At 68.1% G+C, this 55,768-nt stretch carries 51 protein-coding genes, 1 tRNA gene and 2 pseudogenes; 22 read left to right on the forward strand and 32 right to left on the reverse strand.

All coding sequences use genetic code 11. The features are described 5' to 3' along the window. From V6B97_RS05805 to V6B97_RS05815, 4 genes and pseudogenes are all read right to left on the reverse strand, one after another. Positions 1 to 211: pseudogene (locus V6B97_RS05805) on the reverse strand (IS1595 family transposase); the annotation flags it as partial. Positions 212 to 215: 4 nt separating this feature from the next. Further along, positions 216 to 686, reverse strand: coding sequence for a DNA-3-methyladenine glycosylase family protein (locus tag V6B97_RS17400; protein WP_442935467.1), 471 nt, complete (start codon positions 684 to 686; stop codon positions 216 to 218). Between the two features lie 87 nt (positions 687 to 773). Continuing rightward, positions 774 to 1,742, reverse strand: a pseudogene (locus tag V6B97_RS17405) (bifunctional transcriptional activator/DNA repair enzyme AdaA); the annotation flags it as partial. Between the two features lie 97 nt (positions 1,743 to 1,839). Then, positions 1,840 to 2,469 (reverse strand): LysE/ArgO family amino acid transporter, encoded by a 630-nt coding sequence (locus V6B97_RS05815; protein ID WP_333505550.1) that lies wholly within the window; start codon positions 2,467 to 2,469, stop codon positions 1,840 to 1,842. A 123-nt stretch (positions 2,470 to 2,592) separates the two neighbouring features. On the opposite strand from V6B97_RS05815, the gene V6B97_RS05820 reads away from it, so the two are divergent. Next, the gene (locus tag V6B97_RS05820; protein WP_333505551.1) at positions 2,593 to 3,546 is read left to right on the forward strand and encodes a LysR family transcriptional regulator ArgP; all 954 of its coding nucleotides are present in this window, start codon (positions 2,593 to 2,595) and stop codon (positions 3,544 to 3,546) included. A gap of 384 nt (positions 3,547 to 3,930) precedes the next feature. On the opposite strand, the gene cobT is transcribed toward V6B97_RS05820, so the two are convergent. Then, positions 3,931 to 5,010: a nicotinate-nucleotide--dimethylbenzimidazole phosphoribosyltransferase gene (gene cobT, locus V6B97_RS05825; RefSeq protein ID WP_333505552.1), complete on the reverse strand. Its 1,080-nt coding sequence runs from the start codon at positions 5,008 to 5,010 to the stop codon at positions 3,931 to 3,933. A 188-nt stretch (positions 5,011 to 5,198) separates the two neighbouring features. Between cobT and V6B97_RS05830 the strand changes: the two genes are divergently transcribed. From V6B97_RS05830 to V6B97_RS05855, 6 genes are all read left to right on the forward strand, one after another. Next, a complete protein-coding gene (locus V6B97_RS05830; RefSeq protein WP_333505553.1) occupies positions 5,199 to 6,686 on the forward strand; it encodes a trypsin-like peptidase domain-containing protein in 1,488 nt (495 codons plus the stop codon). Positions 6,687 to 6,899: 213 nt separating this feature from the next. After that, positions 6,900 to 7,088: a ferredoxin gene (locus V6B97_RS05835; RefSeq protein ID WP_007525515.1), complete on the forward strand. Its 189-nt coding sequence runs from the start codon at positions 6,900 to 6,902 to the stop codon at positions 7,086 to 7,088. A 463-nt stretch (positions 7,089 to 7,551) separates the two neighbouring features. Further along, positions 7,552 to 8,220 (forward strand): YkgJ family cysteine cluster protein, encoded by a 669-nt coding sequence (locus V6B97_RS05840; protein ID WP_333505554.1) that lies wholly within the window; start codon positions 7,552 to 7,554, stop codon positions 8,218 to 8,220. Between the two features lie 2 nt (positions 8,221 to 8,222). Then, positions 8,223 to 8,615 carry a hypothetical protein gene (locus tag V6B97_RS05845; RefSeq protein ID WP_333505555.1) on the forward strand — a complete coding sequence of 131 codons (393 nt, stop codon included), beginning with the start codon at positions 8,223 to 8,225 and terminating at the stop codon, positions 8,613 to 8,615. Then, complete coding sequence (locus tag V6B97_RS05850) at positions 8,605 to 9,228, forward strand: tetratricopeptide repeat protein (RefSeq protein WP_333505556.1); 624 nt, start codon at positions 8,605 to 8,607, stop codon at positions 9,226 to 9,228. The genes V6B97_RS05845 and V6B97_RS05850 overlap by 11 nt, the downstream gene beginning before the upstream one ends. Before the next feature lie 260 nt (positions 9,229 to 9,488). Further along, positions 9,489 to 9,947, forward strand: coding sequence for a periplasmic heavy metal sensor (locus V6B97_RS05855; protein WP_333505557.1), 459 nt, complete (start codon positions 9,489 to 9,491; stop codon positions 9,945 to 9,947). 48 nt (positions 9,948 to 9,995) lie between these two features. Here the strand turns inward: V6B97_RS05855 and V6B97_RS05860 are convergent, their stop codons facing one another. Together V6B97_RS05860 and V6B97_RS05865 are read right to left on the reverse strand one after the other, a co-directional pair. Further along, positions 9,996 to 10,256, reverse strand: coding sequence for a hypothetical protein (locus V6B97_RS05860; protein ID WP_333505558.1), 261 nt, complete (start codon positions 10,254 to 10,256; stop codon positions 9,996 to 9,998). Positions 10,257 to 10,360: 104 nt separating this feature from the next. Next, positions 10,361 to 11,113 (reverse strand): tRNA (mnm(5)s(2)U34)-methyltransferase, encoded by a 753-nt coding sequence (locus tag V6B97_RS05865; protein WP_333505559.1) that lies wholly within the window; start codon positions 11,111 to 11,113, stop codon positions 10,361 to 10,363. 254 nt (positions 11,114 to 11,367) lie between these two features. On the opposite strand from V6B97_RS05865, the gene V6B97_RS05870 reads away from it, so the two are divergent. Both V6B97_RS05870 and V6B97_RS05875 read left to right on the forward strand, forming a co-directional pair. Then, positions 11,368 to 11,553 carry a hypothetical protein gene (locus V6B97_RS05870; RefSeq protein ID WP_333505560.1) on the forward strand — a complete coding sequence of 62 codons (186 nt, stop codon included), beginning with the start codon at positions 11,368 to 11,370 and terminating at the stop codon, positions 11,551 to 11,553. 337 nt (positions 11,554 to 11,890) lie between these two features. Beyond that, positions 11,891 to 12,808, forward strand: coding sequence for an ADP-ribosylglycohydrolase family protein (locus tag V6B97_RS05875; protein WP_333505561.1), 918 nt, complete (start codon positions 11,891 to 11,893; stop codon positions 12,806 to 12,808). 111 nt (positions 12,809 to 12,919) lie between these two features. On the opposite strand, the gene V6B97_RS05880 is transcribed toward V6B97_RS05875, so the two are convergent. The 5 genes from V6B97_RS05880 to V6B97_RS05900 all read right to left on the reverse strand — a co-directional run bounded on the left by V6B97_RS05880 (position 12,920) and on the right by V6B97_RS05900 (position 20,095). Then, positions 12,920 to 13,414, reverse strand: a complete 495-nt coding sequence (locus V6B97_RS05880) for a hypothetical protein (protein ID WP_333505562.1) — start codon at positions 13,412 to 13,414, stop codon at positions 12,920 to 12,922. 236 nt (positions 13,415 to 13,650) lie between these two features. Continuing rightward, positions 13,651 to 14,625 (reverse strand): ABC transporter ATP-binding protein, encoded by a 975-nt coding sequence (locus tag V6B97_RS05885; RefSeq protein WP_333505563.1) that lies wholly within the window; start codon positions 14,623 to 14,625, stop codon positions 13,651 to 13,653. Positions 14,626 to 14,841: 216 nt separating this feature from the next. Then, positions 14,842 to 16,305 (reverse strand): sigma-54-dependent transcriptional regulator, encoded by a 1,464-nt coding sequence (locus V6B97_RS05890; protein WP_333505564.1) that lies wholly within the window; start codon positions 16,303 to 16,305, stop codon positions 14,842 to 14,844. Beyond that, the gene (locus V6B97_RS05895) at positions 16,302 to 17,858 is read right to left on the reverse strand and encodes a sensor histidine kinase (protein ID WP_333505565.1); all 1,557 of its coding nucleotides are present in this window, start codon (positions 17,856 to 17,858) and stop codon (positions 16,302 to 16,304) included. Before V6B97_RS05895 ends, V6B97_RS05890 begins: the two co-directional genes overlap by 4 nt. Beyond that, positions 17,846 to 20,095: a S16 family serine protease gene (locus tag V6B97_RS05900; protein WP_333505566.1), complete on the reverse strand. Its 2,250-nt coding sequence runs from the start codon at positions 20,093 to 20,095 to the stop codon at positions 17,846 to 17,848. Before V6B97_RS05900 ends, V6B97_RS05895 begins: the two co-directional genes overlap by 13 nt. A 284-nt stretch (positions 20,096 to 20,379) precedes the next feature. On the opposite strand from V6B97_RS05900, the gene V6B97_RS05905 reads away from it, so the two are divergent. The 5 genes from V6B97_RS05905 to V6B97_RS05925 all read left to right on the forward strand — a co-directional run bounded on the left by V6B97_RS05905 (position 20,380) and on the right by V6B97_RS05925 (position 23,608). Beyond that, positions 20,380 to 20,613, forward strand: a complete 234-nt coding sequence (locus V6B97_RS05905; protein ID WP_333505567.1) for a hypothetical protein — start codon at positions 20,380 to 20,382, stop codon at positions 20,611 to 20,613. A 90-nt stretch (positions 20,614 to 20,703) separates the two neighbouring features. Further along, positions 20,704 to 21,261: a hypothetical protein gene (locus V6B97_RS05910; protein WP_333505568.1), complete on the forward strand. Its 558-nt coding sequence runs from the start codon at positions 20,704 to 20,706 to the stop codon at positions 21,259 to 21,261. A gap of 79 nt (positions 21,262 to 21,340) precedes the next feature. Continuing rightward, a complete protein-coding gene (locus tag V6B97_RS05915; protein WP_333505569.1) occupies positions 21,341 to 21,664 on the forward strand; it encodes a hypothetical protein in 324 nt (107 codons plus the stop codon). Positions 21,665 to 21,684: 20 nt separating this feature from the next. Next, positions 21,685 to 22,743 (forward strand): sulfite exporter TauE/SafE family protein, encoded by a 1,059-nt coding sequence (locus V6B97_RS05920; protein WP_333505570.1) that lies wholly within the window; start codon positions 21,685 to 21,687, stop codon positions 22,741 to 22,743. Next, positions 22,730 to 23,608: a universal stress protein gene (locus tag V6B97_RS05925; RefSeq protein WP_333505571.1), complete on the forward strand. Its 879-nt coding sequence runs from the start codon at positions 22,730 to 22,732 to the stop codon at positions 23,606 to 23,608. Before V6B97_RS05920 ends, V6B97_RS05925 begins: the two co-directional genes overlap by 14 nt. Positions 23,609 to 23,725: 117 nt before the next feature. Here V6B97_RS05925 and V6B97_RS05930 read toward each other — a convergent pair whose 3' ends face one another. From V6B97_RS05930 to V6B97_RS05945, 4 genes are all read right to left on the reverse strand, one after another. After that, positions 23,726 to 25,144 carry an MFS transporter gene (locus V6B97_RS05930; RefSeq protein ID WP_333505572.1) on the reverse strand — a complete coding sequence of 473 codons (1,419 nt, stop codon included), beginning with the start codon at positions 25,142 to 25,144 and terminating at the stop codon, positions 23,726 to 23,728. A gap of 395 nt (positions 25,145 to 25,539) precedes the next feature. Further along, entirely contained in the window at positions 25,540 to 26,517 is a 978-nt protein-coding gene (locus V6B97_RS05935) for a hypothetical protein (RefSeq protein WP_333505573.1), read from the reverse strand. Positions 26,518 to 26,605: 88 nt separating this feature from the next. Beyond that, complete coding sequence (locus tag V6B97_RS05940) at positions 26,606 to 27,199, reverse strand: mobile mystery protein B (protein ID WP_333505574.1); 594 nt, start codon at positions 27,197 to 27,199, stop codon at positions 26,606 to 26,608. After that, a complete protein-coding gene (locus V6B97_RS05945; protein ID WP_333505575.1) occupies positions 27,199 to 27,693 on the reverse strand; it encodes a mobile mystery protein A in 495 nt (164 codons plus the stop codon). The genes V6B97_RS05940 and V6B97_RS05945 overlap by 1 nt, the downstream gene beginning before the upstream one ends. A gap of 463 nt (positions 27,694 to 28,156) precedes the next feature. Between V6B97_RS05945 and V6B97_RS05950 the strand changes: the two genes are divergently transcribed. Beyond that, a complete protein-coding gene (locus V6B97_RS05950; protein ID WP_333505576.1) occupies positions 28,157 to 29,500 on the forward strand; it encodes a glutamine synthetase family protein in 1,344 nt (447 codons plus the stop codon). Between the two features lie 118 nt (positions 29,501 to 29,618). Here V6B97_RS05950 and V6B97_RS05955 read toward each other — a convergent pair whose 3' ends face one another. The 9 genes from V6B97_RS05955 to V6B97_RS05995 all read right to left on the reverse strand — a co-directional run bounded on the left by V6B97_RS05955 (position 29,619) and on the right by V6B97_RS05995 (position 38,850). After that, on the reverse strand, positions 29,619 to 29,957 hold the full coding sequence (locus tag V6B97_RS05955; RefSeq protein WP_333505577.1) for a helix-turn-helix domain-containing protein: 339 nt from the start codon (positions 29,955 to 29,957) through the stop codon (positions 29,619 to 29,621). Next, a complete protein-coding gene (locus tag V6B97_RS05960) occupies positions 29,941 to 30,198 on the reverse strand; it encodes a type II toxin-antitoxin system RelE family toxin (protein ID WP_333505578.1) in 258 nt (85 codons plus the stop codon). Before V6B97_RS05960 ends, V6B97_RS05955 begins: the two co-directional genes overlap by 17 nt. Positions 30,199 to 30,255: 57 nt before the next feature. After that, a complete protein-coding gene (locus tag V6B97_RS05965; protein WP_333505580.1) occupies positions 30,256 to 31,656 on the reverse strand; it encodes an MFS transporter in 1,401 nt (466 codons plus the stop codon). A 131-nt stretch (positions 31,657 to 31,787) separates the two neighbouring features. Beyond that, positions 31,788 to 32,510 (reverse strand): flavodoxin family protein, encoded by a 723-nt coding sequence (locus tag V6B97_RS05970; protein WP_333505581.1) that lies wholly within the window; start codon positions 32,508 to 32,510, stop codon positions 31,788 to 31,790. A 205-nt stretch (positions 32,511 to 32,715) separates the two neighbouring features. Next, entirely contained in the window at positions 32,716 to 33,069 is a 354-nt protein-coding gene (locus V6B97_RS05975) for a hypothetical protein (protein WP_333505582.1), read from the reverse strand. Between the two features lie 19 nt (positions 33,070 to 33,088). Then, the gene (locus tag V6B97_RS05980) at positions 33,089 to 34,504 is read right to left on the reverse strand and encodes a sigma-54-dependent transcriptional regulator (protein WP_333505583.1); all 1,416 of its coding nucleotides are present in this window, start codon (positions 34,502 to 34,504) and stop codon (positions 33,089 to 33,091) included. Next, on the reverse strand, positions 34,501 to 37,059 hold the full coding sequence (locus tag V6B97_RS05985; RefSeq protein WP_333505584.1) for a c-type heme family protein: 2,559 nt from the start codon (positions 37,057 to 37,059) through the stop codon (positions 34,501 to 34,503). Before V6B97_RS05985 ends, V6B97_RS05980 begins: the two co-directional genes overlap by 4 nt. A gap of 90 nt (positions 37,060 to 37,149) precedes the next feature. Beyond that, positions 37,150 to 37,323, reverse strand: coding sequence for a hypothetical protein (locus V6B97_RS05990; protein WP_007525437.1), 174 nt, complete (start codon positions 37,321 to 37,323; stop codon positions 37,150 to 37,152). Positions 37,324 to 37,410: 87 nt separating this feature from the next. Beyond that, positions 37,411 to 38,850 (reverse strand): putative sulfate exporter family transporter, encoded by a 1,440-nt coding sequence (locus tag V6B97_RS05995; RefSeq protein ID WP_333505585.1) that lies wholly within the window; start codon positions 38,848 to 38,850, stop codon positions 37,411 to 37,413. A gap of 619 nt (positions 38,851 to 39,469) precedes the next feature. Here V6B97_RS05995 and ngr point away from each other — a divergent pair. After that, positions 39,470 to 40,078 carry a nigerythrin gene (ngr, locus tag V6B97_RS06000; protein WP_333505586.1) on the forward strand — a complete coding sequence of 203 codons (609 nt, stop codon included), beginning with the start codon at positions 39,470 to 39,472 and terminating at the stop codon, positions 40,076 to 40,078. Positions 40,079 to 40,178: 100 nt separating this feature from the next. Here ngr and V6B97_RS06005 read toward each other — a convergent pair. Together V6B97_RS06005 and V6B97_RS06010 are read right to left on the reverse strand one after the other, a co-directional pair. Next, positions 40,179 to 40,254: transfer RNA gene (locus V6B97_RS06005), tRNA-Ala, on the reverse strand. A gap of 172 nt (positions 40,255 to 40,426) precedes the next feature. After that, positions 40,427 to 40,600, reverse strand: a complete 174-nt coding sequence (locus tag V6B97_RS06010; protein WP_333505587.1) for a transcriptional regulator — start codon at positions 40,598 to 40,600, stop codon at positions 40,427 to 40,429. A 160-nt stretch (positions 40,601 to 40,760) separates the two neighbouring features. On the opposite strand from V6B97_RS06010, the gene V6B97_RS06015 reads away from it, so the two are divergent. The 5 genes from V6B97_RS06015 to V6B97_RS06030 all read left to right on the forward strand — a co-directional run bounded on the left by V6B97_RS06015 (position 40,761) and on the right by V6B97_RS06030 (position 44,411). Then, positions 40,761 to 41,147: an ArsR/SmtB family transcription factor gene (locus tag V6B97_RS06015; protein ID WP_333505588.1), complete on the forward strand. Its 387-nt coding sequence runs from the start codon at positions 40,761 to 40,763 to the stop codon at positions 41,145 to 41,147. Positions 41,148 to 41,163: 16 nt separating this feature from the next. Further along, complete coding sequence (arsM, locus tag V6B97_RS06020) at positions 41,164 to 42,006, forward strand: arsenite methyltransferase (RefSeq protein WP_333505589.1); 843 nt, start codon at positions 41,164 to 41,166, stop codon at positions 42,004 to 42,006. A gap of 23 nt (positions 42,007 to 42,029) precedes the next feature. Next, positions 42,030 to 42,164, forward strand: a complete 135-nt coding sequence (locus V6B97_RS17410) for a hypothetical protein (RefSeq protein ID WP_442935466.1) — start codon at positions 42,030 to 42,032, stop codon at positions 42,162 to 42,164. A 136-nt stretch (positions 42,165 to 42,300) separates the two neighbouring features. After that, a complete protein-coding gene (gene asnS, locus V6B97_RS06025) occupies positions 42,301 to 43,722 on the forward strand; it encodes an asparagine--tRNA ligase (protein ID WP_333505641.1) in 1,422 nt (473 codons plus the stop codon). A 245-nt stretch (positions 43,723 to 43,967) separates the two neighbouring features. Then, complete coding sequence (locus tag V6B97_RS06030; protein WP_333505590.1) at positions 43,968 to 44,411, forward strand: universal stress protein; 444 nt, start codon at positions 43,968 to 43,970, stop codon at positions 44,409 to 44,411. A gap of 98 nt (positions 44,412 to 44,509) precedes the next feature. Here V6B97_RS06030 and V6B97_RS06035 read toward each other — a convergent pair whose 3' ends face one another. The 5 genes from V6B97_RS06035 to V6B97_RS06055 form a co-directional block, all read right to left on the reverse strand. Then, entirely contained in the window at positions 44,510 to 45,211 is a 702-nt protein-coding gene (locus tag V6B97_RS06035; protein ID WP_333505591.1) for a tetratricopeptide repeat protein, read from the reverse strand. A 460-nt stretch (positions 45,212 to 45,671) separates the two neighbouring features. After that, positions 45,672 to 48,110: a DNA gyrase subunit A gene (gene gyrA / locus V6B97_RS06040; RefSeq protein WP_333505592.1), complete on the reverse strand. Its 2,439-nt coding sequence runs from the start codon at positions 48,108 to 48,110 to the stop codon at positions 45,672 to 45,674. 188 nt (positions 48,111 to 48,298) lie between these two features. After that, positions 48,299 to 50,695: a DNA topoisomerase (ATP-hydrolyzing) subunit B gene (gene gyrB / locus V6B97_RS06045; RefSeq protein WP_333505593.1), complete on the reverse strand. Its 2,397-nt coding sequence runs from the start codon at positions 50,693 to 50,695 to the stop codon at positions 48,299 to 48,301. Positions 50,696 to 50,955: 260 nt separating this feature from the next. After that, positions 50,956 to 52,122 (reverse strand): DNA polymerase III subunit beta, encoded by a 1,167-nt coding sequence (gene dnaN, locus V6B97_RS06050; protein ID WP_333505594.1) that lies wholly within the window; start codon positions 52,120 to 52,122, stop codon positions 50,956 to 50,958. A gap of 139 nt (positions 52,123 to 52,261) precedes the next feature. Continuing rightward, the gene (locus V6B97_RS06055) at positions 52,262 to 53,596 is read right to left on the reverse strand and encodes a DnaA ATPase domain-containing protein (RefSeq protein ID WP_333505595.1); all 1,335 of its coding nucleotides are present in this window, start codon (positions 53,594 to 53,596) and stop codon (positions 52,262 to 52,264) included. A gap of 799 nt (positions 53,597 to 54,395) precedes the next feature. On the opposite strand from V6B97_RS06055, the gene V6B97_RS06060 reads away from it, so the two are divergent. Continuing rightward, the gene (locus V6B97_RS06060) at positions 54,396 to 55,727 is read left to right on the forward strand and encodes a M23 family metallopeptidase (RefSeq protein ID WP_333505596.1); all 1,332 of its coding nucleotides are present in this window, start codon (positions 54,396 to 54,398) and stop codon (positions 55,725 to 55,727) included. The last annotated feature ends 41 nt before the right edge of the window (positions 55,728 to 55,768 follow it).

The following is a 55,768-nucleotide window of genomic DNA, read 5'->3' on the forward strand; positions in this document are numbered from 1 at the left end:
AGCTTTCATCAACCTCGACAACCCCCAGGATTTTCTCCTTTTGGGATGCCTGGTGAGCGTAAATCAGCGTCCTGAAGGCCAGAAAGTACCTATTCACGGTCTTCCGGTTGAGCTTCAGGAGCAAGGCCGTTTTGGTGGCATCAATATCGATGCAAAAGCATTCAGCAATTTTTCCGATTTTGTAGCGGCTTAATTTGCTGTTTTTAAACATGATTCTAGCCTATCAGGGCTTGGCCTGATGGTCTAGAGCCCAGGGAATTCCACAGGTTGATTGTCGCGTAGGCGCGCCACGGACGCCATGACTCCGCCAGGGCCAGTATCTGCTCCGGCGTCCGGGGGGCGAGGGCCTTCCTGACGCCATGGTCCGTGTGCGGGAAGGCGTCGGGCCATCCCATGGCCCGCATGGCGATGTAGTGCGCAGTCCACATGCCGATGCCCGGAACGGCCAGCAGTGTTTCGATGCCGTCTTCCGGCGGCGCGCGGTGGCCGAAATCGGCGTCCCCCGCCGCGAACAGCCTTGCCAGCGCGAGGATGGTGCGCGCCCGCGCGCCCGTGATGCCCAGCGGGCCGAGGTGGTCGCCGATGGCCCCGGCCCCCTCAAGGGACATGATGGTTTCGGGGGCGGGAAAGGCGTGGGTCAGCCCGGCGATGCCGGTTTCGACCGGAATGCCGTGGGCCCGCACCAGCCGGGCCGCCAGGGTGCCTGCGGCCTTGACCGTGATCTGCTGCCCCAGAACCGCGCGCACGGTCATTTCAAAGGCGTCGAAGCAGCCGGGCAGCCGGGTTCCGGGAACGCACAGGCCGGGCCGGATGTCGTTCATGGACGACAGGGTTTCGTAAATCGTCCCGGGGTCGCAATGCAGGTCGAACAGCTGGCGCACGCGCGCCAGCACCCGTGACAGGACCGGCAACAGGGCGGCATCCATGGCGACGGTCAGCACCCGTTTCCCCGGCTGGTGCCCTACCCGTATCCAGCCGGACACCGCCCGTGGCGTCCCGGTGGCGAACCGCACGGTCCGGAGATACTCGCCATCCCGGACCAGTTCCACGCCCGGAATGGCGCGCGACGCGAGGAACTCCAAGATCGCCTGCCACTGGTAGGGCGGGCGGTACCCCAAGGCCAGGGTGACGCCCGTCCCCTGCTTCCCGTGCGTTGCCGCCTGCTTCCGCAGGGCGGTGGGGGCGAGGCGATAGTGCTTCCTGAACAGCGCGTTGAAGCGCCGCAGGCTTCCGAAGCCCGCGGCCATGGCCACGTCGATGACCGAAAGGTCCGTGTCGGCCAGCAGGTTCCGGGCAAGCAGCAGCCTGCATGTTTGCAGGTACTGGACGGGCGCGACGTGGTATTCGACCATGAACACCCGGCGCAGGTGGCGGCCCGTGCAGCCCAGGCGGCGGGCCAGTTCCTCCACGCCGTGTCCGCTCCCGCAGTTGTCCTCCAGCAGTCGCGCCGCGCGCCGCGCAAGAGAGGCGGCCGCGTCCACGGGCACATTCAGGGACGCGTTCAGGGGCGCTGCCCCCGGCGCGATTTCGGGGCGGCAAAGCAGGCACGGCCGAAAGCCCGCCTGCTCCGCGGCGGCGGCGGTTGCGTAAAACGCGCAGTTTTCAGCCCTTGGCAATTTGGCCCGGCACACGGGGCGGCAGTAGATGCCCGTGGACGTCACGCCGACAAAGAACCGGCCATCGAACCGGGGGTCCTTTGCCTTGAATGCGGCATACCATGCGCTGTGCTGGTCATTGGGCACGGGTCCTCACCTCTCTTGGCGAAGCCTACCACCCTGCCGCCACATTGCCAGCCGTTTTCGGACATGGTTGCCCTGCCCGCGAAACATGCCCGCGCCCCTACCCCGCCCAGGCCTGCCGGGCCAGCGACAGGGCCACGCCCCACACCACCAGGCACACGCTGCCGTCCAGCACCCGCCACGCCACGGGCTTGCGGAACAGCGGAGCCAGCACCCGTCCGCACGCGCCCAGCGCGAAGAACCACAGGCACGAGGCCGTGGCCGCGCCCGCGCCGAAGGAGGCCCGTTCGGCCGCCGGGTAGTGCCCGCTGATGCCGCCCAGCATGACCACGGTGTCGAGGTACACGTGCGGGTTCAGCAGGGACACGGCCAGCGTGGCCACCAGCACCCGGCGCAGGCTGGTGCGGCCGCCGTCGCCCACGGCCCGGTCGGCCTCCAGAATACCGGGACGCAGGGCCGAGCGCAGCGCCCCGAACCCGAACCAGGCCAGAAACACGGCGCCGCCCACGGCCGCGCCCTGGCGCAGCAACGGGCTGGCGGCAACCGCCGTGCCCACTCCGGCCACCCCGGCGGCGATCAGCACCACGTCGATAAGCGCGCACAGCGCGGCCACGGCCATGTGGTGGTTGCGGCGCAGACTCTGGGTCAGCACGAAGGCGTTCTGCGCGCCGATGGCGATGATCAGGCTGGCCCCGATGCCAAGTCCCTGAAGGTAGGGGGCAAGGTGCATGACGCTCTCCGGAAACAGGTCTGGAGTCCGGCGATCCGCCGTGACGTCCCTGCTCTACCCCGTTCCGCGTCATGCGTGAAATTACTTGTTGTGCTATTACATAAGCAACAGTAATGATCAGCCATGCTCGACTACCGACTTGTGGAGGCCGTGGCCGCCGTGATCCGCGAAGGGGGCTTCGAGCGGGCCGCGCGGGTGCTGCACCTGACGCAGTCCGCCGTGTCGCAGCGGGTCAAGGCGCTGGAGGACCAGTTGGGCACCGTGCTGGTGGTGCGCGCCACCCCGGCCCGCGCCACCGACGAGGGCCGCCGCCTGCTGGCCCATTGCGACAAGGTGGGCCTGCTGGAGACCGACCTTGCCGCCGCGTTGCGGCCCGAGGGCGGAACCGGCGGCGACGCCCCGCCCGGTTCCCCCGACGCGCCGGACACACCGGAAATCCAGTGGACCACCCTGCCCGTGGCCGTGAACGCGGACAGTCTGGCCACGTGGTTCCCCGACGCCGTGGCCCCGTTCCTGCGCACGGAACGCGCCCTGCTGGACCTGTCCGTGGACGACCAGGAGCGCACCCACCTGCTGCTGCGCGACGGCCATGTGACCGCCGCCGTGTCCACCCGCGCCGCCGCCGTGCAGGGCTGCCGCTGCCTGCCCCTGGGCCGGGTGGACTACCTGTGCCTGGCCGCGCCGGAATTCGCCGCGCGCTGGTTCCCCGCCGGGCTCGCCGAGGCCGCCCTGTGCCGCGCGCCCGCCGTGATCTTCAACCGCGCCGACGAGGTGCACCACCAGTTCCTGCGCGGGCTGCTCGGCCGCGACGCGGCAGACGGGCTGCGCCTGCCCCTGCACTACATCCCCTCGTCCGAACGGTTCGTGGACGTGGTGGCCCAGGGCCTTGCCTACGGCATGATCCCCCTGCCCCAGGCCCGCAGCCACCTCGCCGATGGCCGCCTCGTCGATCTCGCCCCCGGCCGCGCCGTGCCCATCCGCCTCTTCTGGCACTGCTGGGGCCTGCGCACCCGCCTGCTCGACGCCCTTACCCACCACGTGGTCGCCCACGCCCGGCAGGTGCTGGCACAGGAGTAAGTTTGAAGATCAGGAAATGAATCGGGGGGAAGGAACCTTTTAAAAAAGGTTCCTTCCCCCCGAGCCCCCCATCCTCCCAAATTTTTCATTTGGTCTGATGGGCAACGTGTATGAAAGCCACTGCCTTCGCCGCATGACTTCACGTACGGCCCTATACGCCGTGACGCTACTCACCTGAAAAGCGCAACCCTTTATTAACAGACCAAACAGAATTGCTCTCCCCCGGCCCCATACAAAAAGTTTTGGGGGATGGGGGTCCGGGGGAAGGAGACCTTTTGCGGCAGCCGTTAGGTGAGCGCGAAGCGCGAACCTTACGGATGGCGACCGCAGAGCGTCAAAAGGTCCCTTCCCCCGGTTCGCTTTCATCAAATCTTTTTTCTTCCCCTACTTCCCGGCATCCACCCCGGCATCGCCGAAGGTGGCCATCTTCTCGAAGATATCGGCGGCGCTGCGCAGCAGGAAGATGGACAGCGCGCCGCCGGTGCCTTCGCCGAGGCGCAGGCCGAGGTCGAGCAGGGGACGGATGTCCAGCTTACGCAGGATGGCCCCGTGGCCCTGTTCGGCGGAGGCGTGGCTGAACACGCAGTACCCGGCCACGGCGGGGGCGATCTTCCAGGCGGCGGTGTAGGCGGCGGTGGAGATGAACCCGTCGATGACGGCCACCAGGCGGTGGCGGGCCGCGCCCAGGATGAGGCCCGCCAGGGCGGCGATTTCAAGCCCCCCCACGGCAGCCAGAATGTCCACGGGGCCGCCGGTGGCGATGGCCTGACGGTTGGCGGCCAGGGCGGCGCGGATGACCTGCGCCTTGCGGGCCACGCCGTGGGCGTCCAGACCGGTGCCGGGGCCGGTGACGGCCTCGGGGTCAAGGCCCAGATAGGCGCAGTACAGGGCGGTGGAGGGCGTGGTGTTGGCGATGCCCATGTCGCCGGTGCCCACGCAGCGGCAGCCGTCGGCGGCGGCCTGCGCGGCAAGGTCCGCGCCCAGCAGCAGGGCGGCCTCGCACTGTTCGCGGGTCATGGCCGGGCCGTGGGTCATGTTGGCGGTGCCGGGGGCCACCTTGCGGCGGACGAGCTGCGGATGCGGCTCGAAGTCGTCGCCCAGACATCCGGCGTCCACCACGCGCAGGTCGATGCCCGCGGTGGCGCACAGCACGTTGATGCCCGCGCCGCCGTTCAGGAAATTGAGCACCATCTGGCGGGTCACTTCCTGCGGAAACAGCGAGACGCCCTCTGCGGCCACGCCATGGTCGCCCGCGATGGTGAAGATGCGCGCGGGGTCGGCGGCCAGGGGGCGCGCGCCGCCCTGGATGCGGTGCAGTTGCAGGGCCAGTTCTTCCAGGCGGCCCAGGCTGCCGCGCGGCTTGGTGAGGTTGTCCAGATGGGCCTGCCCGGCCGGGTCGTGGCCGTGGTCCACGGGGTCGATGGCGGCGATGAGGTCGAGAAGGCGCGGCGAGATGGACGGCATGGGAACCCCCGGAAGTGTCGGTGTGGAACGGGAACCGGCGCACGGTAGCGCCGTGGGCCGGGCAAGGCAAGCCGGGGTGGAGGGCGCGGGCGGCTCCGCCCCGCCTCTTTGCCCCTGCCCCTTGCCGACGCCCGCCGCAGGCCGCATAGTTATGCGCGCGAAAACCGCACATCCCACGGGGAGCACCCATGATGTCCATCCATGACATGCTGCGCGGCCGCACCGCCAAAGGCGCGGTCCTCGCCCTCGCCACCATCGCCCTCGTCACCATCACCCTGACCGCCGCGTCCGTGGCGTTTCCGGCCCCGCTGGCGGCCGACCAGCCGGTGTCCTCGCAGCCGGGCCGGCCGGCCGTCACCGTGCCCACACCGCGCGCGCCCGGCCTGCCCCCCGGCATCCCGGACAACAGCCCGCGCCTCACCCCGGTGGTGCGCGCGGTCAACGCCGTGGCCCCCGCCGTGGTCAACATCACCACCGCACGGGTGGTGGAGCGCAACTTCAACCCCTTCCCCGGCCTGATGGACGACGAGGCCGCGCGGGAAATGTTCCCCGGCCTGCCCACCCAGCGCCAGACCCGGCGCAGCCTGGGGTCCGGGGTGATCATCAACCCGGACGGCGGGCACCCCGGCATCGTGCTCACCAACGCCCACGTCATCGCCGGGGCCACGGGCATCGCCGTGCACCTGCTGGACGGCCGCTCGCTGGACGCCGAACTGCTGGGCTCGGACACCGACTTCGACATCGCCGTGCTGCGCGTGCCCGGCGCGCAGAACCTGCCCGCCGTGAAGATGGCCACCTCGTCCGACCTCATGCCCGGCGAGACGGTCATCGCCATCGGCAACCCCTTCGGCTTCGCGCACACCGTGACCACCGGGGTGGTCTCCGCCCTTGGCCGGTCCATCAAGGTGGAACAGGGCATGATCACCGACCTCATCCAGACCGACACGGCCATCAACCCCGGCAACAGCGGCGGCCCGCTGCTGAACATCATGGGCGAGCTCATCGGCATCAACACGGCGGTCTACGCCAAGGGCGAGGGCATCGGCTTCGCCATCCCCGTGGACAAGGCCCGCCGCGTGGTCGAGGAACTGCTGGGCCAGGGCCGGGTGGACCCGGTGTGGCTGGGCGTGCTGGGGCAGGACATCGACCAGCGCACGGCGGCGTGGCTGGGGCTGAAGCGCGTGTCCGGCATGCTGGTGACCGAGGTGCAGCAGGACACCCCGGCGGCCAAAGCGGGGCTGCGCTCCGGCGACGTGCTGGTGTCCATCAACGGCAACCCCATAGAAGACAAGGACGCCTACATCATGCTGCTGCGCAACTACACCCACCGCGACACGCTGGAGGTGGGCATACTGCGCGAAGGCAGGACGGCCACCCTGCGCATGACCCCGGCCGTGTTCACGCAGGAGACGGCGGAACGCCTGGCCGAGCGGCGCTGGGGCCTGCGCGTGCAGGAGGCGCAGGGAAGCGGCGTGCGCATCAACGCCGTGCTCCCCAACAGCCCGGCCGCCCGGCTGGGGCTGTCACCCGGCGACGTGGTGCGCCAGGTGGGCGGGGTGCGCGTGACCAATACCCGCGACTTCGCCCAGGCGTTCGCCCGGCACCGGCTGGCGGGCAAGGTGACCCTGCTCATCCAGCGCGGCGGCAAGGGGTACTACGTGTCGCTGGCCGTTTAGACGGCAGTGCATCCGGTGGCGCTGCGGCCCCCGCGCCCCGCAATCATGAGAATTTGCGTCAGCGCTTGACACCCCGGTTGACGCCAGCTATCTGCAATTTCGATGGTAAGCCGTCAAACCCTGTGGTGACGCGGTTTTTTCGCAATCACGACAGGGAATTGTTCCCAAAGAGCCGACTACGTCGTCGGCCGAAAAACACGCCTGGAGGATGACATGGGTTGGACTGTTACTGTTGACACCGATAAGTGTACCGGCGACGGCGAATGCGTGGACGTGTGCCCCGTCGAAGTTTACGAACTGCAGGACGGCAAGGCTGTTCCCGTGAACGAGGAAGAATGCCTGGGCTGTGAATCCTGCGTGGAAGTCTGCGAAGCCGGCGCGATCACCGTCGAAGAGAACTAATCGCCGCCTTTCCGGATTTGCTGCACGTCATGCCGCCGGACGACGTTTGCGCCGTCCGGCGGCATTTGCCGCATCAAGGGCACGGTTGCAGCGTCAGGCAGCAGCTGGGGCACATGGGGCAGGTGTTCACGCGGCCGCGCCACGGCCGCCGGGGGAAAAGGGGCCGCGCCCCGCATCATGCTCCCGGCCGCGCCCCGCGCCACGACGGAAACGGGGGTTGCCTCCCCGTGGCGTGCCGCCCGCCCGCACCGCGAATTCCCGCACATCCGCACGCCCGCGCGGGAGCCGCGCGACCCTTCGCACGGTCAGCCCTGCCCGTCCGGCCCGTCCGCACGGCGCGGCGGCAACCTTGGGGTGTGCATTCCGGCCTCAGAACGACCGAGACCGCCCGGCGCCCGATACGCCAACCTGTCGGGCCTTCGCATGATGGTCGCGCCAGCGCGACCCCCAAGGAGCAGAATGGATGACCGTGGACCTGACGGAAATCTTCGCCAAATATGAAAAGCTGGTGGCGGAAGCCGACGCGCTGTTCGAGCGCGTGCGCTCGCAGCATGCCGACTGCGTGACCTGCGGCCTCGGCTGCAGCGACTGCTGCCACGCCCTGTTCGACCTCGGCCTTGTGGAGGCCATGTACCTGAACCGGCGCTTTGCCGAAGCCTTCGGCTTCGGGGCGGAGCGCTCCGCCATCCTCGAGCGGGCCGACGCGGCCGACCGCCACGCCGTGCGCCTGAAGCGCCGCCTGTACAAGGAGTCGCTGGCCGGGCGCGATTCGGCCGAACTGCTGGCCGAGGTGGCGCGCGAGCGCATCCGCTGCCCCCTGCTGGGCGACGACGACACCTGCGCCATGTACGCCCACCGGCCCATCACCTGCCGTCTGTACGGCATTCCCACCGCCATCGGCGGCGTGGCCCACACCTGCGGCCGCACCGGCTTCGCCCCCGGCGGGCGCTATCCCACCGTGGCCCTGGACAAGATCCACGAACGGCTGGCGGGCCTCAGCCACGAAATCCTGGTGGCCGTGCAGTCGCGCTACCGCGAACTGGACCAGGTGTACGTGCCCGTGTCCATGGCGCTGATCACCAGGTACGACAACGCCTATCTCGGCGTCGGCCCGGCGAGGAAGGAGGACTGAGCATGGTCAACATCTCGGGCTCCATGTTCCGCGACAGCACCACGCGGGAACTGACGCCGGAAGAAGAGGTCCAGAAGCGCGCCATCTGGGACGCCATGTCCCCCCGGCGGCGCAAGTACGTGGAGCGCATCGGCTACGAGAACTGGGACCCCTTCCAGAAGCCCAACGACCCGCTGGACACGCGCCAGGACATCACCAAGCGCACCACCCAGCAGCTTGTGCGCGAATTTCTGCAGACCGCCAGCAAGAAGGACTACACCAACGAATACGGCCGTGGCGCGCTGGAAACCGCCCTCGGCATCGTCAACAAGGACGAAAAGTACCGCGGCGTGTTCGATTTCTGCGTGTGGTACTACAATATTCTGATCAAGGAGGGTCACGTCGATGAAGGATAAGTACGATGACATTGACGAGTACATCGCCGACCTGCGGGCCGAGATAGAAAAGAGCGAGAACTGCGCCAACCATCATTACAACCTTGGCGTGGCCCTGCTGCACAAGCGCGACTTCGTGGCGGCGGAGGAATCGTTCCTGAGCGCGGTGCGCAATTCGCCCCGCCTGGCCGAGGCCTACGTGCAGCTGGGCGGCATCTGCCTGCAACGCGGCGACCTGGACGGCTGCCTGCGCTACAACGAGGAAGCGGCCCAGTGCCGCGCCAAGTTCCCGGTGCCGTGGAGCAACATCGGCTTCGTGCATTTGCAGCGCGGCGAGCCGGAAGAGGCCATCAAGGCCCTGAAGAAGGCCCTGAAGTGGGACCCCAACTTCATCCAGGCCATGGCCACCATGGGCGCCGCCTACTACATGCAGGGCGACTACGAGGCCTCCATCTCCATCAGCCGCGAGGCCATCAAGCGCGAACCCGGCTTCGGCCCGGCCTACAACAACCTGGCCCTGGCCCACTTCGAGCGGGGCGAGTTCGCCCAGGCCGTGCAGTTCGCCGACCAGGCCGTGGCCTGCGGCTTCGAGGTGCGGCCGGAGTTTCTCAAGGATCTGGAAGCCCACCGCTAGGCCCGAATCGGCCTTTTGCCCGTTGCCCTGTGGCGGGCAGGAGGAACGCGGATCGTCCAGATCGCCCAGATCACCCAGATCACATGGACCGCCCAGATCACAACGTCGGGGGAAGGGCCTTGGCCCTTCCCCCTTTTTCGTGCATGCCGGATGGACATGACCGGGCACGACTGACCCGATGGCGGCGGACGCCACCCCGGCGGGAGCGGCCGGGGCAGCCCAAGAGGCGGCGCCCCCACGAACATATCCGGAGACACCGCATGAGTTGGGAATTCGCCGTGGGGGTGGGGGCGGTCAAGGCCACCGTGCTCTGCGTGCTGTGGTACAACAGGCGGCGCATCGCCGCGCGGCTGGCCGGGGTGGACATGCGCCGCGTGGCGCGCGGCGTGGCCCGCGAACTGGAGCTTTCGCCGGACGAGGCGAAACGTCTGGCCCGCAGCCTGGACGCCCACGAACGCAAAGTGGACGAACTGCGCCGCCACAACGCGGCGCTGCGCCAGCGCCTGCACGCGGCCATCCGCGACGGGGCCGTGGATGCAACGGCGCTGGACGAACTGTTCGCGGGCAAGCGCCAACTGGCCGAGCAGGCCTACGCCCACGTGCGCGACGAATTCATGGCCTTCCACGCCGGGCTTTCACCGCAGCAGCGGGCCAGGCTGGCCGGGCTGCTGGAACGCCACGCCGCGCACCCGCTGTTCCGCCACCCCCTGCTGCCCTGATCCGGCCGGCGCGGGAGCGGAAAGGAAACGCCGGAAGGGTTCCCGCCGCTATTCCGCGCCTTCGGCCCGGCCGTCCAGGCTGGGGCGGGTCCACATGCAGGCCATGCGCACCTTCTTGAGCAGGACGCGCAGGGGCAGGTAGTCGCCCTCGCCCGCGCACACCGCCTCGAAAGCGCGGCGCACGGCCGCTTCTTCGTAGCGGCCGGGAAAGCGGCGTTCCATGTCGGCGCGCACGGCCGTCCACAGATCGTCGTCGGAAGGGTCGGGGAACACGGAAGCGTCGTTGGTGGGCGTGGAATCGGTGGTCATGGCAGTATGCTCGCGGGGGTGTTCTCGTGGGGAATATGCTCGTGGCCGTCGCGCTCCGGATGGCATGAACGGCGCGGGCGGCGTGGTTTTCGGGCGGCGGAAGGCTATGCCGGGTCCGGCAGCCGCGACACCAGCAGCAGCCGTTCCGGGTTGCGGGGCTTGTTGGCGAATTCGTACCGTGCCACCCGCCACCGGTCCCAGTCCAGCCCGGCCAGGCGGCGGTCCAGTGCGGCGGCCTCGTCCGCGCCGCCGGGGTGCCCGGCGTAGACGTGCAGCGAAACGACGCCGCCCGGAGCCAGCAGCGGCAGCAGCCCGTCCAGCGCGGCCAGGGTGGTGTCCGGCCGGGTGATCACGCTGCGGTCGCTGCCGGGCAGGAACCCCAAATTGAACATGGCCGCCGTGACGCAGGGCGGGCACACGCCCCCGGTGTCCGGCGTAGTCAGCGGCGTGGCCTGTGGCATGACCAGTGGCGCGGCCAGCGCCGCCGCCAATTCCTCGTGCCCCCGGCCGTGCAGCGCCACCCGCCCGTCCAGCCCCGCCGCCGCCAGGCGTTCCGCCGTGCGGGCCAACGCCCCGGGCTGCACGTCGAAGGCGTGCACCACCCCGCGCGCACCCACCAGCCGGGCCAAAAACAACGTATCATGGCCGTTGCCCGCCGTGCCGTCCACGGCCACGGGCCAGGGCGCGCCGTTCTCCGCGCCCCCCGCCACGGTACGAGCCTGGGCACGGCCCAGCGCATGGGCCACGGCCTGCCGCGACAGGTCGCGCAGGGCAGGCAGCGCATCGGCCCCGGCACGGCCGGACATATCCATGCACGGGCCGGGCCGGGCGGCATCATCGGGTCCGGAACGGGACATGCGCACCTCCGGCACCGTGGTACGCCACCCACCCCCCTCACGACAAGCACGCGGGACGCGGACGCACCCACACGCCGGGCATGAACTTGTGCACATGTGCAACATGCTGCACGGCTTCTGTGCCGCCGTTTGCACGTCCCGCGCGGCCCCGCCATTGGGGAAAACAATGCAACACACCGTACAAACACGACAAGCATGTTTGGCACGGTCCCTGCTAACCTTGTGGCGTAACGGAACAAGGAGCCGCAGAAGACATGCACACTCCCGAAACTTGCCGCAGCGAAGCGGCAACCCCTCCTCACCTGGATGCCCTTATCGATGCCCTTCCCGAAGAAGACAGGGAAGCCGTCGTGGCCCTGGCGGCCCTCTGGCGGGAAGCGCAGCGCATATCCCCGGCATCCCCGTCCATCCTGGACACCTCCTCCGTCAGCTTCAGCTAGCTGACCCCCCTCTGCCCCCGCCGGCAAACCGGGCGAGCGGTTTCCGGCACCGGGGAGGCCCGCAAGGGCCTCCCCGGCCCCTCCTCAACCCCGCACATGCGAACTGGCCCGCCATCCCTCGCGGGCCGCGAAACGCACGGTCACCCCGTGCGTTTCGCGTTTCCGGCCCCGTTCCCGCGCCGTCGCGGTTGCCCGCCGTTCCCGCTCTCCCGCCGCCGCGGTGCGCGCCCGCTCCCTTTCCGCCGCCACTGGCCCCGGCGCGCGTCCTGTCGTATACTGGAACAAGGTGTCGCTCACCGGCCCGCCGCCGCGGGCCGCAACCCGCACGAGGTGCAGCATGAGCAGGATACGCAGCGCCATTCTGGCGTCGCTGGCGGCGGATTCGCTGTCGCTGGGGGCGCACTGGGAATACGATCAGGCGCGCATCGCGCGCCAGTTGGGCCGGGTGGTGGACCTGCTGCCGCCCGCCCTCAACGACTACCATTCCGGCAAGGGCGCGGGCGCCCAGTCGCACTACGGCGACCAGGCCCTGCTGCTGCTCCGCTCGGTGGCGGGCAGGGGCGCGTTCGACTTGGCCGATTTCGCCGCGCGCTGGCGCGGCGTCATGGAGGGCGGCTACGCCGGGTACATGGACAAGGCCAGCCGCGAAGCCCTGGCCAACTTCGCCGCGGGCAGACCGCCCGAACAGACCGGCGCCGCCACCAACGACTTCGCCGGGGCGGCCCGCATGGCCCCGCTGCTGGCCGTCCTGGGCCCGGACACCGGTGACGAGGACGGGCTGGTCAATGCCGCACGCGCCCAGACCCTGATGACCCACGGCAGCCCGGTCATCGCCGACGGCGCGGAATTCATGGCCCGCGCCGCCGCCGCCCTGCTGCGCGGGGCGGACATGCGCGAAGCCTTCGCCCACGCCGCCACGGCCCGGTACGCGGCCCTGCCCGCCGAGGACTGGCTGGCCTTCGCCGACATGTCCCTGACCGAGGACACCCCGGCCGCCATCGCCCGCTTCGGGCAGTCCTGCGGCATGCAGGGGGCCTTCTTGGGGGTGGTGCACACGGCCCTGAAGCACGAGGCCGACCCGGAAACCGGCCTCGTGGACAACGTCATGGCCGGGGGCGATTCGTGCGCGCGCGGCCTGGCCATCGGCATGCTCTTCGGCGCGCGGCACGGCCTTGGCTGGATGCCCGAACGCTGGCTGGCCCCCTTGGCGGCCCGCCCGGAAATCGAAGCCGCGCTGGACGCGCTGGGGGTATAGCGGCACGCCGTGCAGGTCAGCCCATCGACAAGAAACGGGGAGGATGCCGTGGTATCCTCCCCGTTTTCACTGCGTGCCTGCCTCTCGCCGCAGCGGAGAGGGGACGACGCCCTACTGCACGGAATCGCAGTCGGGCGCGGTGCGGGTGGAGGCGTCCTTCAGTTCGGCCATGTATTCCTTGACCTTGTCCGAGCGCTTCCATTCCGCGAACAGTTCCTGCCACTTGCGCAGGTCCATGAAGCTCTTGTCCAGCTGTTCCTCGTGCGACTGCACCCAGATGTTGAACAACTGCATCTCGAACTGGAACAGGCTGCTGTCGAAGACCTTTTCCGAGCTGCCCGCCTTCATGCGCGAACCGTCCACGTCCGAGGCCACGAAGCTGCACACCGCGTCGCGCGAGGTCTCGTAGGTGATCTCCTTGCCGTTCAGCAGTTCCAGCAGGCCGAACAGGTGGGGATATTCCTCGCGGATGCGCGTTTCCGCCGTTTCCGGCACGCGGATGAACAGCTTGTCCCCTTCCTCGGTGATGAAATAGAAGCGCAGCCAGTTCTCGAACATCAGCACTTCGCTGACGGCATTGATGGCGTTGACGAATTCCGTGGACATGGACACTCCTTGGCGTGTTCCCCCGCCGCCGGGAAAGGCCGGGGCCGGGGTTCGTGGTCTTCGATGGCCCCCGAACGGCACTGGACGACGCGGAATGGCGGCGTGGCGCGGCGCGCGGTGGGGCACCCGCACTATGGTGATGGCAGGGCCGCCCGTCAAGTACGTTTTTTCACAAGCAGCGGGAAAGGAACGGCGGCAGGCCGGACGAGCCCTAGCGCAACGCCGTGCCGTCGCAGCTACCCGGTTGTCCGTGACGGCAGTTCCGGCGCATGAAGGTGGCAGCGCGCATGCTGCCCCTCGGCAACGGCATGCCAGCCGGGCACCTGGTGGCGGCACACGTCCATGACCTGCGGGCAGCGCGGGTGAAAGGGGCAGCCGGGCGGCGGGGCGATGGGGCTGGGCAGGTCGCCGGACAGGGCCGGATGCTCGCTGCGCCGGGCCGGGTCGCGCACGGGCACCGAGGCCAGCAGGGCGCGGGTGTACGGGTGGGCGGGCGCGGCGAACAGCACGTCGCGCGGGGCCTCTTCCACCACCTTGCCAAGGTACATCACGGCCACGTGGTCGCTCATGTGGCCCACCACGCCGAGGTCGTGCGAGATGAACAGGTAGGCCAGGCCCATGCGTTCCTGCAGGTCGCGCAGCAGGTTCAGCACCTGCGCCTGCACCGAGGCGTCCAGCGAGGACACCGGCTCGTCGCACACCACCAGCGCCGGATGGGTGATCAGGGCGCGGGCCACGGCCACGCGCTGGCGCTGGCCGCCGGAAAATTCGTGCGGGTAGCGGTCGGCGTGTTCCGGCCGCAGGCCCACCAGTTGCAGCATGTCCGCCACCTGCCCGCGCCGCTGTGCGCCGGACGCCCCGGCCACGGCCAGCGCCTCGCCGATGGAGGCGCCCACGGTGCGGCGCGGGTTCAGCGACGAGAAGGGGTCCTGAAAGACCATCTGCACCAGTTGCGCGGCCTCGGCGCGCGAAATGGCGGGCGTGGCCGCGCCTGCGCCCCCGTCCGCGCCCCCGTTAGCACCCGTCCCGGCAAAAAGCCGCCCGTCCAGCAGCACCTGCCCCGCGCTGGGGGGCAGCAGCCCCACCACCATGCGGGCCAGGGTGGACTTGCCGCAGCCGCTTTCTCCCACCAGGCCCAGGGTGCGGCCCCGGTCCAGGGTCAGCGACACGTCGTCCACGGCGCGCAGCACGGCGGGCGTGGGGTCGAACATGCCCCGGCGCACGGTGAAGTGGCGGCAAAGGCCGCGCAGTTCCAGAAGCGGTGCGATGGCGGATTCTCCTGTTGGCTCGAAACGAGGCGACGCGCGGACACATGCCCGGCCGCCGCGAGAATGGCACGGGGCGGGGTGGCGCGTCCAGACGGTTCACGCCCGTTCACGCCGGTTCACGCCAGTAACCGCCCGTTCCCACCAGTCGTCGCACCCCCGCTACAGTCCGTACCGTTTCAGCTTGCGCCACAGCGAGGCGCGGTCGATGTCCAGCATCCTGGCGGCCTGCGTCCGGTTGCCGCCCGCCAGCTCCAGCACCCATTCGATGTGCGCCCGCTCGTTCTCGTCCAGGGTCATGGGACGGCCGTCGGGCGTCACGCCTTCCCCGGCCCCGTCGGCGCGCAGCACCAGCGGGGGGCTGCCCTTTCCCGCAAATCCCTCCGCCAGCGCCCGCAGGTCGGGCGGCAGGTCGGCCGGGGTGATGGTGTCCCCCGCGCGGAGCACGGCGGCCCGCTCGACGATGTTCTGCAACTCGCGCACGTTGCCCGGAAAGGGGTAGCGGGCCAGCACGGCCAGCGTTTCCTGCGCCATGTGCGGGGCGGGCCTGCCCGTGTCGCGGGCGGCCTTTTCCGCAAAGTACTGGGCCAGCAGGGGCACGTCCTCCATGCGTTCCGCCAGCGGGGGCATGCGCAGCACCACCACGTTCAGGCGGTAGTACAGGTCGTGCCGGAAGCGCCCGGCCGCCGCCTCCGCCGCCAGGTCCTTGTTGGTGGCGGCCACCAGCCGCACGTCCACGGGGATGTCGGCGGTGCCGCCCACACGGCGGATGGTGCGCTCCTGCACCGCGCGCAGCAGCTTGACCTGCATGGGCAGCGACATCTCGCCCACCTCGTCCAGGAACAGCGTGCCGCCTTCCGCCGCCTCGAACAGCCCCTTGCGCTGGCGCACCGCGCCGGAAAAGGCCCCCTGCTCGTGGCCGAACAGCTCGCTTTCCAGCAATTCCTCGTTGAAGGCCCCGCAGTTGATGGCCAGAAAGCGCGCCTCGGACCGGCGGCTGAACAGGTGCACCATGCGCGCGGCCAGTTCCTTGCCGGTGCCCGTCTCGCCCAGGATCAGCACGGTGACGTCGGACGGGGCCACCTGCGCGATGGTGCGCTTCAGCGCCTGCATGCACGGCGCGGCCCCCAGCAGGGGCACGGGCAGCGACCGTTGGCGCAGCTGCTCGCGCAGGCGGGCCACCTCCTGCTTCAGGCGGCGCTTTTCCAGCGCCTTCTGCACCAGCGCCCGCGCCTCGTCCAGGTCGTAGGGCTTGGACAGGTAGTGGTAGGCCCCGGCGTGCATGGCCTCCACCGCCGTCTTCACCGTGGGATGGCCGGTGACCACCACCACCTCGGTGTCCGGATGGCGCAACCGCACGGCGCGCAGCAGGTCCAGCCCGTCCATGCCCTGCATCATCAGGTCGGTGAGCACCAGGTCGAAGTCCGCCCCGGCCAGCAGTTGCAGCGCCTCCGCGCCGCTGGCCGCGGTGAGGGTCTCGTGCCCCTGCCGCCCCAGGACCAGGGCCAGGTTGTCGCGGGCGATGGCCTCGTCGTCCACCACCAGGATGCGGGCCGGGCCGGGGATGTCCGGTGGATGCTGTGCGTGCGGGGCGGCTGCCGTGGTCCGTCCGGATGCGTCGTTCATGCCGCGTCTCCCGTGGGTTCCGGCGTGCCCAGCGGCAGCCGGATGGTGAAGCACGCGCCCGCGCCGGGGGTGCTCTCCACCCCGATGGTGCCGCCGTGCTTGCGGATGATGCCGAAGGCCACGGACAGCCCGAGGCCGGTGCCCTTGCCCACGTCCTTCAAGGTGAAGAAGGGGTCGAAGATACGCCCAAGGTGCTCCGGACCGATGCCGATGCCCGTGTCGGCCACGCGCAGCACCACCTGGCGCGCCGTCAGGTCGCGTTCGGCGGTGACGGTGATGGCCCCGGCGCGGGGGACGGCCTGGGCGTCCTGCACCGCCTGAACGGCCTGGATGGCCTGAATGGCGTTAATGAGCAGGTTCAGCAGCACTTCCTGGAACCGCTGCACGTCCAGCGGCAGCACGATGTCGCCGGGCACGTCGGCGTCGATGGCGATGGACGCGGGCACCTCGCTGGCCACCAGGGCTACGCTGCGGCCCACCACGTCGCGCAGGGCCACGGGCTTCAGCGAGAACTCCGTCTCGCGCGAGAATTCCAGCAATCCCTTCACGATGTCACGCGAGCGGCGCACTTCCTGATGGATGTTCTCCAGCATGCGCCCGGCAAGGGCCGGGTCGAGCTCCGGCGCTTCGCCGCCCCCGGCATGCCGCACTTCCTCGCGCAGGATCTGGCACGAGGTGGAAATGTTGTTCAGCGGGTTGTTCAACTGGTGCGCGATGCCCGAGGTCAGCACCCCCAGCGAGGCCAGCTTCTTTTCCTGCACCAGTTGGTTCTGGCGGTGCTCCAGTTCCACCAGCATGTGGTTGAACGCCTCCACCACGCCGCGCGTCTCGTCGCTGGTGGCGGGCAGGGGCAGCCGTTCCAGGCTGCCCCGCACGATCTGGCGGGCCGAGCGCTCGATGACCGACAGCGCCCCCAGGATGCGCCGCCCGATGAGCCACGAGAAGAACGCGGCCAGCCCCACCATGGCCCCGATGGACAGCAGCAGTTGGTGCTTCAGCGAACCCACGATGCCCAGGATGCGCTCGCGCTGGTAGGTGACGATCTGGCGGGCCTGCGCCACCAGCGCCTTGCCCTGTTCGCGCAAATCCTCGCGCAGGGCTCCGCGTTCGTGCTCGCGCTGCTGCCCGGCAAGCTGCACCTCGCCCAGGCGGCTGAAGGTGTCGCGGTAGCCGTGCAGGTCGCGGCGCAGGGCGCGCAGCCCGTCGCTGCCCCGCAGGTCGGTGCCCGACAGCCCAGACTGGCCCGACTGGCCGCCACCGCCGGGCTCGATGCGCTCGATGACCTCCAGCGCCCGGCCGATGAACACCAGGTTTTCGGCGTGGTCCTCCTCCATGGCGTAGAGCAGGTAGTTCTTCTCGTAGCGGCGGATTTCCAGGATGTCGCTGCTCAGGTCGTCCACCACCTCGGCCAGGGCCAGGGCGTCCTCGATCTGGAGCAGGTAGTTGTACGACAGCCCGCCCAGCAGCGAGAAGCCCAGGATGGACACCGAGATGCCGAACAGCACCAGTTGCCGGATGTTGCCTTCCGCAAGGCGGCGGATCAGGAACTGCACGGCGCGCCCTCCCCGTTCCCCCTGTCCCCCTCGTCTGGTATCGCGGCGGGCAGCAGGGCCACGGCCAGCGCGTCCTGCACCCGGGCGGCGAAGGCCACCTGCGGCAGGCCGCCCGGCGCGCGCGCCGCAAGGTCGGCCAGCAGGCCGTGCGCCTCCGGCTCGTTGGCGGCGGGCAGCACCACGGTGCGCGCCCCGGCCCGGGCGGCGGCCAGCAGCTTTTCGCGCACGCCGCTCACCGGCAGCACCCGGCCGGACAGCGACAATTCGCCGGAAAGGGCCACGTCTGCCCGCGCCGGGCGGCCCGACAGCAGCGAGACCAGGGCCACGCAGATGGTCAGCCCGGCCGAGGGGCCGTCCTTGGCGATGCCCCCGGCGGGGATGTGGATGTGGATGTCCTGCGCGGGGTGGCCGGACTGGCCGTCGCCCGCCCGACCGGCCAGTCCGGGCAAACTGGGCAGACCGGGCACGCCGAGGTGTTCCGCCTCGGCCCGGATGTGGCTGAGCGCGATGCGCGCCGATTCCTTCAACACCGCGCCCAGCGAGCCGGTGAGAATAAGCTGGCCGGAACCGGCCATGCGGGCCGCCTCCACGAACACGATCTCGCCGCCCGCCTCGGACCACACCAGCCCGGTGGCCGTGCCCACGCGGGGCGCGCCGTGGGCCGCGTCGTGCCGGTAGCGCGGCGGCCCCAGCAGGGCGGCGGCCACGGCATCGTCAACCAGCAACGTATTCGGAGGCACGGCGTCCGGCGCAGGCGTGCCGGGGGCGTCATCGGATGCCGCGCCCGCGTGTCCTCCCGCGCCGCCCGCATGCCCGCCCCCGTGCCCGCCCGCGTCCAGGCGCAGCCGGGCCAGCTTGCGGCACAGCCGGGCCAGTTCGCGCTCCAGCCCGCGCACGCCCGCCTCGCTGGTGTAGTCGTTGATGATCCGCGCAAGGGCCGCCCGGCTCACCTGCGGATAGGGCGCGGTCAGGCCGTGTTCGCGCAGTTGCCGGGGCAGCAGGAAGCGGATGGCGATGTCCAGCTTGTCCGCCTCGGCGTAGCCGTGGAATTCCACCACCTCCATGCGGTCCAGCAGGGGGCCGCGCAGCCGTTCCACCCCGTTGGCCGTGGCGATGAACAGCACCTGCGAAAGGTCGAAGGGGATTTCCAGATAGCGGTCCACGAAGCGGCCGTTCTGCTCCGGGTCCAGCACTTCCAGCAGGGCCATGGCCGGGTCGCCCTTGGCGTCCTGTCCCACCTTGTCGATCTCGTCCAGCATGAACACCGGGTTGCGCACCCCCGTGGCGCGCAGGGCCTGGATGATCCGCCCCGGCATGGCCCCCACGTAGGTGCGCCGGTGGCCGCGCAGTTCCGCCTCGTCGCGCAGGTCGGCCAGGGACATGCGGTGGAAGCGCCGCCCCAGCGCTTCGGCCATGGCCCGGCCCACCGAGGTCTTGCCCACGCCGGGCGGCCCGGTGAAGCACAGCACCGGCGCGCGCGACGACAGCCCCTGCGCGCGGTCGGCCAAGGCTTCGCGCACCGTGGCCCGCAGTTCCGCGATGTCGATGGGCTTGGACAGGTACTGCACCGCGCCGGTCTTCAGGGCCTGCACGGCGGTGTCCACCGTGGCGTAGCCGGTCACCACCACGATGCGCGTGTCCGGGGCCACCCGCCGCGCCGCCTCCATCAGCTGCATGCCGTCCATGCGGTCCATCTTCAGGTCGGTGACGATGCAGTCGTACCGGCGGTGCGCCAGGCGGGCCAAGGCTTCCTCGCCGTTGGCCGCCGTGTCCACGGCGTACCCTTCGCGGGCCAGCACGTGGGCCACGTTGTCGCGGGCGATGGGCTCGTCGTCCACCACCAGCACGGCGGCGGGCTGGGTGGCGCACAGCACGCGCGCGGCCAGGTGTTCCAGCACCCGCTCGCGCACCTGGCCCAGCCCGGCGTGGCTGGCGTCGAACACCGCCGCCGCGCGTGAAAGGTCCAGGCTGTCGCGGGTCAGCGCGTTCCACGGCAGGTCCAGCAGGCATTCCACGTAGTTGAGGGCGATGGCGTTTTCCGGCGCGGCCGCGTCGGTCTTTTCCATGCGGCCGATTTCCGCCTCCAGCACCCCGCGCACCGTGTCGGGCAGGTCCGCCGCCGCGCATCTGGCGCGCAGGCCGGTGGGGTCCGCCACGCCCGGCTGGCCGCCCCCCTGCCCCGCCGCGTCGGATGCCCCTGACGGGGCGTCCCCGCCCTGACGCCGAAAGAAGATCATGCGCGCCTCCTCGCATTCCCTCTGGGCCTGTCCGGCCAGCACCGTTGCGGAGTGAAGCACCGTTGCATTCCGCAACGGTGTGCCTTTTTTCACGAACCCGCGCGAAACCGGCCTGTTACGCGGATCGGTAGCAGTTGGCGTTGCAAAACGCAACACCGCAAGCGCTCCGTCCGCCTGCCTTCATTCAAGAATATCCACCGTAAAATCAGTGTATTATCCATAATCGCGAGATCTGGCACGGCGCTTGTTTATGTCCGGCCACACACAAACCGCGAGGAAGCAAAATGGGAACCATCCGCGAATCGATCGAGTCGGCATTCGTCGCAGTGGCCTTTGCGGAACGGAACCGGCCGGACGAGGCCGTGTGGCAGTTGCGGGGCGATGACGACGCCGCCCGCCACTCCCACGGCGTCCATGGCAACCGGGCCACCCCGTCTTCCGTGTCCCCCACGCCGGGTGCGCAGACCCGCACCGCAACCGCCGGGCAGCGCCAGCGCCCGGTGCTGAGAGCCGAATGAGCATGTCGTTGATCCATTGTTCGCGGGCGGCCCGCTCCCTTCGCGCAACCGGCCATCCAACCGCCCGCACCCTTTTCCCGGAGGCCCCCCATGCCCGGTAGATGGTTCCGCCGCGCCGCCCCTGGCGGCGACGCCGGGCAGGGCAGCATCCGCATGCGTTCCACCGCCGCCGTGCGCGTGGAGGAATGCCTGGCCGACTATGCCGAGGCCCTGGCCCTGGCCGAGGCGGGCGAACAGTTGCTGGCCGGGGCGGTGATCCGCCGGGGCGAGGCCCAGGTCCGCCGCATCCTGGTGCTGGGGCACGGCTGCGGCCTGTCCTCGCGCCTGGCGGGCTACGCCCTGAGCCTGGCCGGGCGCATGGGCAGCGGCCTGCTGTTCCTGCACGTGGGCGACGCGGCCCACGACGCATACCGTCGCGCGGCCTTCGAACGGCAGGCGCGGGCGGGAGCCCTTGAATGGGTGGAAGCGGCGCGGGCGCGGGGCATGGCGGCCCTGCACGAGGTGCGCTTCGCCCCGGCCGGACGGCCGGACCACGCAGTGGAAGAAGCGGCGCGGGCCCATGGCCGCGTCGAGTTGATCCTGAGCGAACCGGAAGAGAGCGAACTGATGCGGGGCCGCACCGGCCTTGCGCTGTTCACGGTGGAATGAGGGCAACCGCCCTCGACAACCCCCGCCAACGGGGACAACGGGCCGTCACGCAGGCGGCGCCACCACACGGGAGTTAGCAATGGCAACCCAAACCGCACGCAAGCCCTGGGGCAAGACCATCGTCTTCGGCATCCTGTCCGCCGCCCTGTACGCCGGAGTGTTCGCCTTCGCGGACACCATCGCCGCCCACTTCGCCCAGGGCTCGTACTGGGCCGCCGGGCCCATCGCCACGGTGTTCCTGTTCTCGTACGTGCACGGCGAATTCACCGGCAACCTGTGGAGCGTGCTGGGCGTGGAGGCCACCCGCAAGACCGCCCGCAAGCCGGAAACCGCCACGGCTTCCACCGTCGGCAAGCCCGCCACCGTCCGCCCGGCCGCGCGCCGCGCCACGCTGAACGCCTAGCCCGTACCAGGAGACGAAACATGGACATCCTTACCCTGGACCCCACCAAATTCATCGACCTCAACGCCACCGGGGTCTGTTTCCTGTTCATCGTCGGCTTCATCGGCGGGCTGGTCAGCGGGTTCATCGGCTCGGGCGGGGCCTTCGTGCTCACCCCCGGCATGATGAGCCTGGGCGTGCCCGGCACCGTGGCCGTGGCCAGCAACATGTGCCACAAGTTTCCCAAGGCGCTGGTGGGGGCCATCAAGCGCTTCCGCTACGGGCAGGTGGACGTGAAGCTGGGCCTGGTCATGGCCGCGTCCGCCGCGGTGGGCGTGCAGATGGGCATCCGCATCCAGCAGGTCATTCTGGAAAAATGGGGCCAGGCCGGGTCGGACCTGTACGTCAGCCTGTCCTTCGTGGCCGTGCTGGTGCTGGTGGGCGGCTACGTCATGCGCGACGCCCTGCGCTGCGCCCGCAGCGGCGGCGTGGAAACCACCGCCCCCCTGGCCCTGCGGTTGCAGGCCATCGACCTGCCGCCCATGCTCACCTTCCGCCGCTCCGGCATCCGCATCTCGCTGTGGTTCACCCTGCCCGTGGGCTTCGCCACCGGCATGCTGGCCGCCACCATCGCCGTGGGCGGGTTCATCGGCGTGCCCGGCATGATCTACGTCATGGGCGTGCCGGGGCTGATGGCCTCGGCCACCGAACTGGTCATCGCCTTCGTCATGGGCCTTGGCGGGTCCATCAACTGGGCCATGCACGGCATGGTGGACATCCGCCTGGTGCTGATCATCCTCGGCGGGTCGCTGCTGGGCGTGCAGTTGGGGGCCATCGGCACCACCTACGTGCGCGAGCACATGATCAAGATGGTCATGGCCGTGATCATGCTCATCGTGGCCGTGAGCCGGGGCATCGCCCTGCCGCGCTACCTGGTGCAGCTGGGCCTGATGGACGTATCGCCCGAAACGCTCGGCGTGCTCGGCAAGATCAGCTTCGGGTCCATGTGCCTGGCCCTGCTGACCGGCGCGGTGATCATCCTGGGCAGCATGTGGAAGGGCCGCGCGGCCGCGCGGGAGGAGGCGCATGGGCAGGCTTGAGCGTTTGCTGGTGCCCGTCACCGGCGATGCGCATTCCCTGTACGCGCTGGACCAGATCCTGGAGTTCGCCGCCACCCGCAAGTGCCGGGTGGCGGTGCTCTCCGTGGTACCGCCCTACACCGGCGACCTCGGCTCCAGCGCCCTGGCGGACCTGAGGCGGCTGCTGCGCCAGCCCGGTGAACTGGCCCTGGCCCGCGCGCTGGAGATGGCCAACGCGCGCGGCATGGACATCGACTGCCTGTGCGAGGAGGGCGAGCCCTTCGAGGTCATCGTGGACGCCGCCCGCAGGCTGAAGGCGGACCTCATCGCCATGGGCGTGGCCGACCGTTCCGCCCTGGGGCGGCTGGTGCGCGGCAACGTGCCGCTGCGCACCATCGGCCACAGCGAGCACGACGTGCTGCTGGTGCCGCAGGGCGCGGCGCTGGGCTTCCGGTCCATCCTGCTGGCCACGGACGGTTCGCGCTACTGCACCTATGCCGCCGTCACCGCGCTGCAACTGGCGCGCGAGCACGACGCCGACCTGCACGTGCTGTACGTGGCCGACTTGACCGACTGGGCCTTTCCCGATTCCGCGGAAGGGCAGCTGGCGGCGGACATGGAGGTGGAGCACGGCCGGGCCGTGGTGGAGGCCATCGCGGCGCGGGCCGCCCAGGAAGGGGTGCGGGCGCGCGGCCATGTGGCCCAGGGCGAGGCGGCGGAGCGCATCCTGGCCACCGCCAAACGGCTGGGCGCGGAATGCCTGTTCATCGCCTCGCACGGCAAGGGCGGGCTGGCCCGGCTGCTGCTGGGCAGCGTGGCCGAAGAGGTGGTGGCCAGTTCGCGTATTCCGGTCTATGTGGCCGTGCGGGACAGACTGAGGCGGTAGGACTTCCTTCGGGAAACCGCCTGCCAACGCCACGAGGCAGGCGCAAAAAGGGCCGCATGGCCGGGCATCGAACGCCCGCCGTGCGGCCCTTGCGCGTGCGGAGAGGAAAGAGAAGAACTAGCCGGATGCCCGCGCCGATTCCGGTTCCGGGTCGGGTTCCGCGTCCTGCGTCGCGTCGGGTGCCGCGTCGGGTGCCGCGTCCGGCTCCGTATAGGGGGCTGCGGCGGGCGTGCTCACCAGTTGGTCGCGGTGCAGCAGGGCCGGGAACAGGCGCATCCACAGCAGGGCCACGAGAATGGTGCCCACGCCCCCCAGCACCACCGAACCGGTGGCGCCGAACCACGCGGCGGTAACCCCGGACTCGAATTCGCCAAGCTGGTTGGAAGTGCCGATGAACACCGAATTCACCGCGCCCACGCGGCCGCGCATGGCGTCCGGCGTTTCCAGCTGCACCAGGGTCTGGCGCACCACCACGCTGATCATGTCGCACGAGCCCAGCATGGCCAGGGCGGCCATGGACAGCGGGAAGCTGCGCGACAGCCCGAAGGTGACGGTGGCCACGCCGAAGCCCACCACCCCGGCGAACAGCCGCCTGCCCACCCGCCGCCGCATGGGCACGCGGGCCAGGTACACCGACATGCACAGCGCGCCCACGGCCGGGGAGGCGCGCAACAGGCCGAGGCCCCACGGCCCCGTGTGCAGGATGTCGCTGGCGTAGATGGGCAGCAGGGCCGTAGCCCCGCCCAGCAGCACGGAAAAGAGGTCCAGCGAGATGGCCCCCAGGATGACCGGGTTGCGCCGCACGTAGTCGATGCCCCCGAACAGCGAACGCAGGGTCATGGGCTCTCGCCGGGCGGCCGTGTCCGGGCGGCGCACCAGCAGGATGGCCGCGCACGCGATCAGGAACGCCGCGCCGCACACCCCGTAGCCCACCTGCGCCCCGGCCGCGCACAGAAAACCGCCCAGCGCGGGACCGGCGATGATGGACGCCTGGCGCAGCCCCGCGCCAAAGGCCAGCACGCGCGGCAGCACCACCACCGGCACCAGGCCGGGCAACAGGGCGTTCATGGCGGGCTGCTCGAAGGCGCGGGCCGCCCCGGTCAGGAAGGCCCCGGCGAACACCCCGGCGGGGGTCAGGCTGCCGGTGGCGCTGCCCACGGCCAGGGCCACGGCCATCAACCCCTCGGCCAGTTGGCAGCAAAAGGCGATGCGCCGCCGGTCGAAGCGGTCGGCCACGCCGCCCACCACCAGGGTAAGCAGCAGTTGCGGCGTGAACTGGGCCAGCCCCACCAGCCCGAGATGCATGGCGCTGCCGGTCATGGCGTAGATCTGCCAGCCGATGACCACGGCCAGCATGTTGTAGGCCAGGTACGAGCCGCACTGACTGATCCAGAAGCGCGGCAGCGAGGGGATGCGGGTGACCTCGCGGAACGGGCCGCCCGCGGGGGGCGGCGTGCCCGGCTTGCCCGGCGTGGCGGACGGGGAGGAAGGCGGAACGGCTGGCTGGGGCTGCGGAGTGGACGATGCTGTGGACATGGCGGACCCGGTCGAGGCGAAACGTGGCTGGCGGACCGGATGGAGCGCACGGGGGCGGGCCGCCCGGCACGGGACGGCGCGGACCCCCTGCCCATCCGGCGGGGGAAGAACCGGGACCGGTCGCGGTGCGCACCTCCGGCACCGGTCGCCGCCGCTTCATTGAGCGGGCGGGGAGTCCGGTATACGCCTCTGCCGGGCCATGGCAAGCAGGCCGGGTGAGCATTGCGCCGCAAGGAATTGCGGGGAAATGACGGTACGGATGACGGGCGTGGTGGAAGGAAAGGGGAGCGGCAGGAAAAGAAGTGGCCGTTCCCTCCGGAAAACGGCCGCGAAAAGCCGGGCGTCGGCCCGGCGGTGCGTGCGGCCCCCTGCCGCTGGCCGCGCGGAAACGGCGGCTAGACGCTGGCGTGCAGCAGCAGGCCGGGGGCCAGGGCAGCGAGGTCTTCCACCGCCGCGCCGGTGGGACCGTAGGCGGCGGCAAGGCCGCCCGTGCGGCCGCCGGACTGGCCGGGAAGGCCGAGTTGGCCGGAGAGGGAAGACAGCGCGCCGGAAAGCAGGCCGGACATGGTGTCGGCCGGGGCGGACCCGCCCGTTGCGGCGGCGGCCGTCCCGGTGGTCTGCGCCCCGACGGGGTCGGCGGGATCAGTGGGGTCCCTCTTCGTGAGGTCGGTTCCCATCTGGCGCAGCATGTCCAGCAGCGACTGCATGGGGTCCGTTCCCCCGCCGTCGCCGTCCGCAACCTGCTGCACCAGCGTGGCTTTGGCGGCCTCGACCCCCTGCACCGCGTCGTCGGCCAGGTTGCCCGCGCCCGCCACCAGAAACCGCTCGTTCAGGCCGTTGTCGAAGTAGTCGTTGAGCGCGTCGTTGAGGCCGCCGCCATTGAGCTGGGCCATGAACGCATCGCCCGACGCCGTGCCGAACTGCCGGTCCACGAAGCGCAGGGCGTCCAGCAGCCCGTCGCCCAGCGCATCCTCGGTCACCGGGCCGTCGCCGATGCGCTTGTACACGATGCCCATGACGGCGGTGGCGGCCGCGTCGCCGAACGTGTCGGCCATCCAGCGCACGCTGCCGGACAACGCGCCGGAAAGGGCCTCGCGCTCGGCGTCAGTGGGAGTTGGGGGAGCGACGGGAGCGGTGGACGCCGCATCTGTCGTGGCGTCCGAGTTCGCGCCGGTCGCTTCCGTGGCGATGGGCAGCACGGAGGTCCGGCGCACGATATCCGCGCCGAACACGTCGGCGGTCTTGTCCGGCGACAGGCCCGAAAGCCGCGCACTCGACCCCGACCCCGTGCCCAGCAGCGCCCCCAGCCCTTCCCCGTACGGGGAAAGGCCGTTCCGCGCGCGCAGCGCGCCAAGGGTCAGGTTCAGGCTCATGCGGTGCTCCCGGGGGCGTGGCATACCCCGCTGACCGTCTTTTCGGCAGCGCCGGGCGAGGTATTAGGGGCGCCCCGGAAAATCCCGGCTACGCGCCCACGAATGCCAGCAACGGCCCGTAGTCGCCGCCATCGGCGGCGCGCAGGGCCGCGATGTAGGCGGTGCGCCGCGCCGAATCGGCTTGCAGGTTCACTCCGGTGGCCCAATCAATGGGGGGTTGGCCGAAATACTGCTTCAGGTACTCGTCCGCCGCGAAACGGGCATGGCGGCCGTTGCCGTTGGGAAACGGGTGGATCTGCACCAGACGGTGGTGGAAGCGGGCGGCGGCCTCCCTGGGCGGCCAAGTGGCGTTTTCCGCCCAGAAACGGGCATCGTCGCACAGTGCCTGCAACTGCACGGCAACCTGCGACGGCGCAACGCCGATGTTCTTTTCGGTCAGCCGGAACCTGCCCGCCCAACGCCACACCTCGCCGAACAGCCTGTCGTGAAACTTGCGCAAAAACTCCAGGGTCAGCACGTCGCCGTTGCGCTTGCGCGTCAGCCATGCGACGCCCAGCTGCATGTTGGCCTGCTCCAGTTCGTCCAACTCACCGCGCGTGGTGACGTGCTTGTGCTTCAGCCCGCGCGCTTCGTCGGGATCAAGGGGCGTCGCGCCTTCCGGACCGCCAGAGTTGGGAAACATCAGCTTTCCTCCCAAAAGTCCGGGGGCGGGTTGCGCAGCAGGTCTTCGGTCATGCGCGCTATTTCCTCCTGCAACCGCTCCGGCGGCAACGCCTGCTGCTCCAGCGCCATGTGCCCGCTGACCCGCAGCACCAGCGCTTCGGCCTTTGCGCGGGCCTGCCGCCGGACGACATCCTCCACCCGCCCGTTTTCCACCTGCGCGTTTTCCCCCTGCGCATCCGGCACGATGGCGTAGACGAAGCGGCACCCCAGGGCCTGCGCCATCCTTTCCATCTGCCGCAGGGTGATTGCCCCTTCCGGCTCGCTGCGTTCGTTCTGATACACGGCGGCATTGGTCACCCCGAGACGGCGGGCCAACTGCGCCCCCGACATGCCCAACGCCTTGCGCACGGTCGCAATCCAGCCCCCCTTGGGCACGGACACCCCGGAAACCTTGCCAGCCGCCGCATCCACCAGCCGCACCTGCTGCAAACGAACCGTATCCCTGACGCTCATAGGTAGTTATTCCTATCTTTATTGAATTTAAAAGATAGTAATACATATTTTTTCATATGCCAAGAAAGCAGCTATAGCTATCCATCGCGTGGTCTGCCCGCCGCTGCCACCCCGTGCGAACCCGCACCCGGCCTCCATCCCGCCGGGCCACAGGCGACCGCATGCACCCCTGCCGACCCCTCACCCGCGCGCTTTCCGCCACCCGTCCTGACGCCCGCCCACTTCCTCAACACCGCGCCCCGCCTGCATCACCGCGCCGTTTTACAATGATGTCAAGCCGGGGGCTTTTCATTGACCCCCCTTGCGTATCTGCTATGTCTACGATGGCCCCGACCTGTTTCCTGCCGGACCTTGGTCCGGCTTCACACGCGCCACCCGACGCGGCACTTCCAGACACACCACGGCCTTGCGGGGCCGGCCGGGCCGCGACCCGGGCGCGAAGCACCAATTGCAGGAGGTGCACATGGACTTTCCCGTTTTCAATTGCAAGAACGGCGACGATGTCATCAGGGCGGTCAAGGAATACAACGTCAGCTTCATCCAGTTCTGGTTCGTGGACATCCTGGGCACCCTGAAGAGCTTCCAGGTGACCCCCAGCGAACTCGAGGCCGCCTTCGAGGAAGGCATGGGCTTCGACGGTTCGTCCATCCTGGGCTTCACCCGCATCGAGGAAAGCGACATGGTGGCCTTTCCCGACGCCACCACCTTCCAGATCTGCGCCTGGCGGCCCATGGAGCGCCCGGTGGCGCGCATGTTCTGCGACGTGCGCAACCCCGACGGCACCCCCTACGAGGGCGACCCCCGCTACATCCTGCGCAAGCTGACCGAGAAGGCCGCGCAGAAGGGCTACACCTACTACGTGGGCCCGGAACTGGAGTTCTTCCTGTTCGCCAGTTCGCAGTGCCCCCAGCCCCTTGACGCGGGCGGCTACTTCGACGCGCCGCCGCTGGACCTCGGCAACGACGTGCGCCGTGACATCATCTTCGCGTTGCAGCGCATGGGTATTTCCGTGGAATACTCGCACCACGAGGTGGCCCCCTCGCAGCACGAGATCGACCTGCGCTACAACGAGGCCATGAAGATGGCCGACGTGGTCATGACCTACAAGGTCGTGGTCAAGGAGATGGCCCGCAAGCACGGGGTGTACGCCACCTTCATGCCCAAGCCCATCTTCGGCCAGAACGGCAGCGGCATGCACGTGCACCAGTCGCTGTTCCGCAACGGCCGCAACGCCTTCTTCGACGCCAACGACCCGCACCACCTTTCCGCCGAATGCCGCTCGTACATCGCGGGCCTGCTGAAGCACGCGCGCGAGTTCTGCTGCGTCACCAACCAGTGGATCAACTCGTACAAGCGCCTGGTGCCCGGCTACGAGGCCCCGGTGTACATCGCCTGGGCGCAGCGCAACCGCTCGGCCCTGATCCGCGTGCCCATGTACAAGCCCGGCAAGGAAGCGGCCACCCGCATCGAGTTGCGCAGCCCCGACCCGGCCTGCAACCCGTACCTGGCCTTTGCCGTGATGCTGGCCGCCGGGCTGGAAGGCATCGAAAAGGGCTACGAACTGCCCAAGGCCGTGGAAGCCAACATCTTCCACATGGGCGAGGAAGACCTGACCAAGCACGGCATCGGATCGCTGCCCGGCTCGCTGTACGAGGCGGCCATGGAACTGAAGGGCAGCACCCTGATGCAGGACGTGCTGGGCGAGCACACCCACGCCAACCTGGTGGGCAACAAGCTCATCGAGTGGGACGACTACCGCACCCACATCTCGGAGTTCGAACTCCACCGCTACCTGCCCGTGCTGTAGGCGCAGGCACCGGATACGCCCCGAAAACGCGAGGCGTCGCGGCCCACCGGCCGCGACGCCTTTCGTTTTCCAATGTGAACGCCCCCGTACCGGCAGACGCGGGAAAGCCAACCGCCGCCTACAGGTCCAGTTGCTCCACGGCCACGCCCAGCGCGGCGGCAATCCTGCGGCGCGTGGCCGGGCGCAGCCTGGCGTCCGGCGTTTCCATCTGGGCATAGGCGGACTGGGTGATGCCCATGCGGCTGGCCACCTCGGCCTGGGTCAGTCCGAGGTGCTCGCGCCAAGCCCGGCAAGGGGGAATCCCATCGCCGACCACCCGGCCCACCACGTCGTGCGGAACCGTGGGCTCCGGCGCGGCCTGCCCGCCGAAGGTGCGAACATACTCCGCATAGGGCACCACGACGGCCACGGGCTGCCCGTTGTGCCGGATGACCTGGTGTTCAGTAGGTATGTTCATCGCGTTTCCTCACCTCGTCGATGTTGATGACGGTCACGGAACCGTCGGGCATCACGTGGAACAGCACGCGGTAGCGCCCCACGCGCAGGCGGTAGTCAATCCGGTTGACCAGGGCCTTGACGTTCCGCACGTCCGGCCATTGCGCAAGGCCTCCCACGGCGGCATGCACCTTCACCTGGTCTCCTTGCGGCAGCTTGCGCAACTGCTTCACCGCCCTCACTGCCCACTCGATGCGTACCATGAGTTTTTAATAAGTAAAAATAAGTTTTCTGGCAAGCCCCGGCAGCCCGCCCGTCCCTCAATCCCGCTTGCGCCCCCGCCCCACGGAGACCAGCACGCCCAGGCACGAGAACACGGCGGCCACGGCAAGGCCGGTGCGGGTGGCGGACAGGAATTCGGGCAGCACGGCGGGGGTGATGGCGGCCTCGCCCAGGTGCAGGGCGAAGATGAGCGAGACGGCGGTCATGCTGCACGCCATGCCCAGGGTGCGCATGGCCCCCACCATGCCAGAGGCCACGCCGAAGTGGGCCTTGTCCACGCTGCTCATGATGGCCACGGAGTTGGCGGTGACGAAGATGCCGAACCCGATGCCGATGCACACCAGTTCCGCCGCCAGCAGCCACACGGACATGCCCGGCGAGATGGTGGCCATGGCCAGCAGCAGCCCGGCGGCGCTGAACAGCATGCCCGCCGTGGCCACGCGGCCGGGGTCGGCCCGGTCGGACAGGCGGCCGGACAGCGGGGCGGTGACCACCTGCATCACCGGCTGGATGAGCAGGATCAGCCCGGCCTCGCGCGGGGGCAGGCCCTTGGCGTACTGCAGGAACAGGCTGAACAGGAAGGTGACGCCGAACACGGCGGCGTAGTTGCCGAAGGCGGCAAGGCAGCTCAGCGAGAAGAACCGGTTGTGCAGCAGCAGGTTCACGTCCAGCAGGGGGCTTTTGCTGCGCGCCTCCACCCGCAGGAACAGCGCCAGCCCCGCAAGTCCGGCCGCCATCAGCACCGGCCCCAGGGGCACGGACGTGGCCCTAGCGGCCCCGGTCATGACCATGCACACCGACGCCGCGTAGACCAGGCTGCCGGGCCAGTCCATGTGCGCGCCCTTGTCCGCGCCCGGCTGGGGGCGCATGCGCCACAGGCACATGGCCGTGGCCGCAAGGCCGGGGGGCACCACCATCAGGAACACGCTGCGCCAGCCGAAATGGTCGGTGGTGTAGCCACCCAGCACCGGGCCGATGGACAGCCCCGCATAGGTGAACGCGGACACGATGCCGATGACCCGGCCGCGCAGTTCCGGCGGGTAGGCCGCCGCCACCAGCGCCAGGCTGCCGGACAGCATCATGGCCGCGCCGATCCCCTGCACGAAGCGCAGGGCCATGACCAGTTCCACCGAAGGCACGAGGCCCAGCAGCAGGGTGATGCCGGTGAACACGGCAAGGCCGGGCAGCAGCACCCGGCGCTGCCCCACGATGTCGCCCAGGCGACCGCAGGCCAGCATGCTCATGGCCAGGGCCAGGGCGTACAACTGCTCCACCAGGCCCAGCTGCACGGCGGACGCGCCAAGGTCGCGCCCCAGCGAGGGCAGGGCCACGCCCACGGCGGTGAGCATGAACGGCACCATGAACTGGGCGATGCACACGGTGGCCAGCACCATGCCCGGCGAACCGGCATCACCCAGCCGTACCGGCGTGAACTGCATTGCGGCACCTCGCGGAAAACGGAATGGACCGGCCGGCCGCCTTCGCACGGTGCGAGGGCGGGCGGCGTCGCGTGGCGCATCCTTCGGGCGGAGCGCGACGAAACGGAACGAAGCGGGACGGAAGGTACTACCTACGACCGCCCACCGTCCGTGTCCACCCCGGCGGCAGCGCCGCTTTCACCCGCGGCCATGGCTTGTTCCACCAGCAACGCGCCCAGGTCGCGGGCGCGGGCACAGTCCTGCGGAAAGACCTCTTCGCGCCGTTTGGCCTTGGCCACCGGGTCCCAACTGGTGGAGACGTACTTGGAATAGTCGTCGAACTGGAAGGTGTCGGAGCACAGGAACAGCTCGCAGCTGCCGAAGATCCTGCGGGTGACCGCCCAGGTGGCCTTGACCGCGCGGTCCATGTGGTAGTCGGCCATTTTCTCCTCGGGGATGTTCATGGTGTACACCAGCCCCGTGGGCAGCGGACGCGGGAACAGCGGCTGGTACCCCGGCGTGTAGGACAGGTACGGGAACAGCAGCCGTTCCAGGAACGAGCGCATCTCGCCGGTTTCGGTGTAGAAGTAGATGGGCGAGCCCAGCAGCAGCACGTCGGCCGCCGCCACGCGCTCCAGGATGGGCGTCAGGCCGTCCTTCACCGCGCAATGGCCGTAGCTCTTGCCGCCGATCTTCTTGCACGCGAAGCAGCTGATGCAGCCCTTGTAGTCGTGCTCGTACAGGTGCACCAGTTCGGTGGCGGCGGGGCGGCCCGCCTGCGTGGCCCGTTCCGCAGCGCCCTCCAGCGCGTGTTGCAGCAGGGTGGCGGTGTTCCATTTCTTGCGCGGGCTGCCGTTGATGGCGATGATGTTCATGGCGCTCCTGCCCGGCGGGCGGTTGCGGGTTGCGGAAAGGGCCATGATGCCCACAGGTGGGGAAAAGGCAAGAACTGTCCGCGAGGGTAGATAGTCACCTTTCGGGAACCATGCCGGACGGACGAAAACCACGGCGCGCGCCCCGGCCGAAGCCGGAACCGCGCGCCGCGCCCTCCGGGCCAGCGGACGAAAAGACCATTCGAAGCTATTTCAATGCCTTTTGCAGGTCGTACGCCAACTCCACGATGTCCTCGCCCACGCGCAGGGTTTCGGCGATGCCCCGCGAATACATGAACTGCGGGCCGTGCACGTGCACCAGGATGTCCAGGTCCTGCACGAAGCGCAGTTGGCGGGCCGCGTCGTCGGCCTCGCCGCGCGCCTGGGCGGCCACGGCGGCCTCGATGCGGGCGCGCAGGCGGTCGCGTTCCCCCTCGCGGACCATACCCATCAGGTTGTCCAGCACGCGGTCCAGTTCCGGGTCCCTGACAGCGCCGGGGGCGGTGCCGGTGCGGGCTTCGCGGTTGGCCACGGCGGCGTCGGGGGTGGTTGCGGTTTCCATGTCTCGTTCTCCCATGGCGCTACCCCCTGCGGTAGCCCGCCGTGTCGATGTGCATGCGTTTCAGGATCTTCTGCAGGGTGAACCGTTCCACCCCGCTGAGGCGCGCGGCCTCGGAAATGTTGCCGCGGGTGTGTTCCAGCAGCCGGTGCACGTAGCTGCGGGTGAACTCGTCCACGGCCACCTGCTTGGCGTCCTTGTAGGGCGAAAAGCCCGCCCCGCCCTCCGGTTCCGCGTCCGTGCCGTGCTCCATGCGGTGCACGAAGGCCCCCTCGATGCGCTCGCCGGGGCAGAACACGGCCATGCGCCGCACCAGGTTCAGCAGTTCGCGCACGTTGCCCGGCCACGGGCGGCAGGAAAGGTAGGACAACGCCTCGTTGGAGAACTCCTTTTCCGGCACGCCCAGTTCGTTGCACACCCGGAACAGGAAATGCGCGGCGATGTGGGGGACGTCCTCGATGCGCTCGCGCAGCGGGGGCACGGTGATGGTCAGCACGTTGAGCCGGAAGTAGAGGTCCTCGCGAAAGCTGCCGTCGGCTATCTTGGCTTCCAGGTTGCGGTTGGTGGAGGCCACGATGCGCACGTTGACCCGCTGGGCCTCGTTGGTGCCCACGGGGCGCACCTCGCCCTCCTGGATCACCCGCAGCAGCTTGCTCTGCACCGAGGCCGGAATGTCGCCGATTTCGTCCAGCAGGATGGTGCCCTTGTCCGCGGCCATGAACAGGCCCTTGCGGTTCCTGTCCGCGCCGGTGAAGGCCCCCTTCACGTGGCCGAACAGTTCGCTTTCCAGCAGCGCATCGGGGATGGCCGGACAGTTGACCATGATGAACGGGCCGTCGGCCCGCTGGCTCAGCGACTGCACGGCCCGGGCCACCAGTTCCTTGCCGGTGCCCGACTCGCCCCGGATGAGCACCGTGTAGTCGGATGCGGCCACCGCCGCGATGGACTTGCGCAGCCGCTGCATGGCCGGGCTCTTGCCGATGAGCATGGGGCCCAGGTCTCCGTCGGCGGCCTTCTGGCGCAGGCGGCTGTTTTCGCGCAGCAGCACGCCGCGCTCCATGGCCTTGCCCACCACCCGGAACAGGTGTTCCTGGTCGATGGGCTTGGTCAGAAAGTCGTAGGCGCCCTGCTTCAGCGCGGCCACGGCCGTTTCCACCGAGCCGAAGGCGGTGAGCATGATCACCGTCAGCGAGGGGTCCTGGGCCAGGGCTTCCTTCATCAGGGTCTGGCCGGACAGGCCGGGCATGCGCAGGTCGGTGACCAGCACGGCGTAGTCGCCGTGGACCAGGGCGGAAAGGGCCTCCTCGCCGCTGCACCGCACGTCGAAGGTCCAGTCCGGGAACTGGGTGGACAGCAGGCGCGCCAGGCCCACGGCGAACACGCGCTCGTCGTCCACCACCAGCACGCTGCCGCAGCACGGGGTCGATGCGGGGCTCATGCGCGGTCTCCTTCGCTACGGGCGCAGGTGGCGTCGTCGGAATCCGCCATGTCCGGCGCGTCGTCCGTGCCGGGCGCGTCCTGGACTTCGCCTCCCTCGGGCACTTCCGGCGCCACGGGCAGGGTGATGACGAAGGTGGCCCCCGGCGCGCCCGTCACTTCCACCATGCCGCCCAGGTCGCGCAGCAGTTCGTGGACCACGGTGAGGCCAAGGCCGGTGCCCTTGCCGATCTCCTTGGTGGTGAAGAACGGGTCGAAGATCTGGGTCAGGTTTCCGGGCGGGATGCCGGGGCCGTTGTCGGCCACGGTCAGGCGGACGTAGCCGCCGCTACGGCCACGTCCGCTGTCGCCGGGGCCGTCGGCGTTCGCCCCGGCCTGCACGGTTTCGGTCCGCACGCGGACGCGCCCCTTGCCGGGGGGCATGGCGTCGATGGCGTTGACCAGCAGGTTGGTCAGGATCTGCTCCAGCGAGGTGGTGTCGGCCGCCACGCGGGGCAGGCCGCGCGCGAGGTCCAGTTCGATGTCCGCGCCCGCGCTTTCCAACTGCACGCGGAAGATCTGGGCCATGTCGCGCAGCACCGCGTTGAGGTCCGACGGCCCGGTCAGGGTGCGGTTGGCGCGGGCCAGCCCCAGCAGGTCCTGCAAGACCAGCCGGGCCTTCTGGGTGTGCTGCACGATGACCTCCAGGTCTTCCTGGGCCTGCGGGTCCTGCTGGGTCTTCTGCAACAGCTGGGCGTAGCAGTTGATGACCCCCAGGGGGTTGTTGATCTCGTGGGCCAGGCCCGCGGCCAGCTGGCCCAGGGCGGCCAGCTTTTCGCTCTGCTGCATCTGGGCGCGCACGCGCTTCTCCAGCGTGGTGTCGCGCAGGCAGACCACGGCGCGGCCCATGTCGCCCCCGTCGCGCAGGGGGTACACGCTCACGGCCATGACGCGCGGCCCCGGCAGTTCCAGTTCCAGATTCGAAGGGTCGCGCCCGGCGATGGCCGCCGCGAGGCCGCCGTCGGCCAAGGCCTTTTCCGAGATGGAGCCCAGCCAGGCGCCGATGCGCGCGCCGGGGCGCACCCCGTCCGCCAGCGCGCGGGCCGAGGTGTTGGCCAGCACCACCGTGCCGCCCTCCTCCACCAGCAGCACCGGGTCGGAAATACCCTCGAAGATGAGTTCCAGCAGGCGGTTCTGGCGCAGCAGCGCGTCGATGGCGTCCAGGTTTTCGATGGCGATGCCCAGTTGCTGGCCCAGCGCCAGCAGCACTTCGGGCGTCAGGTCCGGGGTGCGGCCATCGTCCCAGTACAGGGCCATGAGCCCCCGGCTGAAGTCGGACGTGCTCACCGGCACGAACACCCGGCCCGGCTCCACCCGCACCTGGCGGGCGTTGACCACGTTCAGCCAGTCCTCGGGCATGCGGGCGGTGTCGTCGGGGCCGGGGGGAGTGGGCCAGGCGTACTGTTCGCGGCCCATGGGCGCGCACAGGTAGGTGGCCCGGCTGGCCCCGAAGCGGGCGGCGATGCGCGGCAGCGCGCCCCGCAGCAGTTCCGCGTGGCTCTGGCTGCAATTGAGGTCGCCCAGCAGGTCCACGAACAGTTCCACGTCGGTGCGGTGCTCGGCGGCTTCCAGGCTGAGGTCCTCGGTGCGTTCGCGCACCTTGTCCTCCAGGTTGGCGGCGTAGTCCTCCAGCTTCACGCGGGCCTCGCGCAGGTGCGTGGCGAACGCGCCGAAGGCTTCCATAAGCGAATTGATCTCGTCGCCCTCGTCCAGCCGGTTCAGGATGTTGCGGTCGCCGGGGCTCTGGAAGTTCTGGCGGAAGATGCCGGTCAGCCGGCGCAGGTTGGCCACCACCAGCCGGTTGAAAAAAATGACGATGAGCAGGAACACCCCGGCGGCGGCGGCGTAGAACGAACCGCCGAACAGGGTGATGGCCTCGCGCACCTGCTGCACGCTCCTGTCCACGGGCATGCCCACGAAGTCCATGCCCGCGAGATCCCCGTCCTTGTGGCCGAAGCCCCGCGCGGCCCCGTAGCGCTCGATGAGCACGCGGGGGGCGTCGGCCGGGTCGCCGTGGCAGTACATGCAGTCGGCCTCGAAATACACCGGCCGGGCCAGGATGTAGTGCTCCACCCCGTCGATGACCCGGTAGCCGTGGAAGGTCTTCAGGTTCCTGTCGTCGCGGAAGCCCAGCAGCAGTTCGCGCTCCAGGTCGTTGACCTGCGAGGCGGGATTGCGCGGCGTCACCGACACCCGGCGGTACAGGTACTGGTCGCGCTCGGCGTTCAGGTCCACGAACACCTTGCGGGTGACGAAGGAGGTGCTCATGGCCTCCAGCAGGAAGTCCTCGTCCGGGATGTGCCCGCGCACCGAGGGACGCAGGGTGTCGCGCACGTACTGCTGCAAGGACGAAACGTGCGAGAACACCAGTTCCGCCTTGGCCTCGGCCTCGATGTGCAGCATTTCGCGCAGGTGCAGGTTGAGCGAAAAGAGAAACACCCCGCCCAGCAGCAGGAAGATGCACGCAAGGCCCAGAAGGAACTTGTGCTGGATCTTGCCGTGAAGGGGGTGCGACATGCGGTGTTCCGATGCCCCCGCCGCGCTCCGGCCCGACTGCCCGACTACCTGACGAGCGGACGCGGAACGCGGCGGGAGGGGGGATGGCGGTTAGGCGGCGCCGTGGGCGGCGGGGAAGAAGACGGCGCTCACCCAGTAGAGCACCACCAGGGAAACCACCCCGATGGTCAGGCTCCAGGCGATGAGCTTCTTTTCCACGGGCAGAAGCGGCTCGTACTCCATCTTCTGGATTTCCTCGGCGATCTTGTTTTCTTCAAGCTGCATGGTCAAGCTCCTTGTGCGTATGCCGCGCCGGGCGCGGCCCAACGGTTCGGAATCGTTCGTTCAGGCTGCCGTCAGGGGCTGTCACCGTTAAGAGGCGACAGGCGGCATCACGCCATGGAAGAACAGCCACGAGATGAACAGGCCGATCCAGATGATGAACCCGAACAGGCACACCACGTACACGGCGGCCAGGCGGCCGATGCCTTCGGCCCACAGCTTCTTGAAGTTGGAGACGAGGCCGATGGTGAAGAAGGTCATCAGGAAGAACAGGCCGCGGAAGGTGTTGGTGCCCGCGATGGTGGCCTTGCCGAACTTCAGCAGTTCCGGCCCGCTGGCGCACAGGGCCAGCATGATCAGGAAGGTGATCACGTAGCCCAGCACGAAACGGGGGAAGCGGTCGAGCACTTCGCTGAACTTCATGCGTTCGCCCGGCTTGCGGTCGATGAACGCGCTCCAGACCATGGCCAGGATGAACGACCAGATGCCGATGAACACGTCGATGAAGATCTTGATGGTGGTGGCCGCCATGGTGATCCAGCCTTCCTGGTACTGGATGCCGGTGTCGGCCACCAGCTTGGCGCGGATCAGGGCGTCGGTGATGGCGCCGGAGGCGATGGCGCCGCCGTCGCTCTTGACGGCCAGGCCCATCCAGGCCCCGGCCACCATGGGTTCGGACGACAGGCCCCACTGCGCCACGAAGGGCAGGATGAGCATTTCGATGCAGGTGAACACCACCACCAGCGACGACACCATGATGGGCACCACGGGGCGGGCGCGGGTGGCGCCGCCGGTGGCGATGGCCGCCGACACGCCGCAGATGGAGATGCCCGAGGCCAGCGGGGCCGACCATTCACGGCTGAACTTGAAGTGCTTTCTGGCCACGTAATACACGAGAGCCCAGTAGATCAGGTAGGCTTCAACGATGGCGCACAGCCCTCGGAAAATGACCGAAGAGGCCAGGCCCAGGGCGTCCACGGCCTTCACGCCCAGTTCCGCGCCCAGGATGACGATGGCGATCTTGATGTACATTTCCGGGCGCAGGGCTTCCTTCAGCTCGGCCGCGAGGCCGGGGGTGAAGTTGCCGATGACGATGCCCAGCACCAGGGCGATGATGAAGCCCGCCTCGCCGGTCAGGCCCATGGCCCACGGAATGCCCAGCTTGGCCACCTGGTTGGGGGTGGCGGCGATGACGGCGTAGTGGCCCACGGCGTAGCAGCCCGCGCTGACGAAGAAGACCACGGTGAACGACTTGACGAACCTGGGCACGTCGCCGCCCAGGAACTTCACCCCCACGGACAGGAACACCGTGACGAAGAGGTAGGTCAGCAGCAGGCAGACGTAGCCCGGCATGCCCTTGAAGGTGCCCGTGGCGGAACTGAAAATCTGGTCCGGGCTCACCCAGACGTTGGTCTTCACGCTCCAGCCCAGGGCGTCCACCCCGGCGAAGTTGAGCGTGCCCAGCAGGAAGAGGAACAGCCCCATGATCAGGGCCAGCTTGTCCTCGGTCAGCCAGCGCTTTTGTGCCATGTGAATCTCCTTGCGCAGTGTGGATACGGTGTCGTTCCGGCGGCCCGGCACGGGGCAGGCCACCGGCGGGAATCCGGAGCCGGGGGAGCCCTCCCCCGCCATGGGCCGCGCGCCGTGCGCAGCCTAGGTGCCCGCCACATGAGCAAGATCGGGACCATGGCTATTTTGTTGGCAACTAACTGGATTTACAGGGCACGACCCGTTCCTCCGCCCGCAAGACCGCCAACTCTGGAAGGCACCACGCCTTGTGGAAAAGGCACGAAAACGACCGGGGCCGGGCATCGCCACCATGGCGGTGCCCGGCCCCGATTGTTTCGAGCCGAGGACTCTTCCCCGTCGCTTCGCCGCCTTGGCATGCTGCGCATGCCGGGCAGGGCTGTGCATGGTTTCAGCGGGTCATGCACAGCGTGACACACATGGTGAACACACGCGGCACTGCAATGCGCCCGCCGGACCTGCCCCGCGCAACGCGGGCCGGGCTCCGGAACTTGACGCACACAACGATTGGGAGCAGAAAATACGGTAACTGGTATTGGGCCGAGTCCGGGAACTTGCCGATTTCCGGTATCTTCCCGGACGCATACCGCACCCGGCCTCCAACAAGAAGGAGCATGCATCCATGAAAGTTCGCGCGCAGATACCAACCGTCAAGAATGCAACCAATTTCAACATGGTGGCAGACAGCAAGACCGCCGTGGGGAGCACGCTGGAGAACCTCAAGGCCGCCATTGCCGGTGAAACCGGCGCACACGCGAAATACACGGCCTTCGCCAAGGCGGCCAGGGAACAGGGCTATGCGCAGATCGCCCGCCTTTTCGAGGCCACGGCGGCAGCCGAACTGATTCACATCGGCCTGGAGTACGACCTGGTGGCCGACATGGAACCCGGCTACCAGAAGCCCACGGTGGCCGCCCCCGCCGCCAAGGCGTGCGACCTCAACCTCATTTCCGGGGCCAATGGCGAGATCTACGAGACGTCGGACATGTACCCGGCCTTCATCAAAAAGGCCCAGGAAGAGGGGAACGCAAAGGCCGTCCACGTGTTCACGCGGGCGAAGCTGGCCGAATCGGTCCACGCCGAACGCTATCTGGACGCCTACAACGACCTCGACGCCCCGGACGACGACAAGTTCTACCTTTGTCCCATCTGTGGGTACATCCACAAGGGAGAAGATTTCGAGAAGTGTCCGATCTGTTTCCGGCCCAAGGATACCTTCACGGCCTATTGAGCCGATGCGGGAACGGGGCCGGAACATGGCGGAAAACGGGGCGGCAGCCATCCCGAAATGGAAAAAGGGTTCCACATCTCTGTGGAACCCTTATCCTTTCTGGTGGAGCTGAGGAGAATTGAACTCCTGACCTCTTGAATGCCATTCAAGCGCTCTCCCAACTGAGCTACAGCCCCAGGCGTGTTGGGACGCACGGCTTGGCCGGGCGCGGAGCAGACATTGCCCCAGCACACCGGGTTTGTCAACAATCGGCGTGGAAAACCCCCGCCCTGCCCTTGCGGGACACGGCGGGGGTTTCGAGGCGGGCAGGTGCGGCTACCAACCGTTCATGGCGCACTGCCCGGAGCGTTACGCCACCGGCTCGTAGAAGCAGCGCTTGGGCGAGTGGATCTTGCCCGCCTTCTTCAGGGCGTCGATGGCCTTGGAAACGTCCTTGGAATCCACGGCGAGGGACTTGGCGATGTCGCCGGGGCGCACGGGCTTGCCCGCTTCCTTCATGGCTTTCAGAACCTTATCTTCCATGGGTGTGCTCCTTTGCAATTTAATCAGTAATATTTCCTGATAATAGAATGGCCGCCGCTCGTCAACCCTTCCGGACACCAGCACCACAATTTTCCGTCGGACGCAAACCTCAAGGGTTTTCCCTTCTGTGTTCCCACTTTTTCTTGACAATGTTCAACTAATGTTGAACATTCATCCAATGGAAACAAAGACAGCCACCACCGTTTTTGAAGTCCTGGCGTCCGAAGCCCGGCTTTCCATCTTCCGGCTGCTGGTCAAATACGCGCCGGGCGGTCTGGTCGCCGGGGAAATCGCCCGGATGCTGGACATCCCGAAAACCAACCTTTCCTTTCACCTGAAAACCATTGTCCACAGCGGGCTTGCCAGCATGGAGCGCGAAGGCCGCAACACGCGGTACAGGGCCAACATCCCCCTGATGCTGGAAACAATCGCCTACCTGACCACCGAATGCTGTTCCGGCGACCCTGACCAGTGCCGGACCTACCGGGCCGAGAGCGGGATTGCCCCGGAATTTCTGCCGACCTGTCGTGACAACAAGAAACCGTAACGCGGAGAACATGTTCATGAGCGCGCCCGACAACAACCAATCAAACGAACTCGTCAGGGAAACCGTCCGCACGGGATACGCGGCCATTGCCACGGGACAGCGTTCCTGCTGCTGTTCCAGCCAGCGCAGCGGACATGCCGACCCCACCAGGCTGGCGAAAGCCATCGGCTATGACGCGGAAAGCCTTGCCAACCTGCCGGATGGCGCGAACATGGGGCTTTCCTGTGGCAACCCCGTCGCCATTGCGGCCTTGCGGGAAGGCCAGACCGTGCTTGACCTCGGCAGCGGCGGCGGCTTTGACGTGTTCCAGGCGGGCGAGAAGGTGAAAGCCTCCGGGCGGGTTATCGGCGTGGACATGACCCCGGAAATGCTTGCCAAGGCCCGCAAGAACATCGAGCACTACCGGCAGCGCACCGGCCTGGATAACGTCGAGTTTCGCCTTGGCGAGATCGAATATCTGCCTGTGCCGGATTCCAGCGTCGACGTGGTGCTTTCCAACTGCGTCATCAACCTTTCCCCGGACAAGCCCCAGGTCTGGCGCGAAGTCTTCCGCGCCCTGAAACCGGGCGGCAAGATATCCGTTTCCGACCTGGCCCTCCTGAAGCCCCTGCCGGATGACGTTCGGGAAATGGCGGCGGCTCTGGTGGGTTGCGTGGCCGGGGCGGTGCTGGTGGACGAAACCAGGGCCATGCTGGAAAAGACCGGCTTCACGTCCATCGTCCTGACGCCCAAGCCCGACTATGTGCGGAACATGCAGGACTGGAACGACCCCTTGTACAAGCAGGTCGCCGAAACCTTGCCCAAAGGCGAGGAAATAGCGGACTACGTTGTCAGCCTGTCCATTGAGGCCCGTAAATAGCGGCGCGCAGGAACATCCTTTTCTTGTGCACGGGTAATTCCTGCCGTTCCATCATCTCGGAAGCGCTTTTCCTGCCCATCATCGCGTCCCGCCTCCTTTCGCCCCACGCCAGCGCTCCCCTCTCCTTCCCCCCACACCCCCCTGCCCCTCCCCGTTGACCGCCCCCCCATTGCACCGTACACCCTGTGCACGTGCGCCGCGCCCACCGCGCGCCTGCTCCGTGCCCGCCACACCACACGCCGGGCCGCCCACCGACCACCAAGGAGACGCCGCATGACCGCTTCCGCCAGTTCCATGGCCCGCACGCCCGTGGCCGATGCCCTTACCGCGCAGGCCCCCGTGGCCCACATCCGCATCTGCGGCTGGGTGCGCACCCGGCGCGACGCCAAGGGTTTCTCGTTCCTCGAAATCAACGACGGCTCATGCCTCGCCAACATCCAGTGCATCGTGGACGAAGCCCTGCCCGACTACGCCGTGATCAAGGACGTGAACACCGGCGCCGCCGTGGACGTGCGCGGCGAACTGGTGGAATCGCCCGGCAAGGGCCAGAAGTGGGAAGTGCGCGCCGCCGCCCTGACCCTGCTGGGCGGGGCCGACGCGGAAACCTACCCGCTGCAGAAGAAGCGCCATTCCGACGAATTCCTGCGCACCATCGCCCACCTGCGCGCGCGCACCAACAAGTTCGGCGCGGCGTTCCGCATCCGGTCGGAAGCGGCCTTCGCCATCCACGAGTTCTTCCGCGAGCGCGGCTTCTTCCACGTGCACACGCCCATCCTCACCGGCTCGGACTGCGAGGGCGCGGGCGAGATGTTCCGCGTCACCACCCTGCCCCTGCTCCCGGCATCGGGCGCATCCGGCACGTCCAGCACAGCGGGCACATCGGGGCCGCCCTCGGGCAACCTCTTCGAGGCCGACTTCTTCGGCAAGGAATGCAACCTCACCGTGTCCGGCCAGCTGGAGGCCGAGGCGTTGGCCATGGGCCTGGGCAAGGTGTACACCTTCGGCCCCACCTTCCGCGCCGAAAACTCCAACACCGCCCGGCACGCGGCAGAATTCTGGATGATCGAGCCGGAATTCGCCTTTGCGGACCTGAACGACAACATGGAACTGGCCGAGGCCATGACCCGCACCGTGGTCACCCGCGTGCTGGAACGCTGCGCCGCCGACATCGAACTGTTCGACCGCTTCGTGGACAACGGGCTCATCGAACGGCTGCGCACCATCGCGGGCCAGCCCTTCGCCCGGGTGTCCTACCGCGAGGCCATCGAACTGCTGCAAGCCTCCGGCAGGAAGTTCGACTACCCCGTGTCCTTCGGGCTGGACCTCCAGACCGAGCACGAGCGCTTCCTGGCCGAGGAGCACTTCGGCAAGCCGGTGATCGTCCACGGCTACCCGAAGTCCATCAAGGCGTTCTACATGCGCCTCAACGACGACAACGAGACCGTGGCCGCCATGGACGTGCTGGTGCCGCGCATCGGCGAACTGATCGGCGGCAGCCAGCGCGAGGAACGGCTGGACGTGCTGGAGGCGCGCATCCGCGAGATGAACCAGAACCCCGAGGACTACTGGTGGTACCTGGACCTGCGGCGCTTCGGCTCCGTGCCGCACGCGGGCTTCGGGCTGGGCTTCGAGCGGTTGCTGATGCTGCTGACCGGCATCGCCAACATCCGCGACGTGGTGCCGTTTCCGCGTACGCCCGGCAACCTCGAATTCTAAACTTCCTCAAAAAAATCTCACGCACGCGCGGCGCAGGGGCAACCCCGCGCCGCGTTTTCGTTTTCCACGCCGCCATACCCGCCCGCAAAGCAAGCAATAGCGCCATTTTTTCCGCCACCCCATTGCCCGGCCCCCGCCGACGGGGTATGGTTACGCCAAGTCCGTTCGCCCGGCCCTGCGTGCCGCCGCGTTGCCGCGCGCCGTCATGCCGCCGGGTTCCGAACAGGGGCGGACAGGGGGAAGACATGATCAAGCCTTCACGCATTCTGCTGGCCATCGACGGCACCCAGGGTTCCTACCGCGCGGCGCACCACGCCGCCCTCATCGCCAACCTCACCGGAGCGGAGGTCATCCTTCTGCACTGCGCCGACCCGCATCCCTCGCTGTCCCTGCCCTTTCCGGCGGGCGGGGCCGGAGCCATACCGGAGTACGCCGCGTACCCGGCATCGTCCGCCCATGAGCGGATGGGTCCCGCGCGCGACATCCTTCAGGACCATCAGGTCCGGTACATGGAACACACCGTGGAAGGACCGGCGGCCGAAACCATCCTGGGCGTGGCCCAGCGCGAGTGCTGCGACCTCATCGTCATGGGACGCCACGGTACCGGCAACGCCAACGAACCGGACGTGGGCCGCACCGCCGAGCATGTGGTGCGCGCCGCGCCGTGCACGGTGATGGTGGCGTCCTAGACCGATTCCCGGCCCCGAACGACGCGACCGCCGCTCACCCTTCACGGGGGAACGGCGGTCGCACCGCGTGGCGGCCTCTGCGGGCCGCTTCGCTCGTCCTAACGCCCCTTGCGCAACTGGCGGATACGCGTATCCACCACCATCTCGTTGGGGTACGCCTCGCGGATGGATTCGAACATGGCCAAGGCCTCGGCGGTCCTGCCCTGCTGCTCCAGCGCGTCGCCCAGCAGGAACCCGGCCAGCGCCTTCAACTCCTTGTCCGCGCCGGGCATGGACAGGATCTGCCGCGCCAGGTCCGCCCCGCGCGCAAAGTGTTCCATGGACATCTGCACGTCCGCCAGGTCGTACAGGCATTCCGCGCGCCGGGCCTCCGCCGCCTTCAATTGCAGGCATTGGTGCAGCACGTCCTCCGCAATGCCGAACTCGCGCCGCGAGGCATGGATGCGCGCCAGCCGCCGGTGCGTCCGGGCGTTCTCGTCGCCCGGCAAATCCGGCACCTCCATCAGCTTGCGCCACACGTCCGCCGCCCGGTCCCAGCGCCGGGCCGTCTCCAGCAGCCCGCCCAGCCGCACCAGGACCTCGCGCGCCTTGTCGCCGTCCATGCCGAACTCAAGGTACATGGCCTCCAGAAGTTCCATGGCCGCCTTGTCGTCACCGCGCACGTCCAGGGTGATCTGCACCAGGCGTTGCCACGCCTCCCACCGCTCCTCCCCCTCCGGGTTCAAACGCAGGTACCGCTCCAGCAGCTTTTCCGCCTCGCCGTAGCGCCGCTCCCCCGCCGCCTTGCGCGCGTCCGCCATGTCGTCCGGCGGTGCCGCCTTCTCGCAACCGGCAAGGACGAAAAAAAGGACCATGATAAAAGACAAAAGCACGGGGAGGGAGAACCTTCGCGCTGCGGTCGCCATCCGTAACACTCGCGCTGCGCGCTCGTGTAACGGCTGCCGCTTGAAAAAGGTTCTCCCTCCCCGTACCCGCGCTCTGCGGTCGCCATCCGTAACACTCGCGCTACGCGCTCGTGTAACGGCTGCCGCTCCCTCTCCCAAACTTTTCAATTGGGTGGGTGCATAAAACAAGAATGGTCCGGTACCGCCGTTGAACATACGTATTCCGGTTCCCTTCGGGATGAGAACGAACTTACTGGTATACCTATTAAAAAGTTTTGAAGGGAGTGGAGGGGGTACGGGGGAGGCGAGGGAAACTTTTCCAAAAGTTTCCCTCGCCTCCCCCGATTCATTCTCTCTTCTCTTCTTCCCTTCCCGGCTACTCTTCTCCGTCCACCACTTCGCGTTCGTCGATGCGGTCGAAGCCGACCACGAGGGCGCCTTCGTCCAGGCGCACCAGGCGCACGCCCTGGGTGGCGCGGCCCACGCTGCGCACGTCGGTGAGGCCCATGCGCAGGATCTTGTTGGTGGAGGTGAGCAGGACCAGGGCGTCATCGTCGCGCACGGGCATGGCGCCGATGACCTCGCCGGTCTTGGGGGTGACCTTGAAGTTCTTGACCCCCACGCCGCCGCGCGACTGCACGCGGTACAGGTCGGCCTTGGTGCGCTTGCCGAAGCCGTTGGCGGATACGGACATGATCATGGAGGTGGTGTCTTCCTCCGCCAGGATGACGCAGGCCACCACGCGGTCCTTGCCGCGCAGGGCGATGCCCTTGACCCCGGTGGCGCTGCGGCCCATGGGCCGCACGTCCTCGCACTGGAAGCGGATGGCCATGCCGTCGCCCGTGGTGAGCACGATGTGGCAGTGCTCGTCCACCTCGCGCACCATGATCAGCTCGTCGTCGGGGCGCAGGCCCACGGCGATGAGCCCGGTCTTGCGGCACTTGGCGTACAGCGATGCGCTGGAGCGCTTGACCATGCCGCGCCGGGTCACGAACAGGAAGTACCGGTCCTCGGCGAACTCGCGCACGGTGAGCACGTTGGTGACCAGTTCGTCCTTGTCCAGCTGGACCAGGTTGGCGATGTGCACGCCCTTGGCCGTGCGGCTGCCCTCGGGCACGCGGTGCACCTTGATCTGGTGCATGCGGCCATGGTTGGTGAACAGCAGCAGGTACTGGTGGTTGGTGGTGGTCAGGAAGTCCTGCACGAAGTCGTCTTCCGAGGTGTGCACCCCGGCGATGCCCTTTCCGCCCCGGCGCTGCTGCTGGTAGTTGTCCAGCGTGGTGCGCTTGATGTAGCCGCGGCGCGACAGGGTGATGACCACGTCCTCGTCGGGGATGAGGTCCTCGATGTCGATGCCGTCCAGTTCTTCTTCCAGCACTTCGGTGCGGCGCTTGGTGGCGAAGGTGCCGCGCAGTTCGCTGATTTCCTCGCGGATGACCGAGCGCAGCACTTCGGGGTTTTCCAGCACGGACTTGAAGAACTCGATCTTCTTGAGCAGTTCGTTGTATTCCTCGACCAGTTTTTCGTGTTCGAGGTTGGTCAGGCGCTGCAAGCGCATGTCCAGGATGGCCTGGGCCTGCGCCTCGGACAGGTCGAAGCGGCCCATCAAGGCATCCTTGGCGTCCTGCGGCGTCTTGGACGCGCGGATCAGGGCGACGACCTCGTCGATGTTGTCGAGGGCGATGCGCAGGCCTTCCAGGATGTGGGCGCGCGCCTCGGCCTTGCGCAGGTCGTACCGGGTGCGGCGGATGATCACCTCGCGCCGGTGTTCGAGGAAGATTTCCAGCGCCTGCTTCAGGTTCAGCAGCTGCGGGCGGTTGCCCACCACGGCCAGCATGTTGATGCCGAACGAGCTTTCCAGCGGCGTGTACTTGTACAGCGCGTTGACCACGATGTCCGGGATGGTGCCGCGCTTGAGGTCGACGACCACGCGGATGCCCTTGCGGTCCGATTCGTCGCGCAGGTCGGCCACGCCGTCGATCTTGCGCTCGTTGACCAGCGCCGCGATCTTCTCCACTAGGCCCGACTTGTTCAGCGCGAAGGGAATTTCCCGAATGACGATGGCTTGCAGGCCCTTCTTGCGCTCTTCTATCTCCACCCGGCCGCGCACCTTCACGGTGCCGCGGCCGGTGGTGTACGCGTCGTACAGGCCCTGCCCGGCGTACACGAAGCCCGCCGTGGGGAAGTCCGGACCCTTCACGTGGTCCATCAGGTCTTCCACGGTGCAACCCGGCTCGTCCACGATGTGCAGCAGGGCCCCGCACAGTTCGCCCAGGTTGTGCGGCGGGATGTTGGTGGCCATGCCCACCGCGATGCCCGACGAACCGTTCAGCAAGAGGTTCGGCACCTTGGTGGGCAGCACCGAAGGTTCGAGCAGGGTGTTGTCGTAGTTGGGCCGGAAGTCCACCGTCTCCTTGTCGATGTCGGCAAGGAATTCGCCCGCCAAGCGGGACATGCGCACTTCGGTGTAGCGCATGGCCGCCGCGGCGTCGCCGTCGATGGAGCCGAAGTTGCCCTGCCCGTCCACCAGCGGGTCGCGCATGGAGAAATCCTGCGCCATGCGGACCAGGGCGTCGTACACGGCGGAGTCGCCGTGCGGGTGGTACTTGCCGATGACGTCACCGACCACGCGCGCCGACTTCTTGGGCGGACGGGTGTAGCCGTTGCCCAGCTCGTGCTGGGCGAACATGATGCGCCGGTGCACCGGCTTCAGGCCGTCGCGCGCATCCGGGATGGCGCGGCCGATGATCACGCTCAGGGAGTACTCGAGGTACGACTTCCTGAGTTCCTTTTCTATGCTGACCTGTTGCGACACTGGTTTGCCTCGCTTCTCGATGGGCGGTGTTCCTTGCGGAGGCCGCCCTTGGAGAACAGATATTTTTTACGCCTCCGGCGGGGGGGGGGGGGGGGGGGGGGGGGGGGGGGGGGGGGGGGGGGGGGGGGGGGGGGGGGGTGTGGTGGGGGTGGGGGGCCGCGCCCCGCATTCCCCATAGGCAACTTCCCCTAGATATCCAGTTCCTGCACGGACAGGGCGTTGCGCTCGATGAACTCGCGGCGGGGCTCCACGCGGTCGCCCATGAGTTGTTCGAAGGCTTCGCTGGCTTCTTCGGCGTCGTCCACGTTGACGCGCAGCAGGGTGCGGTTTTCCGGGTTCATGGTGGTAACCCACAGCTGTTCCGGGTTCATTTCCCCCAGGCCCTTGTAGCGCTGGATGTTGATGCCCTTGCGGGCCTCGTCCAGCACGATGCGGAACAGGTCGAAGATGTCCTCGGCTTCGGTGGTTTCGCCCTTGCGGTCCACGGAGCAGCGCAGGCTGCCGCAGCGGGTGCGGATATCGGCCAGGGCATCCCAGGCCTGGCGGTACATCTTGGAGTGGAAGAACTCGGCGCCCACGCGGGTGCGGTGGCCGTTGGCGTCCTCGAACACCACGAAGGTGCGGCTGCCCTCGTCGGCTTCCTCATGCTCGGCGGACACGGAGTAGCCCCGGCCGGCCAGCCACTGGCGCAGGCCGTTGGGGTCTTCTTCGGTGAACCACTGGGGTTCGATGCGGGTCTGATACTCTATGAAGGCCAGGAACAGTTCGCGGGCGATGCCGATGTTCTCCACGTCGGACACCTTGCCGGAGACCAGTTCGATGGCCTTCATGAGCGAGACGATGTCCGGCCCGGTGAAGGCGCAGCCCGATTCGGTGCGGATGGTGATGTCGTTGCTGATGCGTTCCAGCAGGAAGGCGTTGAGTTCGGGGTCGTCCTTGATGAACTTTTCGAAGCGGCTGCTGTGCACCCGGTACAGGGGCGGCTGGGCGATGAACAGGTGGCCCCGGTCGATAAGCTCCTGGTACTGCCGGAAGAAGAAGGTCAGCAGCAGGGTGCGGATGTGCGCGCCGTCCACGTCGGCGTCGGTCATGATGACCACCTTGTGGTAGCGCAGCTTGTCGTAGTCGGTGTCGTCCTCGCCGATGCCCGCGCCCATGGCCGTAATGAGGGCCTTCACTTCCTTGTTGGCCAGCATCTTGTCGAAGCGGGTGCGCTCGGTGTTCAAGATCTTGCCGCGCAGCGGCAGGATGGCCTGGGTGGAGGGGTCGCGGCCCTGCTTGGCCGAACCGCCTGCGGAGTCGCCTTCCACGATGAACAGTTCCGACTCGGCGGGGTCCTTGGACTGGCAGTCGGCCAGCTTGCCGGGCAGCGAGTTGTCGGACAGCGCGCCCTTGCGGCGCACCAGTTCCTTGGCCCGGCGGGCGGCGTCACGGGCGCGGGCGGCGTCCACGGCCTTGTCGATGATCAGGCGGGCGTCCTTGGGGTTCTCGCCGAAGTGCACGTTGAGCTTGTCGTACACGATGCCCGCCACCAGGCCCGCGATTTCGCTGTTGCCGAGCTTGGTCTTGGTCTGGCCCTCGAACTGGGGCTGCGGCAGCTTCACCGAGACCACGGACGTCAGCCCTTCGCGCACGTCGTCGCCGGACAGGGCGGTGCCCTTGAGCTTCTTGGTCAGGTCCGGCTGGCTCTTGATGTAGCCGTTGATGGCGCGGGTGAGCGCGGTCTTGAACCCGGCCAGGTGCGTGCCGCCTTCCTTGGTGCGGATGTTGTTGGCGAAGGTGAGCACGTTTTCCTTGTACCCCGCGTTGTATTGCAGGGCGAAGTCCACGGTCACGCCGTCGGTCATGCCTTCCCCGTCGATGATGGGGTGGATGCCGCTCTCGCCGGAGTTCAGGTCCTTCACGAACTGGCGGATGCCGCCGTCGGCGCGGAACACGTGGGTTTCCGCGCTGCGCTCGTCGGTGAACTCGATTTCCAGCCCCTTGTTCAGGTAGGCCAGCTCTTCGAAGCGCTTGCGCAGCGTCTCGTAGGAGAACTGCAACGTCTCGAAGATCTCCTCGTCGGGCTTGAAGTGCACCGTGGTCCCGTGGTTGGCCGATTCGCCAAGGAACTCCAGCGCTCCCTGCGCGGCCCCGCGCGCGAAACGCATGCGGTGGCGCTTGCCGTCGCGGCGCACGGTCACTTCCAGCCATTCCGACAGCGCGTTCACGCAGCTCACGCCCACGCCGTGCAGGCCGCCCGACACCTTGTAGGCGTTGTTGTCGAACTTGCCGCCCGCGTGCAGCTTGGTCATGACGACCTCCACCGCGGGCTTGCCCTCCTTGGGGTGCAGGTCGACCGGAATGCCGCGCCCGTTGTCGCTGACGGTCACGCTGTTGTCGAGGTGCAGCTTGACCACGATGCGCGAGCAATACCCGGCCATGGCCTCGTCGATGGAGTTGTCCACCACCTCGTACACAAGGTGATGCAGGCCCCGCGCATCGGTGGACCCGATGTACATGGCGGGGCGCTTGCGGACAGCGGCAAGACCCTCGAGGATCGTGATGCTGTCCGCGGTATAGGTCTGTCCCGTGGGAGTGGTCATCTTTGGGATCGTCTCCAACTTGTGGATGTTCTAACCGTGCGGCGCGCCATTTTTTTCAGCCTCCGGCGGGCAGGGGCGACCGCCCCTGCACCCCACTCTCTAATGAACTTGTCTCACAAATGAGACACTAGGGGCGCACGAATATTCCTCGCATCCGGCACGGCGCGTCATAAACTCCATTTGCAGGGTGCAGGGGCGGCAACCCCTGCCCGCCGGAGGCACACAAAAAACCGTACCTCCACCAGGCACCGAAGAAAAAGCTAAACCTCTTCCTCGCTGTAATACGTCTCTTCCACGATCTTCATGGGCATGATGATCACGGTGTACTCGCTGTCGTCGGGTCCGGTGATGCCGCAGGGACCTTCGCTGCCGGTCAGGGTCAGGGCCAGGCGTTCGGAGCGGTAGTGGCCCATGATCTCGATGAGGTTGCGGGTGGGGAAGGCGATCTTCTTGATGTCGCCGCTGTAGGCGCCTTCCAGGGTTTCGGTGGCCGAGCCCACGTCCTGCCCCTGGGCGGAGAGCATCACTTCGCCCGCGCCACCGTTGCCGTTCAGGTCGAAGTAGGTGCAGCGGTTGGAGTCGGTGTTGAAGATCAGCAGGCGGTCCAGGGCGTCCATGGCGTCCTTGCGGGGCAGTTCCAGCCTGGACACGGAATCGGCCGAGAGCTTGGCCAGGAAGTTCATGTAGTCGGGGTACTGGTAGTACGACAGCGGCAGGCTGAAGGTTTCCTTGCCGTCGCCGGTGCGGAAGTGCAGGCGCTTTTCGGAGATGTTCAGTTCCACCTCGTCGGTGCCCAGCCACTTCTTGAGTTCGCCCAGGTACTTCTTCTGGATCAGGATGCCTTCGGGCGGCAGCAGGGCCATGAGTTCGTCATGGGTGAAGCGCAGCATGGCGAACTGGTGGCCGTTCAGGCCGCAGGCCTCGATGGCGTTCTGCGCGCCGGGCTTCAGGGACAGGCAGGCGATGGCCTCCACCGCGTCCTCGTCGCTGATGCAGAAGGCGATGCGCTCGATGAGCTCCTGCAGGTAGTCGCCGGACCACATCACCGAGCCGTCGGCCGGGAATTCCGAGAAGTTCTGGAACCACACCGGGTCGTTGACCGGCAGCTTGTACTTGCGGCGGCCCTGCTCGATGAGCAGGTTGCCGCTCTCGCCGTCCAGCTTGAGGGTGATCTGACCGCCGGGCAGCTTGCGGAGCAGGTCCACGAAGGCGCGGCCCTGCACGCCCGCCAGACCGGGCTGCTCGATGTCGGCGGCGTAGGCCCCCCGGAACTCGATGTTCGAGTCGGTGGCCAGCACGCTGAGCGAACCGTTCTCGGCCTTCAGCCAGATGGAGCGCAGGTAGGCCGCGCCCGTCTTGGCGGGGATGATGCTGGCGGCCTTCTGCAAGCCTTCGATGACATCTTCCTTCTGGATTCTCAGAAACATATCTGGATCTCCTGTTGTAGTAGCAGGGCCTGTGTCCAAGTGCGCAACCTGTTCAACATACGGAAATGAATTGAAATTTCCGGGAACATCACAATGCACCGCGCGGGAACCGAAGGAACAGCCGAAAGGGGGCGAGGGCTCATTCGGCCCGAGTTAGGCACTTTCGTTTGAGGTCGGTCACCAGAAGTTGCATATCTTTGTCACTTTGCTGCAATTGTTTGATTTTTCGCACGGCGTACATGGCGGTGGAATGGTCCTTGCCGCCGAACACCCGGCCCAGCGCCGGAAAGGAACTGCCCAGCAGTTCGCGGCACAGGAACATGGCCACCTGGCGCGCCTGCACGATGTTCTTCTGGCGCTTGTCGCCCACGATGTCGCGGGCGGGGATGCCGAACTGCTCCGCCGTGGCGGCGATGACCGCCTGGGGCGTGAGGCTGGTGCCCTTGCCGCCGTCGGTGTGCCGCAGGATCTGCTCCAGTTCGCGGTCCTGGATGTCGCGGTTGATCAGCTGGCGGTAGGCGCCGACCTTGATCAGGATGCCCTGGAGGTGACGGAACTCGCGGAACCGCTGGGCCAGGGTCAGGGAGTGTTCCTTGGAAAGCTGGATGTTGCGCGAGCGGCTCTGCTGCTGGATGAACTTCAGCCGCACGTCCAGGTCCGGTTCGCGCAGTTCCACGATCAGCCCCCATTCCAGCCGGGAGCGCAGCTTGGGAGCCAGAAAGTCCAGGTCGGTCAGCTTGCCGGAACAGGCGAAGACCATCTGCTTGCCCTTGTCGTGAAAGTGGTCGAAGGCGAAGGTCAGCTCGTCCTGCAGAAAGGGCAGGTCGCGCAGCCGTTGCAGGTCGTCCACCACCAGCACTTCGTGGGCGCACAGGCGGCTGCGGGCCTGCTGGCGCTCCTGCGCCGCGGCCGGGCCGGACGCGGAAAGGCCGGGAAAGCGGGTGCCCAGTTCGTCCACTGCGCCGCAGAAGATGGCGTTTTCGTCGCGCGACCGGCTCAGTTCGTTGGCGATGGCGCGAAGAAGGTGCGTCTTGCCGTTGCCGCTGCCGCCGCAGACCACGAAGGGGTTGTACACCCGGTCGCTGGAATCGCGGCCGTCGCGGGCCACTTCCTTGGCCGAGGCCACGGGAAACTGGTTCTTGCGGTTGTTCAGGAAGCTGTCGAAGGTGAACCGGGGGCCGAAGGGATAGTCCAGCTGGCGCGCCGCCCGGACGGCCGGGGCCGCCTGGGCCGAACCGCCGTTGCCCGAGGTGTAGTGCAGCACGTAGCCGTCGCCCAGGAATTCGCGCAGCCGCGATTCGAAGGTCACCTGCGCCGTGGCCGAAAACCACTGGGCGAAGAACGGGTGCGGAAACTGGACGGCCAGCCGCTTGTCGTCCTTGCTCAGGGTGATGGCCAGCGGGTCGTACCACTGGCGCAGATCCTGCTCCTGGCAGGTCTGCTGGAGGTGTTGGCGCAGGGCTTTCTTCAGCACGGGCGGTGGATCGGTCCTGTGTGGAACCCGGCGGACCGGGCTTGCGGGTACGGGAATGCGGGCCGCCGGCGGCGCGTGCCGTCCCCCTCGCATGCCCGTGTGCGCGGGAGCGATGGATGACGGCGGATTGCCGTGGCCCAAGTGCGCATCATTATCATATTCATCGAACCGGAACAAGGCCGGGCGCTCCACCGGACGCGGCGGGACCGAGGAGGCGCACGCCCGGCGCGGAGCGAGGGGTCTTGCGCGAGGGACGGGAGCCGTGCGCTTTCGCGCGGGATTGGCGCGAACCGGAGCAGAACCGGCGCGGGGCATGCCGGATTTGCCGCGCCACGCCCCCGCAGAAGCCCGTTGCGTGCGGTTTCGCATCCCGGCCCGGGTTGGTCCGGTTTCGCGCCGCAGATGCCGTTTGTGCAACCATGTGCAGAATCCGTCGGCCGTCTGGACAATTCCCCACGGCGCGGCTAGGGTTGGCCGGTCCCTTGCGGCTGGACCCGCCCGTCCCCTGAGGGCGCGCCCCCATTGCCTTCCGTGCCGTGCGCGCGGCAAGGCGCCCCTTGGGCGCCCCAGTGGCCGCCCCGGCACTCCCGGCGCGCGCCACCCATCACCGGCCACCCCGGTTCCCCGTGTCGAAGGGGCAATCCGGTGGACCGGACCCGCACGGCGCGGGGCCACCCCATCACCGAAGCGCAGACCGCCCGACCCCATCCACGCGCCGTGGCCGCCAGTTTCGGCAAGTTACGGCCAGTTTCGATTGGTTCCGGTCGGCTCCCGGGTCTGCCCCATCGCACGAGGTTTCATGCAGTTGCCTTCCGCCAAGCGTTCCGGAATCGTCCTGCTGGTCATCCTGTTGCTGGTCGCCGCGCCGTTCGTGTTGCGGCGCGGGCAGCAGGCCACCGAAACACCCGCCGAAACCACGGCGGCGGACTGCAACGCCACCATGCCGGGCGGGCAGCTGCCCCCGGAACTGCGTGCGGACGGCGGCCCGGACGGCCCGAATGGCGCAGACGGCCCACCCGAGGTGGTGCAGGGGGTTGTCTCCTCCGGGGACACGGCGGCCAAGATATTGCAGGAATGGCTGTCCTCGGTGGACGTGCACACCATGGTCACCGCGTGCGAGAAGGTCTATTCGCTGGCCAAGCTGCGCGCCGGGCAGCCGTACACCGTGGTGGCCAACGCCAGCGTGGGCGGCATCGAGCGCTTCGAGTACGAGATCGACAACTCGCAAAAGCTCATCGTCAGCAAGACCGACGATTCCTTTGCCGCCAGGGTGGAGCCCATCACGTACGACGTGGACGTGGTCCGCGTCGAGGGCGTCATCGAGTCCAACCTGTTCCAGTCCGTGGCCGACGCGGGCGAATCGCCCACCCTGGCTATCCGCCTGGCGGACATCTTCGGCTGGGAAGTGGACTTCATCCGCGACATCCGCGAGGGCGACAGCTTCACCGTGCTGGTGGAAAAGCGCTTCCGCGAGGGCGAATTCAAGGGCTACGGACGGGTGCTGGCCGCCATCTTCACCAACCAGGACCAGACCCACCGCGCCTACCTGTTCCACGACGACCTGGGCTTTCCGCAGTACTACAATCCGGAGGGCGCTTCCATGCGCCGTTCCTTCCTGAAGGCCCCCCTGTCGTTCACCCGCATCTCCAGCGGGTACACCATGACCCGCAAGCACCCCATCTTCCGCGACGTGCGGCCGCACCAGGGCGTGGACTACGCCGCACCCACCGGCACCCCGGTCAAGGCCGTGGGCAACGGGGTGGTGTCCTCCGCCGGGTGGGGCAACGGGTACGGCAACCTGATCATCCTGCGTCACGCCAACGGCTACGAAAGCTACTACGGGCACCTTTCCGGCTTTGCGCGGGGGGTGCGCAAGGGCGCCACGGTGAAGCAGGGCGACGTCATCGGCTACGTGGGCGCCACGGGCTGGGCCACCGGGCCGCACCTGGACTTCCGCCTGAAGAAGGACGGCAAGTTCATCAACCCCACCAAGAACATCAGCCCCCGCGCGGAACCCGTGGCCCGCAAGCTGCTGCCCGACTTCCGCCGCCAGATGGACGCCATCCGCCCCTATCTGGACGGTGACGGCGACCTGGCCACGCTGGATGTGCAGAACATGCCCAACATCTAGAAATCACAATAATAATTTTGATATGGCGCGCCGTTCCCCAA

It is taken from the genome of Nitratidesulfovibrio sp. 1201_IL3209 (assembly GCF_036763125.1).
In the GTDB taxonomy this organism is placed as follows: domain Bacteria; phylum Desulfobacterota; class Desulfovibrionia; order Desulfovibrionales; family Desulfovibrionaceae; genus Cupidesulfovibrio.

Bases quoted from the DNA above. Each gene is read 5' to 3' on its own strand.
- V6B97_RS05960 (WP_333505578.1), bottom strand. From the start codon at position 30,198: ATGGTACGCATCGAGTGGGCAGTGAGGGCGGTGAAGCAGTTGCGCAAG.
- V6B97_RS06010 (WP_333505587.1), bottom strand. From the start codon at position 40,600: ATGGAAGATAAGGTTCTGAAAGCCATGAAGGAAGCGGGCAAGCCCGTG.
- arsM (WP_333505589.1), top strand. From the start codon at position 41,164: ATGAGCGCGCCCGACAACAACCAATCAAACGAACTCGTCAGGGAAACC.
- V6B97_RS05850 (WP_333505556.1), top strand. From the start codon at position 8,605: ATGAAGGATAAGTACGATGACATTGACGAGTACATCGCCGACCTGCGG.
- V6B97_RS05915 (WP_333505569.1), top strand. From the start codon at position 21,341: ATGGCAACCCAAACCGCACGCAAGCCCTGGGGCAAGACCATCGTCTTC.
- V6B97_RS05995 (WP_333505585.1), bottom strand. From the start codon at position 38,850: ATGGCACAAAAGCGCTGGCTGACCGAGGACAAGCTGGCCCTGATCATG.
- V6B97_RS05965 (WP_333505580.1), bottom strand. From the start codon at position 31,656: ATGCAGTTCACGCCGGTACGGCTGGGTGATGCCGGTTCGCCGGGCATG.
- V6B97_RS05910 (WP_333505568.1), top strand. From the start codon at position 20,704: ATGCCCGGTAGATGGTTCCGCCGCGCCGCCCCTGGCGGCGACGCCGGG.
- V6B97_RS05860 (WP_333505558.1), bottom strand. From the start codon at position 10,256: ATGACCACCGATTCCACGCCCACCAACGACGCTTCCGTGTTCCCCGAC.
- V6B97_RS05940 (WP_333505574.1), bottom strand. From the start codon at position 27,199: ATGTTTCCCAACTCTGGCGGTCCGGAAGGCGCGACGCCCCTTGATCCC.
- V6B97_RS05865 (WP_333505559.1), bottom strand. From the start codon at position 11,113: ATGTCCCGTTCCGGACCCGATGATGCCGCCCGGCCCGGCCCGTGCATG.
- V6B97_RS05885 (WP_333505563.1), bottom strand. From the start codon at position 14,625: ATGTTCGACCCCACGCCCGCCGTGCTGCGCGCCGTGGACGACGTGTCG.
- V6B97_RS06030 (WP_333505590.1), top strand. From the start codon at position 43,968: ATGATCAAGCCTTCACGCATTCTGCTGGCCATCGACGGCACCCAGGGT.
- V6B97_RS05880 (WP_333505562.1), bottom strand. From the start codon at position 13,414: ATGTCCACGGAATTCGTCAACGCCATCAATGCCGTCAGCGAAGTGCTG.
- V6B97_RS05815 (WP_333505550.1), bottom strand. From the start codon at position 2,469: ATGCACCTTGCCCCCTACCTTCAGGGACTTGGCATCGGGGCCAGCCTG.
- V6B97_RS05845 (WP_333505555.1), top strand. From the start codon at position 8,223: ATGGTCAACATCTCGGGCTCCATGTTCCGCGACAGCACCACGCGGGAA.
- cobT (WP_333505552.1), bottom strand. From the start codon at position 5,010: ATGCCGTCCATCTCGCCGCGCCTTCTCGACCTCATCGCCGCCATCGAC.
- V6B97_RS05905 (WP_333505567.1), top strand. From the start codon at position 20,380: ATGGGAACCATCCGCGAATCGATCGAGTCGGCATTCGTCGCAGTGGCC.
- V6B97_RS06035 (WP_333505591.1), bottom strand. From the start codon at position 45,211: ATGGCGGACGCGCGCAAGGCGGCGGGGGAGCGGCGCTACGGCGAGGCG.
- V6B97_RS05870 (WP_333505560.1), top strand. From the start codon at position 11,368: ATGCACACTCCCGAAACTTGCCGCAGCGAAGCGGCAACCCCTCCTCAC.
- V6B97_RS05840 (WP_333505554.1), top strand. From the start codon at position 7,552: ATGACCGTGGACCTGACGGAAATCTTCGCCAAATATGAAAAGCTGGTG.
- V6B97_RS06015 (WP_333505588.1), top strand. From the start codon at position 40,761: ATGTTGAACATTCATCCAATGGAAACAAAGACAGCCACCACCGTTTTT.
- V6B97_RS05835 (WP_007525515.1), top strand. From the start codon at position 6,900: ATGGGTTGGACTGTTACTGTTGACACCGATAAGTGTACCGGCGACGGC.
- V6B97_RS05970 (WP_333505581.1), bottom strand. From the start codon at position 32,510: ATGAACATCATCGCCATCAACGGCAGCCCGCGCAAGAAATGGAACACC.
- V6B97_RS05985 (WP_333505584.1), bottom strand. From the start codon at position 37,059: ATGTCGCACCCCCTTCACGGCAAGATCCAGCACAAGTTCCTTCTGGGC.
- V6B97_RS05875 (WP_333505561.1), top strand. From the start codon at position 11,891: ATGAGCAGGATACGCAGCGCCATTCTGGCGTCGCTGGCGGCGGATTCG.
- V6B97_RS05820 (WP_333505551.1), top strand. From the start codon at position 2,593: ATGCTCGACTACCGACTTGTGGAGGCCGTGGCCGCCGTGATCCGCGAA.
- V6B97_RS05990 (WP_007525437.1), bottom strand. From the start codon at position 37,323: ATGCAGCTTGAAGAAAACAAGATCGCCGAGGAAATCCAGAAGATGGAG.
- gyrB (WP_333505593.1), bottom strand. From the start codon at position 50,695: ATGACCACTCCCACGGGACAGACCTATACCGCGGACAGCATCACGATC.
- V6B97_RS05900 (WP_333505566.1), bottom strand. From the start codon at position 20,095: ATGATCTTCTTTCGGCGTCAGGGCGGGGACGCCCCGTCAGGGGCATCC.
- V6B97_RS05975 (WP_333505582.1), bottom strand. From the start codon at position 33,069: ATGGAAACCGCAACCACCCCCGACGCCGCCGTGGCCAACCGCGAAGCC.
- V6B97_RS05955 (WP_333505577.1), bottom strand. From the start codon at position 29,957: ATGAACATACCTACTGAACACCAGGTCATCCGGCACAACGGGCAGCCC.
- V6B97_RS05930 (WP_333505572.1), bottom strand. From the start codon at position 25,144: ATGTCCACAGCATCGTCCACTCCGCAGCCCCAGCCAGCCGTTCCGCCT.
- V6B97_RS05980 (WP_333505583.1), bottom strand. From the start codon at position 34,504: ATGAGCCCCGCATCGACCCCGTGCTGCGGCAGCGTGCTGGTGGTGGAC.
- V6B97_RS05920 (WP_333505570.1), top strand. From the start codon at position 21,685: ATGGACATCCTTACCCTGGACCCCACCAAATTCATCGACCTCAACGCC.
- dnaN (WP_333505594.1), bottom strand. From the start codon at position 52,122: ATGTTTCTGAGAATCCAGAAGGAAGATGTCATCGAAGGCTTGCAGAAG.
- V6B97_RS05950 (WP_333505576.1), top strand. From the start codon at position 28,157: ATGGACTTTCCCGTTTTCAATTGCAAGAACGGCGACGATGTCATCAGG.
- V6B97_RS05830 (WP_333505553.1), top strand. From the start codon at position 5,199: ATGATGTCCATCCATGACATGCTGCGCGGCCGCACCGCCAAAGGCGCG.
- V6B97_RS05935 (WP_333505573.1), bottom strand. From the start codon at position 26,517: ATGAGCCTGAACCTGACCCTTGGCGCGCTGCGCGCGCGGAACGGCCTT.
- V6B97_RS05855 (WP_333505557.1), top strand. From the start codon at position 9,489: ATGAGTTGGGAATTCGCCGTGGGGGTGGGGGCGGTCAAGGCCACCGTG.
- V6B97_RS05945 (WP_333505575.1), bottom strand. From the start codon at position 27,693: ATGAGCGTCAGGGATACGGTTCGTTTGCAGCAGGTGCGGCTGGTGGAT.
- ngr (WP_333505586.1), top strand. From the start codon at position 39,470: ATGAAAGTTCGCGCGCAGATACCAACCGTCAAGAATGCAACCAATTTC.
- V6B97_RS06060 (WP_333505596.1), top strand. From the start codon at position 54,396: ATGCAGTTGCCTTCCGCCAAGCGTTCCGGAATCGTCCTGCTGGTCATC.
- V6B97_RS05890 (WP_333505564.1), bottom strand. From the start codon at position 16,305: ATGAACGACGCATCCGGACGGACCACGGCAGCCGCCCCGCACGCACAG.
- V6B97_RS05925 (WP_333505571.1), top strand. From the start codon at position 22,730: ATGGGCAGGCTTGAGCGTTTGCTGGTGCCCGTCACCGGCGATGCGCAT.
- asnS (WP_333505641.1), top strand. From the start codon at position 42,301: ATGGCCCGCACGCCCGTGGCCGATGCCCTTACCGCGCAGGCCCCCGTG.